We start from the raw sequence: 57,671 nt of genomic DNA on the forward strand, positions 1-57,671 counted from the left end.
CGGCGCGCGAGGTCGAGGGGATGCTCGAGGTGCGCTCGCGCCTCTCGACGCGCCCGCCCGCCGAGGCGCTCCTCGACGCCGCGCGTGGCAGCGCGCTCCTCGTGCTCGGTCCGAGCCGCGAGCGCACGCCCCTCGGCACGACCCTGCACGCCGTGCTCATCAACGCGAACGCGCCCGTGCTCGTGGTGCGGCCGGCGCCCGCCCTCGTGTCGTAGGTGACGGGGCGAGTTCTCCCGTGATCGCGCGGGCCGCGGGTGCCCCGTCCACCGTTGGTTGAGTGCCGCGCGCCGCGCGCGTTGCGCGACGCACGGCGTATCGAAACCCGACGGGCGCCTGACTCGCGCCCGCAGTAGTGCCCGCTGATAGCTCCCGCGGGTCATCAGACGGTGGGTCTCGATACACGTTCGGTCGCGCCGGGGGCGCGGCCGAACGCACTCGACCAGCGGTGAAGCGCGGCCGAACGCACTCGACCAGCGGGACGGGGGCGGGGCGGGAGAAACGACCCAGCGGCGGGAGGCGTTTCTCCCGCCGTCAGGTCACGGCTCCAGCCGCGCCACGAGAGCACTAGCGCGAGGCGGCTTCGCGTGTCTCTCGCGCGATCTCGAGCTCCTCGTTCGTGGGGATCACGAGCACCGCGGCGGGTGAGCCGTCGGGGGAGGTGTAGCGCGGCTCGCGCGACGACGCGTTGTTGCGCTCGGAGTCGATCGAGAGGCCGAGGAACTCGAGCCCCGCGATCGCACGCCGTCGCACGTACGACGAGTTCTCGCCGACGCCCGCCGTGAACACGACGGCGTCGATGCCGCCGAGCTCGGCCGCGTACGCGCCGATGTAGTGCCGCAGCCGGTGCACGTACACGTCGAGGGCGTGCGTCGCGCGCTCATTGCCGGCGTTCGCCGCGTTCACGAGCTCGCGCATGTCGCTGCGCCCGGCGAGCCCGAGCAGGCCCGACTTCTTGTTGAGCAGCTCGTCGAGCTCGGCGAAGGTGTAGCCGTGCTCGCGCGCGAGGTAGAGCGGGATCGCGGGGTCGATGTCGCCCGACCGCGTGCCCATTACGAGCCCCTCGAGCGGCGTCATCCCCATCGACGTGTCGAGCGAGCGTCCGCCGAGCACGGCCGCCGCCGACGCCCCGTTGCCGAGGTGCAGCACGACGAGCCGCAGCTCCGGGTCGCGCTCACGGCCGAGCAGCTGGGCCGCGATGCGCGAGACGTACCCGATCGAGGTGCCGTGGAATCCGAAGCGCCGGATGCGCGTGCGCGCCGCGACCTCCGCGTCGATCGCGTAGTCGCGCGCCGCGGGGCTGATGGTCGCGTGGAACGCGGTGTCGAACACGGCGACGTGGGGCACGTCGGTGAGCACGGCGCGGGCCGCGCGGATGCCGGCGAGGCCGGGCGGGTTGTGGAGCGGCGCGAGGTCGGCGAGGGCTTCGATCTCGCGCTCGACGGCGTCGTCGATGACGGTGGCCTGCACGAAGCGCGTGCCGCCATGGACGATACGGTGCCCGACGGCGTCGATGGGCACATCCGGAAGCTCCTCGAGCACGACCTCGAGCGCGCGGGCGTGGTCGGCGACGCCCGAGCCCTTGAGCCCGATCCGCTCGACGACGCCCTCGCCATGCACCGTGCCGTCTTCGACGTCGAGCAGCTGGTACTTGATCGAGCTCGAGCCCACGTTGAGCACGAAGACGTTCCGGATGGCGTTCACGACTGTCCCTCCGCCTGGATCGCGGTGATCGCGATCGTGTTCACGATGTCGCGCACGAGAGCTCCGCGCGAGAGGTCGTTGATGGGCTTCGCGAGCCCCTGCAGCACGGGCCCCATGGCGACGGCGCCCGCCGACCGCTGCACGGCCTTGTAGGTGTTGTTGCCCGTGTTGAGGTCGGGGAACACGAAAACGGTCGCGCGGCCGGCGACCTCGGAGCCCGGCATCTTCGAGGCCCCGACCGAGGGGTCGGCGGCGGCGTCGTATTGGATGGGACCCGCGACCGGCAGCTCGGGCGCGCGATCCTGCACGATCGCCGTCGCGGCGCGGACGCGCTCGACCTCGGCGCCCGACCCGGACTCGCCCGTCGAGTAGGAGAGCATCGCGACGCGCGGCTCGATGCCGAAGCGCTTCGCGGTCTCGGCGGACGAGACGGCGATGTCGGCGAGCTGCTCGACGGTCGGCTCGGGGATGACGGCGCAGTCGCCGTACACGAGCACGCGGTCGGCGAGCGCCATGAGGAACACACTCGACACGACCGACACCCCGGGAGCGGTCTTCACGATCTCGAATGCGGGACGGATGGTGTGCGCCGTCGTGTGCTTCGCCCCCGACACCATGCCGTCGGCGAGGCCGAGATGCACCATCATCGTGCCGAAGTACGACACGTCGGTGACGGTGTCGGCCGCGAGCTCGGGCGAGACGCCCTTGTGGGCGCGCAGCCGCGCGTACTCCTCTGCGAAGCGGCCGTGCAGCTCGGGGTCGCTCGTCGACAGGATGCGCGTGTCGCCGAGGTCGAGGCCGAGCGCGGCGACGCGGGCGCGCACGGCATCCGGGTCTCCCAGGATCGTGAGCCGGGCGATGCGCCGCTTCACGACGATCGCCGCGGCCTGCAGGATGCGGTCGTCGTCGCCCTCGGGCAGCACGATGTGCTTGCCGGCCTCGCGCGCCCGCTCGACGAGCAGGTGCTCGAAGCGGATGGGCGTCATGACCCCGCCGTTCGTCGGCAAGCTCAGGATGCGCACGAGCTCCGCCGCGTCGACGTGCTCGTCGAAGAGCGAGACGGCGCGCGCGTGCTTCGCGGGGGAGTCGGCCGCGAGGCGGCTGCGGGCGTGCGACACGTTGATCGCCGTATCGAAGGTGCTGTGCGGCGTGACGGCGATCGGTAGGGGCGTGCCGAGGCCCTCGATGAGGCGCGCGATCGACGGCTCGATGTCGAAGCCGCCGTTGAGGATGATGCCCGTGAGGGCGGGGAAGGTCTGCGAGAGCTGCGCCGCCATCGTGCCGACGAGCACCTCGGAGCGGTCGCCCGGCACGATCACGATGCCGCCCGAGTGCAGGCGCGACAACACGTTGGGCAGACTCATCGCGGCGATCGTCGTGCCCATGACCGGGCGGTCGAGCACGCTCTCCTCGCCGCGCACGAGCCGGGCCTCGGTCGCCTCGAGCACGGTGCGCAGCAGGGGCGCCTCGAGCTCGGGGTCCTCCGCGATCGCCCACGCGGGCAGCCCCGTGACCTCGGCGACGCGCTCCGACACGGCCTCGACCTCGTCGGCCGCGGCGCGGTTGACGATGACGGCGAGCACCTCGGCGTGCTCGTCGCGCAGCTCATCGAGTGCGATGCGCGCGATCTCGGCGCACTGCTTGGGGGTGCGGGCGCCCTCGCCGTCGGGGTTGCGGCCTCCCGTCACGAGCACGACGGGCGCGGCGAGGTTGGCGGCGATGCGCCCGTTCGTCGAGAGCTCGGTCGGCGTTCCGACGTCGGTGTAGTCGGAGCCGAGGATGAGCACGGCGTCGCAGCCCTCCTCGACCTCGGCGAAGCGCTCCACGATCGTCGCCAGGGCGGCATCCGGGTCGGCGTGCAGGGTGTCGTAGTCGACGCCGACGCAGTCCTCGTAGCTCTGCCCGGCGCTCGCGTGCTCGACGAGCAGCTCGAGGATGAAGTCGCGCTCGACGTCGGCCCGCACGATGGGGCGGAACACGCCCACGCGCGCCACGGATGCCGTGAGGGTCTCGAGGAGCCCCACGGCGACGGTCGACTTGCCGGTGCGCCCCTCGGCGCTCGTCAGATAGATGCGGGTCGCCACCCGCCCAACGCTACGCGGTCGTGCGGGGTCGCGGGCCGGGTCCTTGGGCCCGTGCCGCTGCGGCCTCGTCGACGAGGAGGTCCATGTTGAGCGCGGCGCCCGCCATCGTGCCCGCCGCCGCGGATGCGCCGACCATGGCGGTCGCGTCGCGCGCGTTGCCGACCGCCCACACGCCCGGCAGCGGCGTCATCCCGACGGCGTCGGCGGGAATGACGACCCCGACGCCCTCGACGACGGACGGGCTGCCGCCCAGCTGCTCGTACAGCTCGGTGCGCGCCTCGAACGACGGCCCGACGGCCACGGCGCGCGCGGGCAGCGCAGTGCCATCGGCGAGCACGACCGAGTCGAGCGCGCCATCCGAGTCGTCATCGACGCGCGCGACGACGCCGTCGACGATGCGCACGCCGAGGGCGACGAGGTCGGCGTCGGATGCGGCGTCGCGCGGGCTGTCGTGGCGCACGAACACGACGTCGTCGCTCAGTCGGCTGAACATGAGCGCCTGGTGCGAGCTGCGCGGAGTCGTGCCGATCACGACGATCGCGCGGTCGCGCACCTCCCAGCCGTGGCAGTACGGGCAGTGCACCACGGAGTCGCCCCAGTGCGCTGCGAGCCCCGGGATGTCGGGCAGCACGTCGCGGAGGCCCGAGGCGAGCAGCAGCCGCCGCGCCTGCACGGTGCGGCCGCCTGCCGTCTCGAGCGCGAACCCGTCGGGCGCACGGCGAACCCGCGTGACGCGGTCGTCGACGAGCGCGACGCCGTACGCGGCGGCCTGCTCGCGAGCCGCCGCGATGAGCGCGAGGGGTTCGGCGCCGTCTCGGCTGAAGACGTTGTGCGCGTGGGCGGCGACGGCGTTGCGGGGCTCACCGGCGTCGATGACGACGACCGCTCGCCGCGAACGCCCGAGCGCCGTGGCAGCCGAGAGGCCCGCGGGGCCCCCGCCCACGACGGCGACGTCGACGATCTCGGGCGCGGAGTGGGGGCGGGTGTCGCGGTTCATACGCCGATGCTGCGCCGACGGTGGCGATTGTGGCAAGGGTTGTTGCCGAGATGGCAAACTGCCTTCATGGCAGAGGAGGTCGAACGCACTCTCGCCGGCGTGGGCGGGCGCCTGCGCGCGCTCCGCACGCGCCGGGAGTTGACACTTGCCCAGGTGTCGCGTGACACCGGCATCTCGGTCAGCACGCTCTCGCGCCTCGAGTCGGGCACGCGGCGTCCCGCCCTCGAGCTGCTGCTGCCGCTCGCACGCGTGTACGACGTGCCGCTCGACGAGCTCGTGGGCGCGCCCGAGGTGGGCGATCCACGCGTGCACATCCGCCGCATCCCGCACCGCGGTGGCCTCCTGCTGCCGCTCAGCCGAGGCGCGAACGGCATCCGGGTCGTCAAGCAGATCCTGCCGCCGCCGCGCGCGCGGGAGCGCGTCGAGCTCAAGACGCATCGCGGCAACGAGTGGCTCTACGTGATCTCCGGGCGGCTCCGGCTCGTGCTGGGGGAGCGCGACTTCGTGCTCGAGGCGGGCGAGGCGGCCGAGTTCGACACGCGCACGCCGCACTGGATGGGCGCCGCTGACGGCACGACCGTCGAGCTGCTGCACCTCTCCGGTCCCGAGGGCCAGCGCATCCACCTGCCCGAGCTCGACGCCTGACGATGCGGGGCCCCGCCGGCGGGGCGCGCAACGGGACTTTCGACCCACGGGTTTCGCGGGCGGGACCTTGGGCCCTGACGGGCCACCTTCAGGAAGCGGAAGGTTGAGGGTGTCAGGTCGCGTACTCGTGCGACCGCGGAAGAGAGGACACCCGTGGACCCCCTCGAGATCGCCCGGTGGCAGTTCGGCATCACGACCGTCTACCACTTCATGATGGTGCCGCTGACGCTCGGCCTGGGGATGGTCGTCGCGATCCTGCACACCATGTGGGTGCGCACCGCCGACGAGAAGTGGCTCCGCATGACGAAGTTCTGGGGGAAGCTCTACCTCGTCAACTTCATCATGGGTGTCGCCACGGGAATCGTGCAGGAGTTCCAGTTCGGCATGGCGTGGAGCGAGTACTCGCGCTTCGTGGGCGACGTCTTCGGCGCCCCGCTCGCCATGGAGGGCCTGCTCGCGTTCTTCGTCGAGTCGACCTTCCTCGGCCTCTGGATCTTCGGATGGGGCCGCCTGCCGAAGAGGCTGCACCTCGCGACCCTGTGGCTCGCCGTGATCGGCTCCTGGATCTCGGCGTACTTCATCCTCGCGGCGAACTCGTGGATGCAGCACCCCGTCGGCATCGAGCTCGTCGACGGCAAGCCCGTGCTCACCGACATCTGGGCCGTGCTGACCAACAACACGGCGCTCGCCGCGTTCCCGCACACGATCGCGGGCGCGATCGCCGTCGCGGGCGGCTTTCTGCTCGGCATCGCCTGGTACCAGCTGTGGCGCCGCCGCAAGGACGGCATCGACACCGTGGATGCGTCGGGTCGCGTGATCGTGGGCGAGGCTCCCGAGATCCCGGGTCGCGACACGGCCGACCACCGCGTCTGGATCACCTCGCTGCGCCTCGGCGCGGTCGTCGCGATCGTCGGCTTCAGCGCCGTCGCGATCACGGGAGACATCCAGGGCAAGCTCATGTACGAGCAGCAGCCGCTCAAGATGGCGGCGGCCGAGGCCGCGTGCCACACGGGAACGAGCTTCTCGGTGCTGTCGGTCGGCAAGCTCGGATCGCAGGACTGCTCCGAGGTCGTGCCCGTCATCGAGATCCCCGGCGTGCTCTCGTTCCTCGCGAAGGGCGACTTCACGACCGAGATGCCGGGCCTCAACGAGCTCATCCCGCAGTACGAGGAGCTCTACGGCACGAACCTCCCCGAGAGCGAGCTCTACGGCGAGCGCTCGGGCGCCGAGATCGACTACATGCCGAACCTCGAGGTCACCTACTGGGGCTTCCGCATCATGATCGGCTTCGGCGCGATCGCCGCCTTCGCGGGCGTCGTCGCCCTGTGGCTCACCCGCAAGGGCACCGTGCCGGTCTCGAAGCCGCTCATGCAGCTCGCGGTCTTCGGCATCCTCGCCCCCTTCGGTGCGAACGCCGCCGGCTGGATCTTCACCGAGATGGGCCGCCAGCCGTTCGTCGTGGCGCCGAACCCGAACCCGAGCGGTGTCGACGGCGTGTTCATGTTCACGGCGGCCGCGGTGTCGCCCGGCGTCGACGGCTGGGAGATCGTGTTCTCGCTCGTGTCGCTCGGCCTCGTGTACCTCGTGCTCATGGTCGTCGAGGTCATGCTCCTGGCCCGCTTCGTGCGCGCGGGCGTCGCCGGCGTCATGCCCGAGCGCTTCCACGACGACGACGCCGACGGGCCGGACGGCGACGCGGGCACCCGCGACGACGTCCTGGCCTTCGCCTACTGACCCCGGCATCCGGAACGGAGATTCAAGGAAATGGACGCACTTCCCGTCGTCTGGTTCGTCGCCATCGCGGTGCTCTGGGGCGGCTACATCCTGCTCGAGGGCTTCGACCTCGGCGTCGGCATGCACATGCTGTTCAGCGCGCGCGACGAGAAGCAGCGCCGCGTGATGCTCAACGCGATCGGTCCCGTGTGGGACGGCAACGAGGTGTGGCTGCTCACGGCCGGCGCCGGCACCTTCGCGGCGTTCCCGTACTGGTACGCCTCGCTGTTCTCGACGCTCTACGTGCCGCTCACGCTCGTGCTGCTCGGCCTCATCTTCCGCGCGGTCGCGATCGAGTACCGCGGCAAGATCGTGTCGCGGGCGTGGACGCGCTTCTGGGACTGGTCGATCGGCCTCGGCTCGCTCGTCGCGGCGTTCGGCCTCGGTGCGGGCCTCGCCCTCACGACGACCGGCCTGCCGATCGACGCGAACGGCGACCGCGTCGGCGGCCCGTTCGTGTGGCTCACCCCGATCGCCGTGCTCGGCGGCCTCGCGCTCGTCGGCTTCTGCCTCGTGCACGGTGCGACCTTCCTCGCGCTCAAGACCGACGGCCCCGTGCGCGAGCGGATGGGGCGCCTCGTGCCGCGGATGGCCCCCGTCGCGCTCCTCCCGATCGCCGGCTGGGCGATCCTCGTCGAGGTGCGCGGCGGCAACCCCGTCAGCTGGACGCTCCTCGCGCTCGCCGTCGTCGCGGGCGTGTACGCGTGGCTCCGCGCCCGGAAGGGCAGCGAGGGCTGGGCGTTCACCGGTTTCGCGGCCTTCGGCGCGTTCGGTGCGGCATCCATCTTCGCGGGGGTGTTTCCCGTCGTGCTGCCGTCGACGATCGACCCCGCGTTCGACCTCACGATCTGGAACGCCGCGAGCGGCGAGTACACCCTCATGGTCATGTCGGTCGTGACGGCCTTCGCCCTGCCGGTGGTGCTCGCCTACCAGGCGTGGAGCTACTGGGTGTTCCGCAAGCGCGTCGCGCCGCAGCACGTGCCCGAGCCGCACGACGCGGTGCCCGCCATCCGCCGCGACGCCGCCGCCGGTGCTGTCCCCGGGACGCGTTGACATGACCGCGGAGCGCGCCGACAGCCGCCCCCTGCGAGGTGGCCGACCCGAGCTGGGGCCAGGGGGCGTCGGCGCGCTCGTGCCCGTCGTGCTCGCGAGCCTCGCGGGCGCGGCCGGCACCCTGCTCATCGCGGAGTCGATCGCGCGCCAGCTCGCATCCTTCGCAGCCGGCGGCGACCCCGCCGAGTGGCTCGCGCTCGGCGCGCTCGGCGTGCTGCTGCGGGCGGGCGCCGCGTGGGCGCAGTCGGTGCTCGCGAGGCGGGCGGCCATCCGTGCGAAGTCGGCGCTGCGCCGCGACCTCGCCGCACGCATCGCGCGGGGGGATGCGGCGGGCGGCGGCACCGCGGTGCTCGCGACCGAGGGGCTCGACGCGCTCGACGACTACTTCGGCGTCGCGATCCCCGCGATGGTGTCGGCGCTCGTCGTGCCGTTCGCTGCAGGCCTTCGCATCCTCGGCGCCGACCTGCTCTCGACGATCGTGCTCGTCTGCACGATCCCGCTCGTGCCCGTGTTCATGGCGCTCATCGGCATGCACACTCGCGACCGCGTCGACCGCTCGACCGACGCCCTCACACGGCTCGCCGACCACCTCGTCGAGCTCGCGCGCGGCCTGCCCGTGCTCGTGGGCCTCGGCCGTCTCGAGGAGCAGCTCGCGGCGCTCGACCGCATCCAGTCGGACTACCGCTCGCGCACGATGCTCACGCTGCGCACGGCGTTCCTCTCGGCGCTCGCCCTCGAGCTCATCGCGACGATCTCGGTCGCGGTGGTCGCCGTGTTCCTCGGGGTGCGACTCATCTCGGGCGACGTGACGCTCGAGGTCGCGGTGCTCGTGCTGCTGCTCGCGCCGGAGTGCTTCACGGCGCTGCGCGAGGTCGGCACGGCCTTCCACTCCTCGCAGGACGGGCTCTCGGCTCTCCGTCGCGTGCGCGAGCTGCTCGCCGACGGCCGCGTGTCGGCGGTGCCCGCGGATGGCGCTCCCGCGCTCGAGCACGTCGGCGTGCGGTTCCCGGGGCGCGACGCCGTCTTCGCGGGGCTGACCGTGCGTCCTGTGGTCGGGCGTATCACGGCGCTCGCGGGCCGGAGCGGATGCGGCAAGTCGACCGCGCTCGCGGCGCTCGTCGGCGCCCTCCCGGCCGACGCCGTGCTGACGGGGACGGTCACGGGCGACCCCGCACACACCGCCTACGCCGCCCAGACGCCGCGCTTCGCCGAGGAGACGCTGCTCGAGGAGCTCGCGCTCGCGGGGGCCGACGCGGATGCCGCCCGCGCCCTCGCCGCCGAGCTCGGCCTCGAGGGGGTGCTCGGTGCACCGCTCGCCGAGCTGAGCCCGGGGGAGCAGCGCCGTGCGGCCCTCGCCCGCGCGCTCGCACGGGTCGACGCCGGTGCGACCCTCCTCGTGCTCGACGAGCCGACCGCGCACCTCGACGACGCGTCCGCCGAGCGCGTGCGCGCGGCCGTGCGAGCGCGTGCCGACCGCGTCGCGACGGTGCTCGTGGCGCACGAGCCCGCGACGCTCGCGATCGCGGACGAGGTGGTGACCCTCGGCGGTCAGGCGTGGGCTGGTTTCGACACGCGGCCGGCTCCGCCGGTCGCTACTCAACCAGCGGTGAACGCCGCCACCGCGCACGACGTCGTGAACGCAGGTGACGGCCGTCTCGCTGCTCGACCAGCGGTGAACGCAGGTGGTCGAGGAGCGCCGCCGGAGGCGACGCGTCTCGAGACCGCCGGGCCGGCGGCCGGCCGCGGCCCGCTCCGCACCGTGCTCGCCGCGTCCCCGTGGCGCTGGGTGGGCGCATCCGTGATGGCCGCGCTCGCGATCGGCCTCGGCCTCGCGCTCACGGGCGTGTCGGGCTGGCTCATCGTGCGCGCATCCGAGGGCCCCGCGATCATGTACCTGCTCGTCGCGATCGTCGGCGTGCGCTTCTTCGGCCTTGGCCGCCCGGTGGCCCGCTACGTCGAGCGGCTGCTCGCGCACGACGCCGTCTTCCGGGCGACGGATGTGCTGCGCCTGCGGCTCTGGCGCCGCCTCGCCGCCCAGGGCCCCGCGATGCGCGGGCTGCTCGGCGGGGGAGCGACGCTCGACGTGCTCGTGACCGAGCCCGCGGAGCTGCGCGATCAGCTGCCCCGCGTGATCCCGCCCATCGCGGCGGGCGTCGTCGCGGTCGCGGGGGTCGGCGTCACGACGAGCATCGTCGCGCCGGAGCTCACCGGTGTCGTGTGGACGGTGCTCGCGGTGACGGTCGCGCTCGCCGCGGGCGCGGGCGTGCTCACGGCTCGTGCCGCCGCATCCGCCCGCGTCGCCGCCCGCGCCGCGCTCGTGCGCCGCATCACGGGCCTCGCGCAGGCGGCCGACGAGCTGCGCGGCGGCGGGCTCGCCCCCGCGGCCCGCGCGTCGATCGACAGGCTCGGCGACGAGCTCGCGGCCGCCGAGCGCCGCACCGCCGCGGCCGCGGGACTCGGAAGCGCCGTCGCCCTCGCGGGATGCGCGGGTCTCGCGGTCGCCGTGCCGGTGCTCGCGCCCGCGGCCCTGCCCGCGTCGACCGTCGCGGTCGTCGCGATGCTCGCGCTCGCGCTCGTCGAGGCCGTCGACGGCGTTGCGGCCGCCGCCCGTCGCATCCCGACCCTGCGCGCCGTGCTCGGGCGCCTCGCGCCCCTGCTCGAGGCGCCCGAGACGATCGGCGGCGACCGCCGCCTCGACGCCCCCGTCTCGCGCGTCGAGCTCGACCAGGTCGCCCGCACGCTCCCGGGCCGCGAGCTCTTCGCGGGCATCACGGCATCCGTCGGCGCGGGGGAGCGCCTGCGCATCGAGGGGCCCTCGGGCTCCGGCAAGTCGACGCTCCTCGCGATGATCATGGGCTCGCTCGCCCCGGATGCGGGTGCCGTGCGCGCGGACGGCGCCCCCGTCGCCGACCTCGACAGCGTCGACTGGGGCCGCCACATCGCGTGGTGCCCGCAGGAGGCGCACGTCTTCGACTCGACGATCCGCGGCAACCTGCTCATCGGCCGAGGCCGCGACGACGCCCCCGACGACGCCGAGCTCGTCGCCGCCATCGAACGGGCGGGGCTCGGCGGGCTCTACGCGAGCCTGCCCGACGGGCTCACGACGCGCGTCGGCCAGGCCGGCCGCGCCCTCTCGGGCGGCGAGCGTCAGCGCCTCGCGATCGCGCGCGCCCTCCTCGCCCGTTCCGAGGTGCTCCTGCTCGACGAGCCGACCGCGCACCTCGACGAGCCCACGGCACGCGCGCTCATGCGCGACATCCGCGACGCGACATCCGACCGCATCGTCGTGCTCGTGTCGCACCGCGCGGACGATGCGGACGACGCCGACCGCGTCGTGCGGTTGGGGGGTTTCCCCCACCCCGCGCTCGTCTGACATCCGGATTCCGGGCCCCCCGCGCATCCGGGATGCTGGTGCACATGGAGACGACCACGCGACGCGGATACGGCCGGTACTGGGCGGGTCTGCTGCCCGAGCTGGGCTTCCTGCTGCCGATGCTGCCGATCGTGATCACGGGCATCACGCTGCTCATGACGCTGTTCTGGACGGGCGTCGGCATGATCCCGATCTTCATCGGCGTCTTCATCGTGCTCGCCGCGCTCTTCGTCGCGCGCGGCTTCGGCATCCTCGAGCTCTGGCGCCTGCGCGGGGCGCTCTTCCCGGCCATCACACCCCCGCGCTGGGACCGCACGGCACGCGGCGGAGGAGCCCTCTCGAAGCTGCTCTCGCCCATGATCGACGGGCACTACTGGCTCTACCTGCTGCACGGCTCGCTCGTGAACCCCATCGTCGGAATCATCACGTGGTCGATCACGATCGCGTGGCTGTCGATCGCCCTCGCGGGCATCGGCTACCCGATCGTCGCGCTCTTCGTGCCCGACGACAACGTCGGTCTCGTCGGCCTCGTGCAGTACCTCGTCGACGAAGGCGCCGTGCTGCCCGAGCTCCTCATCAACCCCGCGTTCCACGCGGTCGTCATCGTCGCCGTCGGCCTCGTGTTCCTGCTGACGCTGCCGTTCGTCACGCACGGCCTCACCTGGATCCACCACGCGATCGCCCGCGGGATGCTGTCGGCCTGGCGCTCGGAGGAGCTGCGCGTGCAGATGGCCGACCTCTCGGCCTCCCGCAGCGCGGCCGTCGCCGCCGAGGGCACGGCCCTCCGCCGACTCGAGCGCGACATCCACGACGGCCCCCAGCAGCGCCTCGTGCGCCTGCAGATGGACCTCGCGTCCGCCGAGCGCCAGCTCGAGAAGGATCCGGATGCCGCGCGCGAGCTCATCGCGCTCGCCCGCAGCCAGTCAAAGGAGGCGCTCGAGGAGCTGCGCGCCCTGTCGCGCGGCTTCGCCCCGCCCATCCTCATGGATCGCGGACTCGTCGCGGCCCTCGAGTCGCTCGCCGTGCGCTCGCCCCTGCCGACGCACGTCGAGTCGCTGCTGCCCGAGGGGCTCGCCCTGCAGCCCGAGCTCGAGCGCAACGCCTACTTCATCGCCGCGGAGGCCCTCACGAACGTCGCGAAGCACGCCAACGCGCAGAACGCGTGGGTGCGCCTCGAGACCCGCGCGGGCGACGACGAGGAGCCGCGTTGGCTCGACGTCGTCGTGACCGACGACGGGGCGGGCGGCGCCTCCACCGTCGCGGGCCACGGCCTCGCGGGCATCGCGGAGCGCGTGCGCGGCCTCGGAGGCACGATGGACCTCGTGAGCCCCGCCGGCGGGCCCACCCACGTCATCGCCCGCCTCCCGCTCGGCAACGGGGTGCCCGCCGCTCGCTAACCTGGGGGCGTGAGCGTGCGCGTGGTTGTTGCCGACGATTCCGTCCTGCTGCGCGAGGGCCTCGTGCGCGTTCTCGAGGAGGCCGGCCACGAGGTCATCGGCTCCTACGGTGACGCCGACGAGCTGCTCGCGGCCGTCTTCGACCTCGCGCCCGACCTCGCCGTGCTCGACGTGCGGATGCCGCCCACCTTCCGCGACGAGGGCGTGCGAGCCGCCATCCGGCTGCGGCGGGAGCTGCCGGCCACGGGCATCCTGCTGCTCTCCCAGTACGTCGAGGTCGCCTACGCGCAGGAGCTGCTCGGCGCGGGCTCCGGGGGAGTGGGGTACCTGCTCAAGGACCGCGTCGCCTCCCTCGAGGAGCTCACGGATGCCGTCGACCGCATCGCCGCGGGCGGCACGGTGCTCGACCCCGAGGTCGTCGCCCAGCTCATCGGACGCCGCCACGACCCGCTCGCCTCGCTCACGCCGCGCGAGCGCGAGGTGCTGCAGCTCATGGCCGAGGGGCGCAGCAACACGGCGATCGCGAAGCAGCTGTTCATCGGCGTCGGGGCGGTCGAGAAGAACGTCACGGCGATCTTCGGCAAGCTCGGCCTCGAGGACTCGGGCACCGACCACCGCCGCGTGCTCGCGGTCGTCGCCTGGCTGCAGCGCTGACGGGGCTGACGGGCTGACGGGCTGCTGAAAGGCCGACGCGCGGGCGGATCCGAGGATCCACGCCCGCGCGCCGGGAGATAGTCGGCGCACCCACCCGTCGAGTGCGCCGCCTATCGGCTGTGGGACATTGCAGGTGTACCCGGGGGTTCGAGTCGCTCCCGTCTGGCGGTGGTCAGGCCACCGACGAGCGGGAGACGGTGCTGAAGTCGGCGGTCCAGGTCTGGAGCTCCGGGCGGTTCTCCTGGATGTGGTTCGTCCAGGCGATGCCGTTCCACCAGCGCAGCTGGGGGATGCCGAGGGGGTCGCGGTACCAGCCGGCGGGGGCGGCTGTCGCGCTGGGGTTCACGACGGTCATGGTGGTTCGCTCCTGAGGGGGGTGGGGTAGTCGCGGGCAGGGGGAGAGCGATGCGACTGAGGCGATGGTACTGCCCCCCGTATGCGGGGGCAATGGTGTATTTCCCCCGGTGACCTGCCGTTCCCGGGAACGAGGAAGGCCCCTCCGAGGAGGGGCCTTCCGTGTGCTGTGCCGAGGCTCAGGCCGGCGAGATGTTCGACGCCTGCGGGCCCTTCGGGCCGGGCACGGTCTCGAACTCGACGCGCTGGCCGTCCTCGAGGTTCTTGTAGCCGGAGCCGGCGATCGCCGAGTGGTGGGCGAAGAGGTCGGCGGTGCCGTCGTCGGGGGCGATGAAGCCGTATCCCTTTTCGGCGTTGAACCACTTCACGGTTCCGGTGGTCATGGTGTTCTCCTTTGTATTCGTTGTCATCCGCCGAAGCCCCACCCTGGGGTGGTGCGACGCTCCGAAGGAGGCGGCGGACGCATCCGGTCGGCTCGCAGCCGTGCCGGACGTCTGTGGGGCCTCAGGCTCGCCGGTACTGGGCGAGCATGTGGCAGGTGAAGGGGTCGAGCGCGGCGCGGCCGACCTCGTGCATGTGTCGGACGACCGCGACGTTGGCGCGGGCGAAGCTCATCTCGGTGTAGGGGAGCTCGTGGGTCGCGCAGAACTCGCGCACGATCTCACGAGCCTTCGCGAGGTAGGGGCGGGGCATGTTCGGGAAGAGGTGGTGCTCGACCTGGTAGTTGAGTCCGCCGAGGGCCGCCGACGCCCAGAACCCCCCCGAGATGTTGCGCGAGGTGCGCACCTGCTTCGTGAAGAAGTCGAGCTTCTGCTCGGCAGGGATGATCGGCATGCCCGTGTGGTTCACCGCGAACGCTGCGCCCATGTAGACGCCGAACACGGCCATCTGCACGCCGATGAAGGCGAAGGCCATGCCGAGCGGCAGCACCCAGAAGATCGCGCCGAAGTAGACGCCGAAGCGGAGGGCGAGCATCCCGAGCTCGATCCAGCGACCCTCGACCTTGCGGCGCTCGAGGAGCGAGCGGATCGAGTGGAAGTGCAGGTTGAGGCCCTCGAGCAGGAGCAGGGGGTAGAACAGCCATCCCTGGCGGCGCGTGATGAAGGCGAGCAGGCCGCGCTGCGCGGCCGCCGTCTCGGGCGTGAACGCGACCACGTCGACCTCGATGTCGGGGTCCTTGCTCACGCGGTTGGGATTGGCGTGGTGGCGCGTGTGCTTCGTCATCCACCACTGGTAGCTCATACCGACGCCGAGCACCGCGACGATGCGGCCGATGCGGTCGTTGGCGGGTCCGCTCTTGAGCACCTGGCGGTGCGCGAACTCGTGGCCGATGAACGCGGCCTGCGTGAAGATGATGCCGAGGGCTCCGGCGATGAGCAGCTGGAACCAGCTGTCGCCCAGCAGGATGAAGCCTGTGATGGCCCCGCCGAGGGCGAGGAGGAGGCCGCCGCCGAGAAGGGCGTAGAACCAGCCCGCCCGGCGCAGGAGGCCCGATTCGCGAACGGTCTGGGAGACCTGGGTGAAGGTGCGGACGGGGTTGATGCTCTCGCCCGTGCGGGGACGCGTCTCACGGATGCGGCCGACACCGGCGATGGAGGTGGAGGAGATAAGCGATTCCGTTTCCTCTTGGCAGCCCGAATGGGCCGTGGGTGAAGCCAAGAAGCAAACCGCCTGTCGACTTACCTGACCCTACCCGACGGCATATTCCATTGCGCTGTGAGTATGCCCGGCATGTGGTGGCAATACGTGCACAGAAGTTGTGCATGGAATCTATGCATGCCAGGATCGCTCCATGACCGACGACGGTACCGCCGCCCCCACCCCCTACATCGGCATGCGCCTCGACGCGCGCGCCGTGCGCGTGCTCGCGCATCCGCTGCGCTCGCGCATCCTGAGCCGCCTGCGCCTGCACGGACCCTCGACGGCGACGGAGCTCGCGGCCGAGCTCGCCACCAACACGGGGGCGACGAGCTACCACCTGCGCGCTCTCGAGTCGGTCGGCCTCGTCGCCGATACGGAGGAGGGGGTCGGCAAGCGTCGCCTCTGGCGGGCCTCGACCGACTACCACGAGTGGACCGACTCCGATTTCGCGGGCGACGAGGACACCCAGACGGCGCTCGGCTGGCTCACGCGCGACTACGTGCGACAGCTCGGCGAGCGGGCCGAACAGTGGCTCGACGTGCGCGAGACGTGGCCGGCCGAGTGGTCCGACCTGCTCGGCCTCGGCGACATGCTCGTGACCGTCACGCCCGAGCAGTTCGCGGCGCTCCTCGGCGAGCTGCGCGAGGTCGTCGAGCGCTACCGCGAGGCGGGTGCGGGCGACCCGCGGGCGCGCCGCATCCACGCCTACGCGGTCGCGCGGCCCGTCGACCTGCGGCCCGACGATCTGCGGCCCGTCGACCCGCGGCCCGAGGCGGAGCCGGATGCCGGGGCGGGCACCGAATGAGCCCCCTGACCGCGCGCCAGGCCGAGCGGCGGCTCGTGCTCCTCACCGTCACGCGCTGGCTTCCCGTCGGGCTCGTCTTCGGGCTCACTGTGCTGCTGCCGCTCGAGCGCGGCGTGGGCCTCGCCGAGGTGGGCGTCATCCTCGCCGTGCAGGGCTTCGTCGTGCTCGCGCTCGAGGTGCCGACGGGCGGCTTCGCCGACACCGTCGGCAGACGCCCGGTGCTGCTCGCGGCGGGCGTGATCGCCGTCGTGTCGTCGATCGTGTTCGTGCTCGCCGAGGGGTTCTGGATGTTCGCCCTCGCGATGCTGCTGCAGGGCTTCTTCCGCGTGCTCGACTCGGGCCCGCTCGAGGCGTGGTTCGTGGACGCGGCGCACGCCGACGACCCCGCCCACCCCGTCGAGCGGGGGCTCAGCCGCGCGGGCACGGCGCTCGGCGTCTCGATCGCGCTGGGGGCCGCGGCGGGCGGCGGGCTCGTGGCGTGGCATCCGCTCGCCGGGTGGTCGCCGCTCGTGCTGCCGTTCCTGGTGTCGACGGGCGCAATGCTCGTGCACCTCGTGCTCACGGCGGTGCTCGTGCGCGAGGACGTGCGCATCCGCACCGCGACGACCGCCGTCGGCATGCGTGACACGGTCGTCGGCGGGTTCGCCGAGCTCGCGCGCTCGCGCGTGCTGCGCGGGCTCGTGCTCGTCGAGGTCTTCTGGGTCGTCGCGATGATCGCCTTCGAGGTCGTGACGCCCGCGCGCCTCACGGAGCTCGTCGGCACGGAGGCCGCGGCGGCCGCGCTGTTCGGCCCGGCGTCGGCGGCGGCGTGGGCGCTCTTCGCTGCGGGGTCCGCGGTGGCGGGGGTCGCATCCGCTCGTATCGGCGTCGCGGTGACGGCGATCCTCGCGCGGCTGCTCAACGGCGCGTTCGTCATCGTCATGGGGCTCGTCGCGGGACCCGTCGGGCTGCTTGCGGCCTACGGGGCGGCGTACGCGTTCCACGGCTCGGCCGGGCCCATGCACAACGCGCTGCTGCACCGTCAGGCGACCTCGAGCAACCGCGCGGTCGTGCTGTCGCTCAACTCGATGGTCGCGGGCGGCATGTCGAGCGTCGCGCTGCTCGTGCTCGGCCCCCTCGCGGAGGCGACCTCGACGTCGCTCGCCTTCGTGCTCGCGGGTGCCTTCAGCCTCCTCGGCGCCCTCTTCTACCTGCCGGCCCTCCGCGCCGAACGAGGCGGTCGTCTCAGGCCGGGCCGTGATATCCGAGACCCGAGCTGATGCGGTCGGCGGTCTCGATCACGATGCGCGCGAGCTCCGCCTCTCGGGTCTCGAGGTCGATCGACGTGCGCGGCCCCGAGATCGAGATCGCCGCGACGACCCGGCCGAGCTGGTCGAGGATCGGTGCGGCCACGGATGCGCGGCCGAGCACGAACTCCTCGACCTCGGTCGCGTAGCCTCGCCGGGCGATGACGCCGACCTCCCGCTCGAGCACGGCGGGATCCGTGATCGTGGCCTCGGTGAACGAGGCGAGCGGGAGCAGTTCGCGGCGCGCCGCCGTGCTCAGGGCGGGGAGGGTCGACTTGCCGATGCTCGTCGCGTGGATCGGCACGCGCTGCCCCATGAGCGTGTGCGACTTGGGAGACAACCTGCCTTCGAAATGGCACAGATAGACGAGCTCGGTGCCTCGCAGCATCGCGATGTTGACGCCGAGGCCCAGCTCGGATGCGAGATTCTGCGCGATCTGCCGGCCGACGCGATGGACGGGGTTCTGGTTGATCGCGACCCCCGCGAGCGTGAGCAGTTCGGAGCCGAGGAAATAGAGCGTCGTGAGGGGGTCGCGTTCGACGAGCCCGGCGGCCTCGAGCGTCGCGAGCAGCCGTGACGCGGTCGACTGGGTGATGCCCGCAGCGCGGGCGATGTCTCCGACGCGACGGGGTTGCCCGTCGGAGAAGCACTCAAGGACGGAGACCGCCTTCTCGACGCTCTGATTCGTGCCCTTCTCGGTTGCCATCGTTGTCCTTCGTCTCGGGGAGGAACAGTCGCGGCGTGCGGGAAACGCCCGTTCATTCACATAGTGCATGAGAGTTGCGCGATATGGCAAGCCCGTGCACCATGGCCGCACAGCAACCGAAGGACGACGATGACCTCACCCACTGCGCACTCGACGCGCGCACCCCGGCGTGGCCCGGGTGCCCCCCTGTCCGAGAGGGCGTTCCTGACGTTCCTGCTCGCTCCGGGCGTCGTGCTGCTGTGCGCGGTCGTGCTCTACCCGCTCATCCGCTCGCTGCTCTCGGCCTTCTTCGACGAGAGCCTGCTCTACCCGGGCATGGACTTCGTCGGGCTCGAGAATGTGCTCCAGGTGCTGCGAGATGACTTCGCGCGGCTCACGACGCAGACGCTCATCTTCACGATCGGCTCGACGGTCTTCCCGTTCGCGATCGGACTCGCGCTTGCGCTCGTGCTGAACCAGCGCTTCCGCGGGCAGGCCTACCTCCGCGGTGCGTTCCTCATCCCGTGGCTCATCCCGGGCGTCGTCGTCTCGTTCCTGTGGATGTGGATCTTCGACGCGAACTACGGGGTGCTCAACGGCATCCTCATGAGCCTCGGGCTCGCCGACTCGCCCGTCGCCTGGCTCTTCCAGACCGACACCGCGCGCGGCGCGCTCATCCTCGCCAAGACCTGGAACTCGTTCCCCTGGATCATGGTCATGCTCCTCGCAGGCCTCCAGACCGTGCCGACCGAGCTGCACGAGGCGGCCGCGATGGACGGCGCGGGCGTCGTGCGGCGCTTCTTCGCCGTCACGTGGCCGCACATCCGCGGCGTCGCGGGGCTCGTCGTGCTGCTCGAGTTCATCTGGAACTTCCAGCACTTCGACATGATCTTCGTGCTCACGGGCGGCGGCCCGGCCGGCACGACCGCGACCTACGCGACCGCGGTGTACGACGCGGCCTTCAAGGGATACGACCTCGGGCACGCGGGTGCGCTCGGCCTCGTGTGGATGGTGCTGCTCACGATCCTCACGGTCGTCTACGTCTGGCTCTCCGAACGCGGAGAGAAGAGCGAGAAGGGAGCGGCGCGATGACCGCCCTCGACGCCCGGGCGCTCGCGAGCGCCTCGACCACGCCTCGCGGCATCCGCAGACGGGGACGCGTGCGCTGGGGCATGTGGATCACGCTCGTGATCATCGCGCTCTTCACGTTCGCGCCCATCTACTGGCTCCTCGTGACGTCGATCACGCCCGATGCGCTCGTCTTCCGGTTCCCGCCGACGCTGTGGCCCAGCGAGATCACCCTCGACCACTACGCCGAGGTGCTCGGCAACCCCGCGATCTTCGGCTACCTCCGCAACAGCGTCATCGTCTCCGTGATCACGGCGATCCTGTCCGTCGTCGTGTCGATGTACATGGGCTACGCCTTCTCGAAGTACCGCTTCGCGGGCCGCAAGTCGCTCATGTACTTCGTACTCTCGAGCCAGATGTTCCCGCAGGCGCTCCTGCTCGTGACGCTCTATCTCGTCTTCGCGCAGTTCGGCCTGCTCAACACCTACCTCGCGCTCATCATCTCGTTCACGACGTTCACGCTGCCGCTGTGCGTATGGATGCTCAAGGGCTTCTTCGACGCGCTGCCCGACGACCTCATCGAGGCCGCACGCATCGACGGCGCGGGACCGTGGCGCATCTTCCACTCCGTGATCCTGCCGCTCGCGGCGCCCGGGCTCGTCGCCGCGGGCCTCTTCGCGTTCGTGCGCGGCTGGAACGACTTCATCTTCGCGCTGACGCTCGCCGGGCCCGACAAGCAGACGCTCCCGCCCGGTCTCGTCAACACGTTCATCAGCGAGGCGAGCACCTCGTGGCCGGCTCTCATGGCCGCGTCGCTGCTCGTGTCGGTGCCCGTGTGCGTCGCGTTCATCATGCTTCAGCGCTTCCTCGTCGGCGGGATCACCGCCGGCGCCGTCAAGGGCTGAGATCCCCGCACCACCCATCCCCATCACATGTTCGAAGGAGAATCATGACGCTCGAACTCTCACGCCGCGACATGCTGCGGTATTCGGCGATCGGCGCCGGCGCGCTGGCGCTGTTCGGTCTCGCCGGGTGCGCCCCTGCCGGGTCGCCCGCCCCGCCGCCGACGGGCTCCACTCCGACCGACTTCGCGTTCGGATCCTGGAGTCTCTCGGAGGACGCCGCGAAGCCGACCGTGCAGGCCGCGATGGACGCGTTCGGCTCATCGAAGAAGGTCTCGGTCTCGGGCGTGACCTACCCGTACAACGACTACCTCAACCAGCTCACCCTGCAGGTGCGCGGCGGGCAGTTCTCGGGCGCGGCTCAGCTCGACGTCGCGTGGCTGTCGGCGCTCGCGGCCCTCGGCAAGCTCAGCGACCTCTCGAGCCTCGCTCAGGGGCGCGGCTACACGAGCGCGGGCCTCGGCGCGGGACAGTACGACGGCACGCAGTATGGCCTCCCGTGGACGATCGGCGCGATCGGCCTCGTCGCCAACCAGGAGCTCTTCGACAAGGCGGGCGCCTCGCTCACGCCCGAGACGATCGAGGAGTTCGAGGACGGCCTGCGCGCCCTCAAGGGCATCGGCGTCATCCCCTACGCCGCCTCGACGAAGGCCGCCCAGCTCAAGGACATCTTCGTGTGGATGCAGACCTTCGGCTCGCCCATCATCGAGGACGGCAAGACGACCGTCGGCGACGAGGCGTCGGTCAAGGCAGCCGAGTGGTACAAGAAGCTCTACGACGACGGCCTCATCGCCCCCGACGTGGACCGCGCCGCGGCTCGCACGCTCTTCGCGCAGGGCGCCACGGCGCTCTACGACGACGCCCCCGTCGGCAAGTCGGCCGTGCTCAACCAGTCGCCCGACTCGGGCCTCGGCGACAAGATGACCTCGATGGCGCGCCCCGTGCTCAAGAAGGGCGACACGCCGCAGCACGTGCTGTGGGGCCACCTCGTGGTCGTCGTCGACGGCGAGGGCGCGGGCACCGCGGCCGAGTTCGCGCAGTGGCTCACGAGCGACGAGAAGCAGACCGTCTCGTACTTCGAGGCGCTCGGGCTGCCGCCGACGACGGATGCGGCGCTCGCCTCCGACGCCGTGGCCGCGAACACCTACGTGAGCGACTTCACGACGCGCGTCACGGCCACCGCGAAGCCGAGCCCGCTGTGGGTCTACCCCGGCTACGCCCAGATGGAGACGGCCGTCGCCGAGCAGGTGCAGGCCGTGCTCATCGGGCAGTCGTCGGCATCCGACGCCATGAAGGCCGCGGGCTCGACCATCTCGGGCCTCATCCGCTGACCCGGCCCCGCACCGACCACCCCACCCGCCGCCGACCCAGGACACCATGCGCACTCAGACCATCGACTCGGACATCACCGTCATCGGGGGAGGGCTTGCCGGAGTCTGCGCCGCCATCAGCGCGGCCAGGCTCGGCAAGACCGTCGCCCTGATCGGCAACCGACCGGTGCTCGGAGGCAACTCGTCCTCGGAGGTCAGGGTGTGGGTGGTCGGCGCGACCGCCCACGGCATCCAGCGGTTCGCGCGCGAGAGCGGCGTCATCGGCGAGCTCTACGTGGAGAACCAGTACCGCAACCCCGAGGGCAATCCCATCATCTGGGACGAGGTCGTCATGGACGCGGTGCGGGCCGAGCCCAACATCCGGCTGTTCCTCAACACGGATGTGCGCGAGGTCGACGCGGGCGACGTCGACGGCGAGCGCGTCGTGCGATCGGTGCGCGGCTGGACGATGGGCTCGGAGCTGTGGACCGAGTTCCGCAGCCCCTACTTCCTCGACTGCACGGGCGATGGCCTCATCGGCCACCTGGCGGGGGCCGAGTACCGGCTCGGCCGCGAGGCTCGCGACGAGTTCGGCGAGTCGTGGGCGCCCGAGGTCGCGGATGAGGAGTTCCTCGGATCGACGATCCTCTTCTACACGAAGGACCTCGGCCGACCGGTCAAGTTCGTCGCGCCCGACTCGGCGAAGGACATCACGCAGACGCCCATCCCGACCTCGCGCATCCTGCGCAGCGGCGACTCGGGCGCCCACTACTGGTGGATCGAGTGGGGCGGGATGCTCGACATCGTCCACGACAACGAGCGCATCCGCGACGAGCTGCGCTCCGTCATCTTCGGCATCTGGGACTACATCAAGAACTCCGGCAGGTTCGAGGCCGAGACGCTCGACCTCGAGTGGGTCGGCGCGCTGCCCGGCAAGCGCGAGTACCGGCGCTTCCTCGGCGACCACGTGCTGACGCAGAACGACATCCTCGACCAGACCGAGTTCGACGACGCCGTCGCGTTCGGTGGCTGGTCGATCGACCTGCACCCCGTCGAGGGCATGTACGCGACGGAGGCGGGCGCGCACCAGCGCTACTCCGACGGCATCTACGGCATCCCGTTCCGCAGCTACTACTCGCGCAACGTCGCGAACCTGCTCATGGCGGGGCGCGACATCTCGGCGAGCCACGTCGCGTTCGGCTCCTCGCGCGTCATGGCGACGTGCGGCGCGGGGGGCGAGGCGGCCGGCACGGGGGCCGCCCTCGCGCTCGACCTCGGCGTGCGCCCGCGCGAGCTCGCGGCGACGCACGCCGCCGAGCTGCGCCAGCTGCTGCTGCGGCAGGACGCGTCGGTGTTCGGCGTGCGCAACGAGGACCCCGACGACCTCGCCTTGCGCGCCCGCGTCGAGGCCTCGAGCGTCGCGCGGTCGATCGACCCCGCCGAGTTCGCACCGGGCGGCGACGACCGCGTGCTCCCGCTCACGCGCGACGTCGGGCTGCTCGTGCCCGTCGACCCGCGTCTCGAGGCGATCCAGCTGCTCATGCGCGTGCCTGCGGATGCCGAGCTCGAGTTCTCGCTGTGGACGACCGGCAGGCCGCAGAACGCCGTGCCGATCGACGAGCGCCTGCGCACGCGTGTCGCCGTCGCCGGATCACCCGATCCCCAGTGGGTGCGCGTGCCGTTCGAGTGGAACCCCCAGCAGCCTGAGAGCGTCGTCGTCGTCGCCGAGGCACACGAGGGCGTCGAGTTGCTCTACCGCGCCGCGCAGGTGCCGGGCGTGCTGACGCTCGTGCACGCGCCGCAGGCCGACGGCGACGCCAACGTCGAGGTCGACGAGTCGGAGGCGCTTATCGCGTGGCCCGCGATCCCCATGCGCGGCCGCACGGTGCGCGCGCGGCTCGAGCCCGCGACCGAGGCCTTCGACGCCGCGAAGGCCGTCGGCGGCTACCAGCGCTACTACGGCGGGCCGCAGCTGTGGGCCTCGGCGCCCATCGCGGCCGATCGCCCCCAGGAGCTGCGGCTCGAATGGGACGAGCCCGTCGAGCTGCGTCAGCTGCGTGTCGTCTTCGACGACGACCAGGACGTCGAACTCAACACGCTGCACCACCACCGCACCCCCGACGAGGTGTTCCCCGAGCTCGTGCGCGACTACGTGCTCGAGGTGCGTCGCGGAGGCGGCTGGATCGAGGTCGCGCGTGTCGTCGACAACCGCCGACGCCAGCGCGTGCACGATCTCGACCCCGTCGAGACGGATGCGGCCCGCATCCGGGTGCTCGCGACGAACGGGGTCGGGCAGGCCCGCGTCGTCGCGCTCAGGGCCTACTGACCGCCGGCGCCGACGCCCGATCCGAAGCATCGATCAAAGGAGATCCCATGCGTGACCACCGCACGACCACCACGACCGCGCACCTCGCGCGTCGGCGCCCCCGGCGCGGGCTCGCGCTCGCGACGGCGGCCGGGCTCGTGGCGGCACTGCTCGGCGCCGTCGTCGTCGCGCCGGCCCACGCCGCCGACGGCGTGACGGTCCGCGTCGGCGACACGGGGTTCGCGACGACGGGCACGTGGCAGGTGAGCGCGGCGACGGATCCGGATGGCGCGCCGACGCGCTACACGACGGCCCTCGACGCGCGCGCGACCTGGACGTTCGTCGCACCCGAGGGGGGCGTGTACCGCCTCGAGGCGGCGATCCCCGACGTCGCCAACTCGGATCCCGCGGCGAGCTACACCGCGGCGGGCGGATCGGGTGCACCCGTGACGAGGATCGTCGATCAGACCGCGACGCGCGGCACGTGGGCGGTCATCGGAGCGGTCGAGCTCGCCGCGGGTCAGCAGGCCACGCTGAGCATCACGCGCGCGGCGAGCGGCACGGGCACCAACACGCGCGCGGGCTCGGCACGCCTCGTGCCCGACACCGAGATCGAGGTGCCGCCGCCGGGCGAGACGGGCCTGCCCTACTCCGAGACATGGTCGGGCGGCACGGCCGGCTGGACCCCGCTCTCGGGCAGCCTCGCATCCTGGAGCGTCGAGGGCGGCGAGGTCGATGCCGTCACGATCGACAACCTCACGGCGAACGCGGGCAGCTACGTGCGCCCGACCGCCGCGATCGCGCTGCCCGAGACCTACCGCATCCGCACCTCGGTGCGCCTCGACGAGATCGGCTCGAACGGCACGCTCTCGCTCCTCACCGACGTGCTCGCCCCCTACAGCCACGTCGCCCAGAACCTCGCCGTGCAGTTCGGCAGCGCGGGCGTCAAGATCGCCAAGCCCAACAGCAAGCTGACGGTGTGCAGCGGAGCGTCGCCCGTCGAGCTCGGCGAGTGGTTCCAGCTCGAGCTCACGCGCGCGAACGGCATCCTCGCGGTGCGCGTCAACAGCGAGCTCGTGGCGTCGGTCGCGACGGATGCCGCGGGCGGCACGATCGCGCTCGGTGCGTATCGTGTCGACGCGCGGTTCGGCGGCATCGGCGTCGAGGAGCTCGACACCGCGCCCGCCGACCACCCCGCGACGGCCGCCGGATGCACGTGGACGCCGTCGACCGGCGCGGGAGCGGCCCAGCCCGTCATCATCAACCAGACGGGCTACGACCTGGGCGGGCCCAAGCGCTTCACCGCCCCCCACGCGCTCGACGGCGAGACCTTCGAGGTCGTCGACGCCGCCGACGCGGTCGTCTACAGCGGCACCGTGACGAGCCAGGTGGGCGACTTCAGCGGCTTCGACCCCGCATCCACGGGTCCCTTCCGCATCCTCGTGCACGGCACCGCCGGCGAGGGCGAGTCGTACGAGTTCGGCATCGGCGCCAACTGGACGGAGCGCGTGAGCTACCACAACGCCGTCGCGTTCATGACCGACGTGCGGTGCTTCTTCGGCGAGCTCACGGGCCGGCGCCTCGACGGCACCGACCCCGAGTGCATGCGCGGTCTCGGCTGGCGCGACTCGCACCAGATGTCGTTCGAGCTGCCCGCTCTCGTCGACCTCTACCTCGCCAACCCGAGCGCGATCGAGGCGATCCGCATGCCCGACGCGGTCTACGAGGGGCTCGAGTACCCGACGGCGGGCGACGCCCCCGAGATCGCGCGCCTCATCGCGTGGGGCGCCGAGATCTACCTGCGCGGCCAGTACGACAACACGCTCGTCAAGGAGCAGCTCGCGTCGTTCCTGTGGGCGTATCCCGAGCTCTCGGAGTGGATCCCCGAGCGGCTGTACACGGACGTGCGCGAGTACCTGTTCCCGATCTGGACGAAGCCGACGTACAGCCGCTACCAGTGGCACGACTACACCGCGCACACCGCCGACCTCACGCAGGTCTACACGCAGCTCGGCACCGGCAAGGGCGACTTCCCCATCGGGCACTCCATCATCCCCAACCTGCGCATGTGGCAGGTCGCCGAGCGCGAGGCGCGCCCGGATGCCGACGTCTACCGCGCGGCCGCGATCGCGCAGGCCGCGTGGATCATCGACAACGTCGACGTGGCCGATCCGCTCGTGACGAAGGGCCAGCGCCAGGCGGAGTACCACCTCATGACCTCGCTCGCGACGCTCGGCGCGATGGTGCCCGCGGGCGACCGTCCCGCCGGTCTGGGCGCCTTCGCGGAGCGTTGGGCAGACGTCGCGATCGAGCGCTCGGCCAACATGTGGGACTTCCACCGCTACAGCGACGACCGCTGGACGATCCCCTCCTTCACGGGCGGCGGCGCAGGCGAGGACCCCAACGAGTCGGGCAACCTGCTCGGCTTCCCGGCGGCGGCGCTCGCAGCCGCGACGCTCATCGGCGACGAGGCGACGAACGCGCGTCTCGGCGAGATCGCGCAGGCGCAGATCGACAACATCTTCGGGCGCAACCCGACGGGTCGCGCAGCGCAGTACCGCATCGCGGATCCCGAGCTCGCGTTCGAGGGGCTCGACCTCGGCTGGTTCTCCGAGTACCAGGGCGGGTACGGCCTGCTGCAGGGCGCGCACGGCGTGTTCGACGGCAGCCCGAAGAACGGCCACTATCCGTTCAACCCGGGGGTCGCGAACATCGGTCACACCGAGGGCTGGGTGACCTTCACGACGGCCTGGCTCGAGTCGCTCGCGTGGCGCGCGTACACCTCGACCGAGGTGTCGATCGACGCGTCGACGGTCGCCGCCGACGGCCGCGTCGGGGTCACCCTGCGTGCGCCGCTCAACATGGATGCCGCGGGCGGCAACACGGGCGAGGTGCTCGTGTCGGTGGACGGTGCCGAGCCCACGGCGCTGACCGTCACGCAGACGGGGGTCAACGCACTCGACTACACCGCCATGCTCGACGTCGCATCGCTCGGGGCGACGGAGGGAGACACCGTCACGGTGTCGTACGGGCTCGGCTCGTTCACGCGCTCGGCGACGTTCACCGTGACGGCCGAGGGCGAGGAGCCCGGCGGTCCCGGCGAGGAGCAGCCGCCGACCACGGTGCCCCCCATCGTCGATCCCGCCGACGCCGACGCGTCGCTCGAGCTCGACGCCGGGCACTTCCGCCTGGCCGACGGCAGGCTCATCGCCGACCTGGGCGCAGCCGCGGCGGGAAAGTGGTTCTTCGCGGTCGTGCACTCCGACCCGGTGGCGCTCGGCTGGTTCCGAGCGGATGCGACGGGTCGCGTGGTCGTGCCGGTGCCGGCGGGTCTGCCGGCCGGTGGGCACACGCTGCAGCTCTACGACGCATCCGGCGCGCTCGTGGCATGGGGCGCTTTCACGATCGCGGCCGCGCCGGGCGACGCGGACCTCGCCGCCACGGGCGTCCCCCTCGGCGCGGCCTCCCTCGCCGTGCTGCTCGCGGGTGGCGCCATCCTCTCGGGCCTCATCCTCCGACGCCGCCGCCACCTGTCGGCCTGACCGCATCACGAAGGAATGCACATGACCACGTCACGCATGACGCTCCGCCGGGGCACCGCCGCCCTCGCGGGGACAGCACTGCTCGCGACCCTCGGGCTCGCGAGCGCCGAGAGCGCGACCGCGGCGGACGCAGCGACCGTCGTCGCGACGACGCAGAGCCCCGGCTACACCGAGGTCGGCGCGTGGACGACCGCGCGCGACGCGAGCTACGGCGGCATCCAGCCGCGGTACTCCCGCACGGCGGGCGACACCGCGAGCTGGCAGCTCGAGGCGCCCGCCGCGAGCCGCTACCAGCTCGGCACGTACTTCACGGCATCCGTCGACAACGGCACGAAGACGTCGTACAGCTGGACGACGACGGGCGGCGACTCGGGCGGACCCGTGCTCGTCGACCAGACGCGCAACGGCGGAACGTGGAACGCGCTCGGTACGGTCGACCTCGACGCGGGTGAGATCGTGACGCTCACGGTCACCGCGAGCACCGGGGTGGCCGTCACGAATCCGAGCCTCAACGCGATCACGCGCGCGGATGCCGTGCGCATCGCGCCCCTCGGCGCGGCGTGCGGCACCGTCACGGCGACCCCCGCGCCCGTCGAGGCGGCGCCCGCTGATCACGGTGCCTACACGCTCGCGCAGACGGGCACGACCGTGCGCATCGACGCGGGCCCCTGGGCCATGACGATCGACCGGGCGGGCTTCCGCTACGGCTTCGAGCGCGGTGGCGCGAGCATCGCGCCCGCACACCCCACGACGGGTCTGCTGCTCGGCTCGGATGCGACCGAGCTGTGCGGCGCGGTATCGGCCGACGTCGCGTCGGCGGACGCCGACGGGGTCGACTTCTCGGTGCTGTTCTCGAACGGCCGCACGGCGACCGTGCACGTCGGCGCGACCGGCACGAGCGCCGACATCGACGTCGTGCCGACGGGCGGGACGGCATCCGTCATCCGCGCGCAGCTCGCGGGCGGAATGAACCCCGCGTACGGTCTCGGCGACCTCGGCGGGTGGCGCAGCGACCTCAACGTCTACGGCGTCAAGGATCTCGACTACTACGCGCAGCAGAGCGACGGCACGACCGAGCAGCGCTTCGTCTCGAACTTCGCGGTGTTCCCCGATCGCGGCTTCGCCGAGGTGGCGTTCGACAACGGGCACCTCGCCGTGCAGATCGACGGCTCGGCGACGCTGCTCGGCGTCACGGGTGCGCGCATGGACGGGCTGCACTACTTCTTCGGCGACATGGAGACGATCTACGCGTCCTACAAGCAGGCGCGTGAGGCCGCCGGCTACCGGGACGCGCGGCCCGACCAGACGTTCTTCGGCGTCGGCTACGAGTCCTACGGGGCGCTCGGCTACAACACGAACCAGGCGACCATCACGCAATCGGTCACCGACTACCTCGCGAAGGGGTTCCCCATCCGCTGGGCGGTCACGGGATCCGGGTTCTGGCCGTACGTGGGCTCGGCGCAGGGCACGACCTCGAGCTTCGGCATGTGGGGCGAGAAGTACCCCGACCCCGACGCCTACAAGCAGTTCTTCGCCGACAACGACATCGCGCTCATCCTCGGTCTGCGGCAGTCGTTCCCGGCGCTCCCGGCCGACGGCGGCACGTACGACCCCGCGAAGGACGGCCCCTTCGTGCAGGAGGCGCTCGACGCGGGCTATTTCCTCGAGGGCGACGACGGGCGTCCGCTCACCTTCTCGACGATCTCGTTCCCGAGCGGCCGGGTCTACCTCATCGACCCCGATAACGCGGATGCCGTCGCCTGGTTCGTCGAGCACGAGCGGTTGTGGGAGGCCGACGGCTTTAAGGAGGACCACATGTTCAACGCGACCGCCAACAACGCGTTCGCGAGGAACGACCTCGTCAACGGGATCGACGCGGCGCTCGCCGACGACGGCGCCCTCATGATGGTGCGCAACAGCGCGTACTCGGTGCCCGGCTCGATCCTGCGCATCAACGACACCGACTACAACCAGGGCGCGGGAGACCGCGACCGCACGGTCATCAACTCCCTCGCGTTCTCGGCGAGCGGTCAGGCGAACTACTACCCCGACATCGTCGGCGGGCGCATCATGGCCGACCTCGCGACGAACACCGACAAGCAGAAGTACCTCGCGCGCAACGCGATGTACGCCGCGATGTCGCCGTCGATGTCGTTCGGCAACGAGCCGTGGGTCATGAGCGACTCCTCGCTCGTCGACGCCACGCTCAAGGCCGCTCAGTGGCACGAGGAGTACCTGCCGTACATCTACTCCGCCGCGATCTCGTCGTACGAGACCGGCTACCCCTCGACCGCGACGCCGCTGCCGATCGCCTACCCGGGCGACGCCGCGACCTACGGCCTCGTCTCGAAGGCGGCGCGGCAGTACGAGTGGCTCATGGGCCCGTCGCTCCTCGTCGCACCGCTCTACGGCTCGGATGCGACCACGGCGACAGCGCGTGACGTGTACCTGCCCGCGGGGCAGTGGATGGACATCGAGACGGGGGAGACCTTCACGGGACCCACGACCCTCACTGCCTACCCGCAGCCCTTCGGCAAGATCCCCGCGTTCGTCGGGCGCGACGGCGTGCTCGTGCACCACGCGGGCTCGGGCGTCGAGGCGCAGGTCTTCCCGATGGCGGCGGAGGGCGTCGAGTACACGACCGTCGGCGACGACGGGGTGACGAAGGGCAGCATCCGCATCGAGACCGCGTCGCTCTCCGATGTCGTCGGGCGCGACATCGTCGTGCGCGACGGCTCGGGCGCCGAGGTCGAGGCGACGGTCGACGCGACCACGGGGGCGCTCGAGTTCCCGATCGCGTACGGCGAGCACTACGTCGTCGAGGACCGGGACGCGGATCCGGGCACGGATCCCGGTACCGACCCCGGCGCCGACCCGGGCTCGCAGGCTCCTGACACGCACATCGAGCCGATCGACCCCGCGGACCTCGACGCCGCGGCCGAGCTCGAGGCGGGACAGCTCCACCTCGTCGGTCGCGAGCTCGTCGCCGAGCTCGGGGCGTCCGCGGCGGGCGAGTGGTTCTACGCCGTCGCCCACTCGGACCCCACGCGCATCGGCTGGTTCCGCGCCGACGCATCCGGGGTCGTACGGGTGCCCGTGCCGTCGAGTCTCGCGGCGGGCGCGCACACGCTCTCGCTCTACGCGGCCGACGGTTCGCTCGCCGCGTGGGGGCGCTTCACGCTCGCGGCCGCCCCGGGCGACGGGCTCGCGAGCACGGGGGCCGCGGGCGTCGGCTGGCTCGCTGCGCTCGCGGCGTTCTCCTTCCTCGCGGGCGCCGGGCTGCTCGTGCGCGCCCGACGGCGCGAGGCGCGCATGCAGCGCTGAGACCAGCGCGCCGGTCCGATGCCGGCGCGCGGGCGGGTCGTGGGGCGTTCTTCGCGGGTCCCCCCACGACCCGCCACCCTTCACGCCCGCGTACCCTTGACCGCGTGAAGGTTCTCGCGGCGATGAGCGGCGGCGTCGACAGCGCCGTCGCGGCCGCGCGCGCGGTCGAGGCGGGCCACGAGGTCGTCGGCGTGCACCTCGCGCTCAGCCGGATGCCGGGCACGCTCCGCACCGGATCGCGCGGATGCTGCACGATCGAGGACTCGATGGACGCCCGCCGCGCCGCCGCGAAGCTCGGCATCCCCTTCTACGTGTGGGACTTCTCGGAGCGGTTCCGCGCCGACGTCGTCGACGACTTCGTCGCCGAGTACGCGGCCGGCCGCACCCCCAACCCGTGCATGCGCTGCAACGAGCGCATCAAGTTCGCGGCGCTGCTCGACAAGGCGCTCGCGCTCGGCTTCGACGCCGTCGTCACGGGCCACTACGCCGAGGTGCGTCAGGGGGCCGACGGCCCCGAGCTGCACCGCGCCGCCGCGTGGGCGAAGGACCAGTCGTACGTGCTCGGCGTGCTCACCGCCGAGCAGCTCGCGCACGCGTGGTTCCCGCTCGGCGCGACGCCGTCGAAGGCGGAGGTGCGCGCCGAGGCCGAGGCCCGCGGGCTCTCGGTCGCCGCGAAGCCTGACAGCCACGACATCTGCTTCATCCCCGACGGCGACACGCGCGGCTGGCTCGCCGACCACCTCCCCAGCGAGGCCCGTGGTGCCGAGGACGGCGCCATCCTCGACCGCGAGGGCAACCGCATCGGCACGCATCCGGGCGCCGCCGCCTTCACCGTCGGGCAGCGCAAGGGCCTCAACATCGGCTACCCGGCACCCGACGGCCGCCCGCGCTTCGTGCTCGAGGTGCGTCCCAAGACCAACGAGGTCGTCGTCGGCCCGCGCGAGGCGCTCGCCGTCTCCGAGCTCGCAGGTTCCCGCCACACCTGGGCCGGTGCCGAGCCGACGGATGCCGCGGCCGGCTTCGCGTGCGAGGTGCAGGTGCGCGCGCACGCCGACCCCGTGCCCGCCGTGGCCCGCGTCGACGGGGGTGAGCTCGTCATCCGCGTCGACGAGCCCATCGAGGGCGTCGCGCCGGGGCAGACCGCGGTGGTGTACGTCGGCACGCGCGTCGTGGGGCAGTGCACGATCGACCGCACGGTGTCGGCCGTGCCGGTGGGTGCCTGAGTTCTCACGGGCTGGTTTCGACACGCGGCTCCGCCGCTACTCAACCAGCGAGTGATGCCGCTGGTTGAGTAGCCCGCGCAGCGGGCGTGTCGAAACCAGCCCGGCGATCAACCCTCCTCCGCGCAGCGGGCGTGTCGAAACCAGCCCGCGTCAACCCCCGCGCCGCCGTCGTACCCCGCCCGTAGGCTGATCGCGTGGCACAGGGTGAGGACATCGACCAGGTTCCCGAGCAGACGCGCGAGACGCTCCAGCGCGCCCACGCCGAAGCCGAGGCGCTGACGGCCCGCATCATCGAGCTGCGCGAGGCGTACTACGAGCGCGACACGACGCTCGTCGACGACGCGGAGTACGACGCGATGATGCGCCGCCTCGAGGAGCTCGAGCGCGTCTTCCCCGAGCTGCAGAGCCAGGACTCGCCCACGCAGACGGTCGGCGGGGGAGTGCAGGCGGGCGGTCTCGACACCATCCAGCACGCCGAGCGGATGCTGTCGCTCGACAACGTGTTCTCGGCCGAGGAGCTGCGCGACTGGTGCGTCAAGACGCAGACCGCCGCGGGTCGGCAGGTGCACTGGCTCACCGAGCTCAAGATCGACGGCCTCGCCATCAACCTGCGCTACGAGAACGGTGTGCTCACGTCGGCGGCCACGCGCGGCGACGGCCGCGTCGGCGAGATCGTGACCGAGAACGCGCTGCGGCTCGCCGACATCCCGGAGCGGCTCTCGGGCTCCGACCACCCGGCGATCGTCGAAGTGCGCGGCGAGGTCTTCATCCCCGTGAAGTCGTTCGAAGAGCTCAACGCGTTGCAGGCCGAGCTGCGCGAGCGCGTCGTGGCCGAGGCCGAGCAGCGCGCCGCCGCCCGGAACGCCGAGTTCGACCGCGAGAAGGCCGAGACGGGAGCCGCGCGCCGCTTCCCCGCCTTCGCGAACCCGCGCAATGCGGCATCCGGCGGTCTGCGCCAGCAGCTCGACAAGAAGGACGGCCTCGAGCTCGAGGCGGCGCTCGCGCGCATCGGCTCGCTGCGCCTCTACGTGCACGGCATCGGCGCGTGGCCCGACCCGCCCGTCTCGGCGCAGAGCGAGATCTACGACATCCTCCAGGGCTGGGGCCTCCCCACGACGCCCTACAGCAAGGTGAGCGCCGACATCGACGAGGTGCTCGCCTACGTCGAGCACTACGGCGAGCACCGTCACGACGTCGAGCACGAGATCGACGGGATCGTCGTCAAGGTCGACGAGCTCGCCCTCCACGACGAGCTCGGCGCCACGAGCCGCGCGCCCCGCTGGGCCATCGCCTACAAGTACCCGCCCGAGCAGGTGCAGACGAAGCTGCTCGACATCGTCGTCTCGGTCGGTCGCACGGGCCGTGCCACCCCGTTCGCCGTCATGCAGCCCGTGCGGGTCGCGGGCTCGACGGTGCGGCAGGCGACCCTCCACAACCAGGACGTCGTGAAGGCGAAGGGCGTGCTCATCGGCGACACGGTCGTGCTGCGCAAAGCCGGCGACGTGATCCCCGAGGTGCTCGGCCCCGTCGACGAGCTGCGCGACGGCACCGAGCGCGAGTTCGTGATGCCCGAGAACTGCCCCGAGTGCGGCACCCCCCTCGCCCCCGCGAAGGAGGGCGACATCGACCTGCGCTGCCCCAACGCGCGCGCCTGCCCCGCCCAGGTACGCGGCCGCGTCGAGCACATCGGCTCGCGCGGCGCGCTCGACATCGAGGGCCTCGGCGAGGTGAGCGCCGCCGCGCTCACGCAGGCGGAGGTCGGCGCACCCCTCGAGACCGAGGCGGGCCTCTTCGACCTCACCCTCGAGCAGCTCATGCCCATCGAGGTCGTCGTGCGCGACGCCGAGACGGGCGAGCGCAAGGTGCTGCCCGACGGCTCGTTCGATGTGCGCGCCCCGTTCCGCAAGATCGTGCAGCACGCGCGCAAGGGTCAGGATGTCGTGGAGGGCCCGTCGGAGGTCGCCAAGACCCTGCTCGCCGAGCTCGAGAAGGCGAAGACGAAGGAGCTGTGGCGCTTCCTCGTCGCGCTCAACATCCGCCACGTCGGGCCGGTCGCCGCCCGCGCTCTGGCCGACTGGTTCGGCTCGCTCGACGCGATCCGCTCCGCGAGCCGCGACGAGCTCGCGGCGGTCGACGGCGTGGGCGGCATCATCGCTGACGCCGTGCTCGACTGGTTCGCGGTCGACTGGCACGTCGAGATCGTCGAGCGCTGGGCGGCCGCGGGCGTCCCGTGGGCCACGCCCGGGCATCCGGGACCGGGCAAGGCGGCGGCCGTCGACGGTCCGCTCTCGGGGCTCACGATCGTCGTCACCGGCGCGATGCCCGAGCACTCGCGCGACGAGGCGCAGGAGGCCGTCATCCGCGCCGGCGGCAAGCCCGCGTCGAGCGTCAGCAAGAAGACCGACTTCGTCGTCATCGGACCCGGCGCGGGCTCGAAGGCCACGAAGGCGGCCGACCTCGGCCTGCCCATCGTCGACGCCGACGACTTCAGCCGCTTCCTCGCGGAGGGGCCCTCGATCCTCGGTTGAGAGCCCGTTTTCAGCCCGCTCTCGGCGTTGTCTAAGTAACGGTCAGGTTTCCGACCTCCGTGAGGGGTGCATGCCGACGGTAGAATGCCCCATCCGCTGCTGTGAGCTACTGGGAAGGGCAAACAGCTGTTCGAGATCGCCTTGCTGCTCGTCGCCCCGGTGACCCACACCGGGGCCGTCGGCGTGCCCTGGAGCGTGGTCGGCGAGGCCCCCGCCTACCTGCAGTCGGACCCCGTGGGCGGCCCCTCGACCCCGATCGACGCCCTGCAGGGCATCGCGCTCCTCGACCGGCTCGACTCGATGCCGCGCGGCGACGTGCGCGCGTTCCTCCAGGCCAACCCGGATGCCGTGCGCACGATGCTCGCGTCGCCCCCGAGCGCATCCGCCGTCGCCGCCTGGTGGGACAGCGCGCCCGCCTCGGGGCGCGGCATTCTGCGCTCGCTCGCGCCGCAGCTCGTCGGCAACCTGGAGGGCGTGCCGTACCGCGCCCGCGACCTCGCCAACCGCGACGTGCTCCAGGCGGCCGATGAGCAGCTCGAGACGCGACTCGGGGGCGTCATCGGACGCGCCGAGCGCGAGGAGCTCGAGGCGCGCCGCCACATGCTGCGCGAGGTCGAGCAGGCGCTCGAGGCGGGCGAGGACCGACGCCTCATCGGGCTCGACGTCACCGGCGAGGGGCGCGCGATCGTCGCGGTCGGCGACGTCTCGCACGCCGATTACGTGACCTACCTCGTGCCCGGCATGTTCTTCGGCGTCGACGCGCAGATCGAGGCGTGGACGGCCACCGCGCAAGACCTCGTCGACGAGCAGGAGCGGCGCCTCGCCGCCGCCGGACGCAGCGGCACCGTCGCCGCCGTCGCGTGGATCGGCTACACCACCCCCAGCCTCGTCAACGTCGCCTCGATGGAGCTCGCACGCGAGGGGCGGGATGCGCTCACCGCCTCCCTGCAGGGGCTGCGGGCCGAGCGCGGCGACGACCAGCCGCACCTCGCCGTGCTCGCCCACTCCTACGGCTCCACCGCCGCGCTCCTGTCGCTCGAGGAGCACGACGTGAACGTCGACGCCCTCGCGGTCGTCGGTTCGCCCGGCAGCCCCGCACGCCACGCGTCCGAACTGCACGTGACGGGCGGCAACGTGTGGGTCGGGGCGGCCGAGTGGGACCCGATCCCCGCATCCGGCGTCTTCGGCAGCCAGCCCGCGTCGCGCGCCTACGGGGCGAAGCTGTTCTCGGTGGCGCCCGGGGTCGACCCCGCCACGGGGGAGACGCTCGGCGGGGCCGTCACCCACAACGACTACTTCGCGCGCGGCAGCATGTCGCTGCGCAACCTCGCGCTCATCGCGATCGGCGAGGGCGCGCAGGTGATCGGGCCCGACCACTCGCGCGGGGACTTCGCGCGGGCGCACACGCGCATCCGCTGATCGCGCATCCGGTGACCGCGCATCCGGTGACCGCGCATCCGGTGACCGCGCATCCGCGGACCGCGCCGGTCGTCGCCCCCGTGACCGGGGCCCCGCGCACGCCCTCGTAGGATGGAGGGCGTGTCTGAGATCACCCCTGACCTCGTGCGCCACCTGGCGCACCTCTCGCGCATCGGGCTGACCGACGAGGAGGTGGAGCGCCTCACGGGCGAGCTCGGCCAGATCGTCGACGCGGTGGCCACCGTGCGCCAGGTGGCGACCCCCGACGTGCCCGCCACGAGCCACCCGATCGCCCTCGGCACCGTCACGCGTCCCGACGTCGTCGGCCGCACGCTCACGCCCGACGAGGCGCTCGCGGGCGCACCGGAGCGCGACGGCGACTTCTTCAAGGTCACCTCGATCCTGGGGGAGGAGCAGTGAGCCTCGTCACCAAGTCCGCCGCGGAGCTCGCGGCCATGCTCGACGCAGGTGAGGTGTCGAGCGTCGAGGTCACGCAGGCGCACCTCGACCGCATCGCCGGGGTCGACGGCGCCGTGCACGCGTACCTGCACATCAACGAGCAGGCGATCGACACCGCCGCCGCGATCGACAAGAAGCGCGCCGAGGGCACCGCATCCGGTCTCGCCGGTGTGCCCGTCGCCATCAAGGACGTGCTCTGCACGCTCGACATGCCTTCCACCTCGGGCTCCAAGATCCTCGAGGGCTGGGTGCCGCCGTACGACGCGACCGTCGTCGCCCGGATGCGCGCGGCCGGCCTCGTGCCGCTCGGCAAGACCAACATGGACGAGTTCGCGATGGGCTCCTCCACCGAGCACTCGGCCTACGGCAACACCCACAACCCGTGGGACCTCACCCGCATCCCCGGCGGATCGGGCGGCGGCTCGGCCGCGGCCGTCTCGGCGTTCGAGGCCCCGCTCGCGCTCGGCTCCGACACGGGCGGTTCGATCCGCCAGCCGGCGGCCGTCACCGGCTCGGTCGGTGTGAAGCCCACCTACGGCGGCGTCTCGCGCTACGGCGCGATCGCGCTCGCGTCGTCGCTCGACCAGGTCGGCCCCGTGACCCGGACGGTGCTCGACGCGGGCCTGCTGCACGACGTCATCGGCGGGCACGACCCGCACGACTCGACGTCGATCCCGGATGCGTGGCCGTCGTTCGCCGAGGCCGCACGCGCCGGTCGGCGCGAGGGTGCGCTCAAGGGCCTCCGTGTCGGCATCGTGACCGAGCTCGCGGGCGGTGAGGGCTTCCAGCCCGGCGTCGTGCAGCGCTTCGAGGAGTCGCTCGCGCTGCTCGAGGCCGAGGGCGCGGAGCTCGTGCCGGTCTCGGCCCCGTCGTTCCAGTACGCGATCGCCGCGTACTACCTGATCCTCCCCGCGGAGGCGTCGAGCAACCTCGCGAAGTTCGATTCGGTGCGCTTCGGTCTGCGGGTGACGCCCGACGGCCAGCCGACCGTCGAGGACGTCATGTCGGCGACGCGCGAGGCGGGCTTCGGCGACGAGGTGAAGCGCCGCATCATCCTCGGCACCTATGCCCTCTCGGCGGGCTACTACGACGCCTACTACGGTTCGGCGCAGAAGGTGCGCACGCTCATCCAGCGCGACTTCTCGGCCGCCTTCGAGAAGGTGGACGTGCTCGCGACGCCGTCGGCGCCGACGACGGCGTTCCCGCTCGGCTCGAAGGTCGACGACCCGCTCGCGATGTACCTCAACGACCTCACGACGATCCCCGCGAACCTCGCGGGTGTTCCCGGCATCTCGCTGCCCTCGGGTCTCGCACCCGAGGACGGGCTGCCGGTCGGCATCCAGTTCATGGCGCCGGCTCGTGAGGACGCGCGGCTCTACACCGTGGGTGCGGCGCTCGAGCAGCTGCTCGAAGCGAAGTGGGGTGGCCCCCTCCTCGCCCAGGCCCCGTCGCTCGCCTGACCCGCTGGTTGAGTAGCGCCAACGGCGCGTATCGAAACCCGCCCCCCGCCTCACTCAGCGGCCGCTCGGTCGTCCGCGAACGCCCGGCGGGCGGTGAACCACCACCCGTACGCGGCGGCCGCGGCCGCGAGCGGGGAGGCGAGGGCGCCCGCCGAGAATCCGAGAGTCGCCCCCTGGAGCGCATCGCCGCGCCACGAGGTGGCCCCGATCAGCAGCCCGACGAGCGCGCCCATGACGACCGCGGCGGCTGCCCCGAGTGCGGCGTGACTGAGCACGTGCGGCCACCGTCGCTTCTCGCGCGTGAGTCGTCGCCCGACGAGTCGCGCGAGCGGGGCGAAGGCGAAGCCGGCGAGCGTCGTGGTGGGCACGATCCCGATGAGCCACCCGGTCGCGACGAGGTAGAGCGAGAAGGTGGCGTAGGTGGAGTCGAACGCGAGCAGCACGATGATCGCGACGACCGGTGTCGCGAGCCCGAAGGCCACGCACGCGGCCATCACTCCGCGCGCGAGCTCCCCGCGGGTGAACGCCATCGGCTCTTCGGCGGTGCGCGGTCCGGGCGAGGCGGAGGGCTGTTCCATGTTCCGACCCTCCTCGCCTGGTGGGCCCGGCGGCAGGGCCTATCGGCCCGTGGGCGACGTCGGGAGGCGCTGTGTGCCGGTCAGCGGCGGCGGGCGTGGGCCGCGTCGCGTGCGCCGAGGCGGCCAGCTTCGCGGATCCAGCCCGCCCGCTGCTCCGGGGTCGAGAACCGCACCTTCATGAACCTCGTGATGCCGCGCACGCGGATGCCGCAGTACTCGAGCGTTGCGCGGGCGAGCGAGGTCTCGGCGGCGTTGCGGTACCGCATCCGGTTCCACCAGGCGGGGCCGTCGGCGGTCATGAGGATGCGGGCGGTGCGTCCGGCGAGCAGGCGGCGGGGGATCTGGCCGGTGCGGTAGCGGAAGGCGACCCCGGAGAGCACGACGCGGTCGAGGTAGGCCTTGAGGGCGGCGGGGTAGGTGCCCCACCACTGCGGGAAGAGGATGACGACGTGTTCGGCCCATACGAGGTCGTCGATCAGTTCGCGTACGACCGGCTCGAGCGGGGTGGTGTCGCCGTCCCATGCGCGCAGCTGCTCCCGCGCGTCGGTGTGGGGGATGCGGATGGCGGCGAGGTCGTGCACACGCACCTCGGCTGCAGGGCGGGCGTGTTCGACGTAGGCGGCGGCGAGGGCGTGGTTGAGGCTGCCGGCGATGGGGTGGCCGATGACGACGAGGATGCGGCGAGGGTCGTGGTTCGTCGTGGCGGTTCCGGTGTCGGTCGGGCTCGTGAGCGTCATGGGGGTGTCCTCTCGTGTGCGGTGGTGCGTGCGGGGTGGTGCCGGTGGACCGTGGGTGTGGGCGGCCGCAGGCGCGCCGGATACCGCCGGAGTGGTCCGGCGGCGTGCGGGCGTTTCGGCTGGGTCGGGCGGTTGGCTGCCCGGTGGTCAGCTGCCGGGTGGCGTTTCGGCTTTGCGGATGAAGATGTCGAGGATGGCGCGGAGTCGTTCGTTGAGTTCGTCGGTCTCGCCGGCGGGGAGTTCGTGGAGGGCGGCCGCGAACTCGCGTTCGAGCATGGCGGTGGCGTCGCCGACGAGCCGTTGTGCGGTCGGGGTGAGGTTGACGATGACGCGTCGGGCGTGGTGGGGGTCGCTGCCGAGCTCGATCCAGCCGTCTTTCACGAGCCCGTCGAGCCGTTTGGAAACGGCGGCTTTCGACACCATGAGGCACTCGGCGAGGGTTGTGACGTCGGGTTCGTCGAGCGTCGAGGTGACGGCGAGGAAGTGGTACTGGCTGTAGCTGATGCCGAAGTGCTCGCGCACGAGCTCTTCGGCGAAGCCGTCGATGCGGTAGACGAGCTCGTGCAAGGTGACGGCGATGCCTTGTCCGATGAGCTGCATGCGATGAGTTAACTGGTTGACACTGCAGTTGTCAACCGGTTGACACTGTCGGGTCGCTCAGCGTGTGAGGAGCGGTGGTCAGCATGCGGCGACTCGGCGGCGCGCGCGGGCGGCGAAGACGGCTGTTATGCCCGCGAGGAGTGCGACGACCGCGGCGATCGTCAGCTGCCAGGAGGTGTCGGCGCCGGTCTCGGCGAGGGTCGGCTCGGGCTCCGCCGCCGGCGGCGGCGCGACGGCGGGCAGGGTGCGCACCGTGAGCGACTCGAACCAGTGGCCGGCGGTCTGATCCGGCACGATCGTGATCACGGTGCGGCCGTTGAGCGAGGCTCCGGGGCTCTCGGGGGTCGCCCACAGCCGACCCGTGGCGTCGAAGTCGGCGCCCCAGATGCGCAGCGTGCTCGTGACGTGGTTCACGGTCGTGCCGTCGTAGATGTAGAGGCCGCCAGCGTGTGCGAACAGCCACCAGTCGCCCGAGAGCGGGTCGAGCGCGATCGCGGCGGTCTCGACGGGCAGCTCGGTCACGAGGGTCAGGGTGGCGTTCGTCGGGTCGACGGTCGCGAGCATGTACGGATCGCCGGTGCCGTTGTTCCGGCACGAGGCGTAGAGCACGCCCCCGCTGTAGTCGAGCCCGCGGCAGTCGGACGGGAGGCCGAGGTGCGTGAGGCCGCCGATCACGACGGGCGCCTCGCCGATGCCGACGCGGAGGAGGCGATGCGGCGTGAAGTCGATCGCGTATCCGCGGCCGTCGGCGTCGAGGTCGATCCCGACGACTTCGGTGGGGGCGACGACGTCGCTTCCGAGTGCGTACGTGCCGGCGGCGGACGCAGTCGCGAGCGTGCCGGTGAACCACTCCGAGCTGTAGCCCGCGTACTCGGGGTCGGCCGCGGCGGGCGCGGCGGTGGCGGGAGCTGCAGCGATGGTTCCGGATACGGCGGGGAGCAGCAAGGCGGCGGTAGCGAGCGCAGCGCGGAGGGAGCGGGAGTGCACGGGTTTCCTCGAGTGTCGTAGTGCTGCGCGTCGGGGGCCGGCTGCGGGTGGGTTGACGGGTCCGCAGCCAGACTGGCATAGGCGCGTCGCGCCCTCCAACTCGGACCGCCCGGGCTGACCGCCGAGCCCCCTAACCGCCGCACCCCGCGCTGTCAACGGGCTGTTCACATCCGCCCCCCTCCCGTCGAATGGATACGGACCGAAGGAGAACAACATGGCTCAGATCACCGAGAGCATCGACGTCGACGTGCCCGTCACGACCGCCTACAACCAGTGGACGCAGTTCGAGTCGTTCCCGCACTTCCTGCAGGAGGTCGAGAGCATTACGCAGCTCGACGACACGCACGTGCGGTGGAAGGTGAACGTGGGCGGTGCCGAGCGCGAGTTCGACACCGAGATCACCGAGCAGCACCCGGATGAGCGGGTCGCCTGGAAGAGCATCGGCGGCGACACCGAGCACGCGGGCGTCGTGACGTTCCACAAGCTGAGCGACACCTCGAGCCGCGTGACGGCGCAGATCGACTGGGAGCCGCAGGGTGCGCTCGAGACGGTCGGCTCGTGGGTCGGCGCGGGCACGCACGCCGTCAAGAAGGACCTCGAGAACTTCAAGGAGTTCATCGAGAAGCGCGGCACCGAGACCGGTGCCTGGCGCGGCGACGTCGAGAACTGACGCACCGGGGCCTGGCGCGACCGCGGTCGCGTCGTGGTAGCGGAGGCGGCATCCGAGCCCGTTGGGGGGCCTCGGATGCCGCCTCTCCGCGTTCGGGAGCCCCCGCCGCCCAGCGCGCCCGGCCTAAGCCCCGCCCCGCGCCTCCGCCGCGTGCCGCGCCTCCAACGCGTCGAGGATCAGCTCGAGCCCGACCTCGAACTCGTCGCCGTAGCTGTAGTCGCGCCCGGCGATCATCGTCTGCACCATCTCGGTCATGTGCGGGTAGCGTTCGGCAGCGATGGCGAGCTCCTCGGTGTAGGCCTCGACGCTCTCCCCGGGTGCGATCGGGAGGCGCTGCTCGGTGAGCACGAACCCGTACACGTAGGCGTCGACGAGCGAGAACGCGTGCGCCGCGAGCGTCACGCCGAGCCCACCCCGCCGCAGGTTGCCGAGCACGGCGTCGTGGAAGGCGAGCGTCGACTCCCCGGCGGCCCGACGCGACTCCACGAGGCCGAGCCCCCACGGGTGGGCGCTCAGCACCTCCCGCATCGACACCGCGCGGGCGCGGGTGCCCTCACGCCATCCGTCGTCGAGACCGGGGGCGCGGAAGCGCGCGAACACCCAGTCGGCGAGCTCGTCGAGCAGCTGCTCCTTGCCCGAGATGTGGTGGTAGAGCGACATCGCTTCGACGCCGAGCTGCCGTCCGACGCTGCGCATGCTGACGCCGGCGAGACCCGCTTCGTCGGCGACCGCGACGGCCGCGTCGATGATGCGTTCGCGCGTGAGGGGCTCGCGCGGAGCCCGTGTCGTGCCCGCCATCCGCACCTCCCGCTTGTGTTCTTACGCATGTAAGGCTAGCGTATCGGCCGTCAGGCTTACAGGTGTAAGGAGAGCGGATGCGCGCGGTCGTCGTCGAGAGGTACGGGCCCCCCGAGGTGGCCCGGGTGGTCGAGGTTGCGACCCCCGAGCCCCGGCCGGGCGAGGTGCTCGTGCGGGTGCACGCGGCGGCCGTCACGAGCGGCGACGCGCGGATGCGGGCGGGCGAGTTCCCTCCCGGCTTCGCGCTGCCCGCTCGGCTCGCGATCGGCATCCGCGGCCCCCGGGTGCGGGTGCTCGGCGTCGCGTTCTCGGGGGAGGTCGCGGTGCTCGGCCCCGGGGTCGCCGAGCTCGCGGTCGGCGATCGCGTCGCGGGCATGACGGGGGCCGGCTGCGGCGCGCACGCCGAGTACGTGCGCGTGAAGGCGGCGCGTGCGCGGCGGACGCCGGACGGGCTGGGCTTCGACGCCGCAGCCGCGGTGCTGTTCGGGGGCAGCACCGCCCTCGACTACCTCGATGCGAAGGCGGCCCTCACGGAGCGGGGTGAAGGGGCGCGTGTGCTCGTCAACGGTGCCTCAGGCGCCGTCGGCTCCGCCGCCGTGCAGCTCGCGCACCACCTCGGCGCCCACGTCACCGCGGTCACGAGCGCCGCCAACGCGGATTTCGTACGCGGCCTCGGCGCCGACCGCGCCGTCGACTACCGCAGCACGCCTCTCGAGGCGCTCGCGGCATCCGGTGAGCGGTTCGACGTCGTGCTCGACGCGGTCGGCAACCTGAGCCCGGCGACGGGTCGCCCGCTGCTCGCCGACGGGGGAGCGCTGCTGCTCGCGGTCGCGAGCCTCGGCCAGACGATCGGCGCGCGCGGGAACGTGAAGGCGGGCCCCGCATCCGAGAAGCCCGAGCACCTGAGCCGCGTGCTGCAGCTCGCGGCCGACGGCGTCTTCGCACCGCTCATCGAGGCGAGCCACCCGCTCGACGAGATCGCGCAGGTGTACGCGCGGATCGACTCTGGCCGCAAGGTCGGCAACATCGTCGTGCTCCCGCAGGACGCGCGATGAGCGCGCCGCTCTTCGCCGATCGGCGTGAGCCTGCTCGTGAGCGCGTTCACCGTCTGGGTGGTGCTCACGGGGTTCAGAACGCCAGAGTGACGTCCGCGCGCCCGGCGCTCGCCTCGATGAGGCGGGCGTTCGGCTCGTCGACGTCGTTCGCCCACGCCTCGGCGGCCTCGCGCGTGCGCCCGAAGCGCATGTGCCGCTCGACGAGGCGCCGCATCCGCTCCTCGGGTGCGACGCGGATGAACCACGCGTCGTCGAGCAGCTCGCGCAGGCCCGCCCACGGCCCGTCGTCGAGCAGCAGGTAGTTGCCCTCGACGACGACGATGTCGGAGCTCGGGGGCACGACGGTGCCGGCGGCGATGGGCTGCTCGATCGAGCGGTCGAAGGTGGGCGCGTAGACGGGGCCGGAGGCGGTGCGGATGCGCGCGAGCAGCGCCGCGAGCCCCTCGGCATCGAAGGTGTCGGGCGCGCCCTTCCGCTCGGCGCGGCCAAGCAGCCCGAGCACGTGCTGCGAGTAGTGGAAGCCGTCCATCGGCACGAGGGCTGCGCGGGCGCCGAGCTCCGCGACGAGCGCCTCCGCGAGGGTCGACTTGCCGGCGCCGGGTGCCCCCGCGATGCCGATCAGCACGCGTGCGCCGCGGTCGTCGGCGAGCCGCCGGGCGCGGTCGGCGAGCTCTCTCGGGGACGGATGCGCGGCATCCGTCGGTCGGCTCTCGGTCACGCGTCCACGATGCCAGGTGCTCGGGGCGAGCGCCCCATCCGCACGCGCCTAGAATCGAACACATGGCCAAGCCCGACCTCATGGACTTCGACAAGGCGCTCGAGCTGTTCGAGCCGGTGCTCGGATTCGAGGTGCACGTCGAGCTGTCGACCGCCACGAAGATGTTCAGCGACGCGCCCAACCCGGCCGCGCCCGGCGGCTTCGGCGCCCCGCCGAACACGCAGATCACGCCGCTGTGCCTGGGCCTGCCCGGCAGCCTGCCCGTGGTGAACGAGAAGGCCATCGAGTACTCGATCTCGCTCGGCCTCGCGCTCGGATGCCAGATCGCCCCGTCGAGCCGCTTCGCCCGGAAGAACTACTTCTACCCCGACCTCGCGAAGAACTACCAGATCAGCCAGTACGACGAGCCGATCGCCTTCGAGGGCTCGCTCGTCGTGGAGCTCGAGGACGGCACCTCGGTGACGATCCCGATCGAGCGCGCCCACATGGAGGAGGACGCCGGCAAGCTCACCCACATGGGGGGCGCGACCGGCCGCATCCACGGCGCCGAGTACTCGCTCGTCGACTACAACCGCGCGGGCGTGCCGCTCGTGGAGATCGTGACGAAGCCGATCTTCGGCACCGAGCACCGCGCGCCCGAGGTGGCGAAGGCGTACGTGTCGACGATCCGTGAGATCGCCCGCTCGCTCGGCATCTCGGAGGCGCGCATGGAGCGCGGCAACCTCCGCTGCGACGCGAACGTGTCGCTGCGCCCGCGCACTCCTCAGGTGGTCGAGGAGCGAGCCGCGGACGGCGGCACGCGTCTCGAGACCACCGCCCCCGCACACCTCGACGCCTCGATCAACCCGCACCCCGAGGTGAAGCTCGGCATCCGCACCGAGACGAAGAACGTGAACTCGTTCCGCTCGGTGGAGCGTGCGGTGCGCTACGAGATCCAGCGCCAGGCGGCGATCCTCGCCGCGGGCGGCACGATCACGCAGGAGACCCGCCACTGGCACGAGGACCGCGGGGTCACCTCCGCCGGTCGCCCCAAGTCGGACGCCGACGACTACCGCTACTTCCCCGAGCCCGACCTGCTGCCGATCGAGCCCTCGCCGGAGCTCATCGAGAAGCTGCGTGCCGCCCTGCCCGAGTCGCCGGCCGTGCGCCGTCGCCGCCTCCAGGAGGCCTGGGGCTTCACCGACAACGAGTTCCGCGACGTCAAGAACGCGGGCCTGCTCGTCGAGGTGGAGGAGACGGTGGCCGCGGGTGCGGCGCCGGCCCAGGCCCGCAAGTGGTGGACGGGCGAGATCGCCCGCATCGCCAACCAGCGCGAGGTGGAGCCGGGCGAGCTCGTGTCGCCGCTGCACGTGTCGGAGCTCATCGCGCTCGTCGAGTCGGGGGACCTCACCGACCGCCTCGCCCGCCAGGTGCTGGAAGGCGTGATCGAGGGGGAGGGCCGCCCGTCCGAGGTGGTCGAGGCTCGCGGCCTGAAGGTCGTGTCGGACGACGGCGCCCTGATCGCCGCGATCGACGAGGCCCTCGCCGCCCAGCCCGACGTGTTCGAGAAGATCCGCGACGGCAAGGTGCAGGCCGCGGGCGCCGTGATCGGTGCGGTCATGAAGGCCATGCGCGGCCAGGCGGATGCGGCGCGCGTGCGCGAGCTGGTGCTGGAGCGGGCGACGGCGGAGTAGCCGGAAAGGTTGCTTGAGCGTCGAGGTGATTCGCCTGAGGCTGATAGGCGCCACTATGGTCTACCCAGAGCCTTTGGAGACTACTTGGCAAAGCATGTTTCGTCATCGGTGACGGGCTGGATTGTGGCCGCCATCGTAGTGTTTGCTGCGCTCGCCGTCGGTGGCTTTGTATGGTCGGCCAATGAACAAGGCGCGGCCCAGGGGGCCCTGTCTGGGATCGCTTCAGCATTCGTGTCGGTCGCACTAGCGCTTCTTATCTCCGAAATTCTGCTTAAGCCAATCCTCGCGGAGGACATCCGGAATGCGGCGGGTCTCAGTCGACGTGTCACCGATCTTGGCCTGAGAGACATGTTGCCGGAGGGCAAAGTAGACTTCGCCGACTTCTACAGGGATGGCGGCGCTATCTGGATGGTTGTAGTGCAACCCAGTTCCTGGCTTGCTCGGGATATCGACGAAGTAGTGCAGTCGGCCAAGTCCAAGCCGAGTGAATTCGAGATTGCCTTCCCGGAACCCGGCGCCGTATCCGACGCGATGGCACTTGTCCTGGGAAAGGATTCCGAGGCGTACCGCGCTGAGGTGTTGGCAGCCGCGGCCGAGCTAGAACGTCGGTGGAGGTCTGAATCGATCTCGAACGGATCCAAGCTAACTATTCACTGGATGGGGGCCCCGCCGAGCAATTTCTTCGGCGTAAGTAGCCAGCGATGCCTGATCGGGATCGAGCCGGCGGCGCACCGAACAGGGCTCGGCGGTGTTGTCGTCTCGATTGACAGGTCGACGGGAACGGACATTGACTCTTGGGTAGAACGAGTGCTTTCGAGTTCAAAGGCCGCGGTCGCCGACCCGCCAGTGTGGGTTAGTTGACATGGCGATGAAGAAGCCAACCAGGGCCGAGAACTTTGATCTCACTGTCTTGCTTGACGGCATCGAGCACGGTTCCGTCGTGCTCCCGAACTTTCAGCGGGACTTCGACTGGACTGTCGCGGACGTGCGATCTCTGATCGGAACCGTCCTGCGCGGATGGCCGCTGGGCAGCCTGTTGCTAATCGAGGGTGACACCGACCGGGACTTTTACGATCCTCGGCCTTTCACCGGTGCACCGGAAGTATCCGATGCGATCGATCTTGTGGTTCTCGATGGCCAGCAACGACTCACGGCTCTATATCACGCGCTCCGAAGTAAGGGCGGGTTTGAGTATGCCGTCAGATACGAGTTGCCTCTTAACTCAATTGACGATCTGGACAAGGCGATCGTTGCAATACGCGAGACGGACTGGCCGGAAGACCCTGCGCACCAGGCGCAGGCGGGCTATCTGCCCGTCCACGCTCTCGAGTCGGCCGAGGCCTTCTACTCGTGGCGAGACGCTGCGCTTGAAGCGGAGGACTCGACTCGAGTTCAGGAGATCACGTCGAAGTACAGAACACATCTCTCAGGGATTAACCAGTATCGGGTTCCGGCTGTGCTGATTGGCACCGACGCTGGGCCCGAGGCGGTCGCTCGAATATTTGAGCGGGTGAATCGAACTGGAATTAAGCTTGGGGCTTTTGATCTGATGGTTGCAAAGTCGTTTGCGCCCGGATTCAATCTTCGAGCGCTTTGGGATGACGCGTTGCTTCGCAACGATTCCCTGCGGCGCTTCCTCCAGGATGATGGCCTTCCAGTTCTAACGACTCTGGCGCTGCGCAATAGGGGTGACGTTAGGCAGAGCGCTGTTCTTGAGTTGACGGGACCAGCGATTCAGGACGGATGGCATGCAGCAATTGCACACATTGAGGCAGCGATCGACTTCTTGATGTCGCGGCTGGGCGTACTTGACCCCGCGTGGTTGCCATACAAGGCCATGCTTCCGGTCCTCGCGGCGGTTGATTATGACGTGCAATTGCTCGATGAGTACGAATTCATCGAGCGTTGGTACTGGTCTACGGCGATTGGCCGGCGCTACGACGAGGGATCAAATACCTCGGCAGTTGCCGACTTCCGAATGCTTCGAGCGCGCATCGATCCCATTGTTTCGCCGCCGCGTGTGGTTCGCGAGCTCGCGATCGAAAGCACGAGAGGTCAGCAAGGTGCATTCCATCGGACTTTCCTTAACGCGCTCGGTAAAGAAGCCCTGCCCGCGCTTCAGGGTGAACTGGACTATGGGTCAGTGAGAGCGGTCTCCCTCTTTAGTCGGGACGACCCGCGCCATATGGAGCCTCCGCTTCATCTACGAACGATGGGTTTCTATCTCGCGCGCGTCGAGGGCAAGACGTCCATTCGGCTGCCAGAGAGCCTGCAGTTCGGCGCGTTGCTCGACCTCTATGACATGGAACTGGCGCTGAACAGGCGACTTGAGCGATTTATCTCGGCCGCGAGCGGCTGGATTGGTGAGCGAATTCCGATCGTCTCCACCGAAGACGTGAGCGAGGAAGAGCTGTTCTTCGGTACCGATGACGAGTCATAGAGCCTTGCGGTAGGAGTTTGTCGCGAGTTTCACTGACGTTTCCCTGTCGAGTGCACTCTGCGCTTCGGCGCTGAATCAGCGCCGCTCGTGAAGGGACCCCGATGCACCGCAGCACCACCATGCTCACCCCCGCACTCCTGCGCATGCTGCTCGCGACATCCGCAATCACCGCGCTCGCCGCATCCGGCGTCGTCGCCGCAGCACGGGCGGCCAGCGCCGCCCCCCTCCCCACCGTCGTCATCAACGAGGTGGAGTCGAACGGCGGCACGCCCGCCGACTGGGTGGAGCTCTACAACACCGGCACCGAGACGGTCGATGTGGGCGGCTACATCTTCATGGACAGCGAGCCGCGCACGAAGGCGATCCCGGCGGGCACCACCATCGCGCCGGGGGCGTACCTCAAGTTCGTCGTCGACGAGAACCCCAACAAGGTGGGGCTCGGCGCCGCCGACAGCGCGCGGCTGTTCCTGCCCGACGGCACCACGCTCGTCGACGGCACCAGTTGGGGCCCGAGCCACGCGCCCTACACCTGGGGCCGCTGCGCCGACGGCACCGGCGCGTTCGTGCAGACCACCGCATCCACCCCCGGCGCCGCCAATGCGTGCCCGGAGGCCGCCGCCACCCTCAAGATCAACGAGGCCGTGAGCGACGGCGGCACCCCCGGCGACTGGATCGAGTTCGTGAACACCGGCGACGTGCCGGTGGATGCCGGCGGGCTCGTCGTGCGCGACAACGACGTGGCGAACCCCTACACGATCCCTACCGGCACCTGGGTGGCGGCCGGCGGTTACCTCGTGCTCGACAACGGCACCCACTTCGCGTTCGGCCTCGGCAAGGGCGACTCGGTGCGCCTCTACGACACCGACGGCACCACCCTGCTCGACTCCACCAGTTGGCCCACCGGCACCCACGCGGCGCCGTCGTGGGGCCGCTGCCCGGATGCGTCGGGCGAGTTCGCGCTCACCACCGCGGCCACCAAGGGGGCCGCCAACCAGTGCACGGACCCCGGCACCGACCCCGGCGCCACCGCGAACGTGAAGATCAACGAGGTCGAGTCCTCGGGCGGCACCCCCGGCGACTGGGTGGAGCTCATCAACCTCGACACCGACCACGCCGCCGACCTCACCGGCTACCGCATCCGGGACAACGACACCGGTCACACCGCGGTGCCGTTCCCCGCGGGCACCACGATCGAGTCGGGCGGCTACCTCGTGATCGAGGAGGACGCGCTCGGGTTCGGGCTCGGCTCCGGCGACTCGGTCACCCTCTTCGCGCCCGACGGCACGACCGTGGTCGACACGACCACCTGGCCCGGCCACGCATCCGTCACCTGGGCGCGCTGCCCGAACGGCACCGGCGACTTCCGCGACTCCGGCGCCTCCACCAAGGGCCTCGCCAACGACTGCAGCACCACCGACCCCGGAACCGACCCGGAGCCGGGAGTGGAGGTGTGGCCCGGCGGCACCACCCTGACCGCCGTGCCCACCGACATCCCCCTCTCGGGCGACCTCTCCGGCCTCGACTACGAGACCCCCGTGCTCGGCGACCCCATCCTGTGGGCGGTCACCAACGGCACCGGTGTGCTCTCTAAGCTCGCCCCCGGCGCGGGCGGCGCCTGGAACGGTGCGAGCGGATGGGGTGAGGGCAAGCAGCTCGCCTACCCCGACGGCTCCACCGCCCCGGATGCCGAAGGCGTCACGGTGGCCGACGGCGGCTCCGCGGGCGGCGTCTATGTGGCCACCGAGCGCTCGAGCGCGGCGAGCTCCACGAGCCGCCCCTCCATCCTGCGCTTCGACGTGAGCGGCACGGGCACTACCCTCACCGCCACGAACGAGTGGAACCTCGGCGCCGATCTCACCGCCACCGTCGGCACGATCGGCGCGAACTCGGGTCTCGAGGGCATCACCTGGATCCCGGATGCGGTGCTCACCTCCCGCGGCTTCCTCGACGAGGCCACGGGGCAGCGCTATGACCCCGCGCTCTACCCGAACCACGGAGCGGGCGTGTTCTTCGTAGCGCTCGAGGAGACGGGCGACGTGTACGCCTACGTGCTCGACCTCACCGGCAGCGGCTTCACGCGCATCGCCACGATCGACACCCCCGGCGCCATGGAGGTCGACTACGAGCCCGAGACGCAGCTGCTGTGGGCGGTGTGCGACGAGGCGTGCGACGGCCGCACGGCCACCCTGCAGATCGGGGCGTCGGGCGCCTACGAGGTGACCCACCGCTACGCGCGGCCCGCGGCATCCGCCAACTACGCCAACGAGGGCTTTGCGCTCGCGCCGCAGTCGGCGTGCGTGTCGGGCCAGAAGCCGGTGTACTACGCCGACGACGCGAACACCGACGGCGTGTCGCTGCGCGTCGGCTCGGTGCGGTGCACCCCGCTGCCGGGCACGGGTGACGGCGACGGCGATCCGGGCGAGGGGGGGAACTCCGGCGGCGGGGCGCCAACGGCCCCCGCCGACAGCGAGCTCACGCCTGCCACGCAGGGCGGCGTCACCGGACCATCGACGGCCCGCGCCGGTTCGACCATCACGGTCACGGTCGGCGCCGACCGCGCGGGCACCCGCGTCGACGGGTGGGTGTTCTCCACCCCCGTGCACCTCGGCACCCACACCGTGAGCGCGGCGGGCACCATCCGACTGACGCTGCCGGCCACGCTCGCCGCGGGGGCCCACCGCATCGCGGTGCTCGACGCGGACGGCACCGTGATCGGCTGGTTCGCGATCACGGTGCAGCCCGCGGCCCTCGGCGCCACAGGCGCGGATGGGGCCGCCACGGATGCGGGGCTCGCGCTCGCGGCGCTGCTGCTCATCGCGGGCGCGGGGTTCGTGCTGCTGCGCCAGCGCGCTCCACAGGTGGAGTAGCGCCCCGCTTGCTGGCCTGCGTCGCGCGAGACCTACTCGAGCTCCTCGTACTCGTACCCGTCACGCACGATCTCGTTGAAGTACCGGCCCTTGCTGTCCGCCCGCAGCAAAGCGCGGTAGACGAACTCCGGCACGCCGAAGTATCGGTAGGTGCGGTCGTTCGTGAAGCGGATGTCGAGCAGCTCGCGGCTCGGGTCGTAGCGGATGGCGGCGATCGTCGAGGAATCGGGCGTCTCGATCCAGCGCATGAGGCGATGGTGCTCGGGCGGGAGCGTGGGGGATAGAGGGTTGCGCAGGTCACTCGACGGCGACCCAAGACACCGGCATCATGGCCCCATGAGTGACGGAGCCGCCGCGGTCGAGGCGTACCTCGCGGGATTCGAGCCCTCGGTGCAGGAGCGGATGCGGCGGGTGCGGGCCGCGATCCTCGCGGAGGTGCCGGGCGGCGAGGAGCGGATGCGGTACGGCATCGCCGCCGTCATGCTCGGCGGGCGGTACGCGCTGCACTACGCGGGGTGGAGGAAGCACATCGGGCTCTACCCGGTGCCGACGCTGCCCGAGCCGCTCGAGACGGAGGTCGCGCCGCTGCGCTCGGGTAAGGATTCGCTCGTGCTGAAGCACGCCGACCCGCTCCCGGACGAACTCATCCGGCGCGTCGCACGCGCGATCGTCGAGGTGCGGCGGCCAGCTGGGTAGGGCGGCGAGAGTCATTCACGAACGTCGGCACCGTCCGATACCGTGCCGCCATGTCCGAGAAGATCGACCTCAAGAAGACGGACGCGTACCGTGCGAAAGGGGGCGAGTTCCGCATCCTCGACGTGCCGCCCCAGCGCTACCTCATGATCGACGGCGAGGGCGACCCCAACACGGCGGTCTTCGCCGAGGCTGTCGAGGCCCTCTTCCCCCTCGCCTACGCCATCAAGTTCGCGAGCAAGCGCGAGCTGGGCGCGACTACGTCGTCATGCCCCTCGAGGGGCTGTGGTGGGCGGATGACATGGCCGCGTTCACGACGGCGCGCGACAAGTCGGCATGGAGCTGGACGCTCCTCATCCTCCAGCCCGACTGGATCGACGACGCCCTCGTCGACGCCGCCCGCGCGACGGTCGAGAAGAAGGGCGCCCCGCCGCGTCTGGGCGACATCCGCTTCGAGACCCTCGAGGAGGGGCGCTGCGTGCAGACGCTCCATGTAGGGCCTTTCGACGCGGAGGGACCCGTGCTCGCGCGCCTGCACGACGAGTTCATCCCCGCGAACGGCCTCACGATGACGGGCGCGCACCACGAGATCTACCTGAGCGACCTGCGGCGCACCGCTCCCGAGAAGCTGCGCACCATCCTGCGGCAGCCCGTGGCCTGAAGCCCGTTTTCCCCGGTGAGGGGCGGATGCGATACCTTGTGTCGTCGCGACCAGGCCGCGACATCGAGAGGAAGACGTGAAGGTTCTCGCCGACTACGGCGCACTCATCGCGGGCGCTCTGCTCGCCATCGCCGGCGTCGTGATCCTGCTCACCCAGCGCGCCGCATCCGACTTCAGTGCCTACGGCACGGTCGAGGCGACGGGCCTCGCGCAGGAGGACCCGACCGGCCCCGACCCGACGCTCGGCGTTCTGCTCGCCTCGCTCGGCGCGCTCGTCGTGTTCGCCTGGGTCGTGTATCGCCTCATCCGCCGCCGCGCCGCGTCCCGCGCGTAGGTGCCCCGCGGCGCCCGCGGCGGGGGGTGCAGTGCGCCCGGCACGCATTCGGTGAGGGCGTCAGCTGACGATCGAGCGGCCCGTCGATCGACAGCTAACCGCGCAGCGCGTAGCGAAGATAGACGCCACCGCCCGCGAAGCGGCGCTCGTCGAGCAGCTCGAGCTCGCGACGGATGCCGTGGTCGAGGTACGGTGTGCCGCCGCCGAGCAGCACGGGCATCACGATGAGGTGCACCTCGTCGAGCACCCCCGCGCGCGCCGCCTCGGATGCGAGGATGCCGCCCCCGATGAGCACGGGCGCCTCCGCCTCCGCCTTCCACCGCTGCACCTCGGCGACGTCGAACGTGCTGCGCAGCTCGGCACGCCGCATCGGCGTCTCGGTCATCGTCGTCGAGTAGACGACCTTGTCGACGCGGTTCCAGTAGCGACCCCACTCGAGCATCGGCCCCTCGAGCTCGGACTCGTCGACGTCGTCCCAGTAGAGCATGACGTCGTGGTTGCGGCGCCCGTAGAGGTGCAGCGTGCTGTCGGCGAAGAGCCGGTCGACGAACCAGTGGATGTCGTCGTCGGGCGTGCTCCAGTCGAAGCGGCCGTCGGCATCCTCGCGGTAGTTGTCGAGCGACACGGTCGAGAAGTAGATGAGCGGCGCTGCCATGTGGACAGCGTATACATCATGTCAGGCGGCGAGAACCCCGACCCAGAGGCCGTCGCGGGCCCGCGTCATCGCGACGTAGAGCTCGCGCAGCTCGAGCTCGAGGCGTTCGCGCTCGGAGTCGGCGAGCCGACCGGGTGGCATCCCGTCGATGAGCGCGAGGGGAGTGCGGGCGACGATCACGAACTTGAACTCGAGCCCCTTCGCGCGCTTGATCGTGCCGACCTTCACTGCCTGTGTCGGACGGCCGTCGTAATTCTCGAGGTCGACGGCCGGGATGCCGGCGGCCCTGAACGCCGTCAGCAGATCGGTGACGTGGTAGCGGTACATCGCGAGCACTCCGATGTCGCCGAGGGCGACACTCGGATCCTCGAGCAGCGAGCGCACATGGTCGACCACGGAGACATCGTGGCGCTGCTTCGACGAGAAGCGCACGACCTTCGGTTTCGCGCCGCGCCGCAGGAACTCGGCCGCATCCGCCGTGCCGCGTGCGCCGCTCTCGATGTCGACGAACGAGTTCTCGCGCACGATGCTCGACGCGAACTGCGCGATCTCGAGCGTGTTGCGGTAGTTGCGGTCCATGACGACGCCGCGTCCCGCGATCGAGATGCCGAGCTCGGAGAGGGTGTAGCCGCCGGGGTAGATCGACTGCTGCCCGTCGCCGATGAGGTTGAACGCGTCGGGGCCGTCTCCGACGAGCAGGTGCAGCATCCGGATCATGGCGCACGACAGGTCCTGAGCCTCGTCGATGACGACCGCGCTGTACTCCTCGAGCGGCGTGTGCCGAAGCGAGGCCTCGGCGGCGAGGATGAGATCCTCGAAGTCCCAGACGTCGATACGCCGCAGCTCGGCGGCGTAGTGCTCGTAGAGCGTCCACACGGCGGCGCGTTGGGCGACGCCGAGAGCGCGCTGGCGCCCGACACGCGCGCAGTTCTCGTACTCGGCGAGGCTTGAGAGGCCACGACCCTTGATGACGCTCGCGATCTCCTCGCGCCAGTACCGCTCGTCGGGATCGATCGCGGCGACGGCGCTGCCGTGTGCCCGCCAGATGCGCTCCCACGCCGCCTTCGCCTTCCTCCCGTCGAGGGTGTACCGCACGTCGCGCGACTTGAGGATCCGCCCGGCGAGCGCGTGGATCCCCTCGAAGTCGACGCGATCGGCCACCTCGGGGGCGAGCCGCTCGAACAGGGCACCCAGCACATCCGGGAGCGTGCGCACGTACGTCGTCACGAGCACCTTGCCGGGCCGCGTGCGCGCGATGTGCGCGGCGCGGTGCAGGCCCACGACGGTCTTGCCCGTGCCCGCGGCACCCCGGATGCGGCAGGGGCCGTTGAAGGTGCGTCGCACGACCTTCGCCTGCTCGGGGTGCAGGAACGCCATCCACGACTCGATCGGCTCGCGCGACAGGCCCTCGAAGGCGGCCGCGTTGATCTCGGCGACCGTGAGGAGCTCGACCGGCTCGTCACGTGCGGGCGCGGGTGGAGCCGTGACGATAACGGAGGGAGCCCCCGCGCCGGCCGTGTAGGGCGGGAAATGGGTCATGACGGTCACGAGCACGCGTTCGACGTCTACCTGCGACAGCCGTCGACCGCGCGACAGGATGCGCTCCACGACGGCGCCCTCCGACATGAGCTCGACCCCCATGACGCCGGCGCGGATGTCGCGGCGGTTGGTGAAGACGGCGAGCGTGTGCACCTCGGTCGGCGCGAGTCCGATCTCGGCGAGCAGCTGCTCGGTCGTGACGCCGAGGTCGGCGAGACCCGCGAAACGGTCGGTCACGTCGTCGTCACCCTGGTAGACCCGGTGCTCGGGTCCGTGCTTCTCGATGCGGACGTCCTTCCACGTCTTCGCGTCGACGATGAACACGCCCGAGGGGCCGACGACGACGAAGTCGACCTGTGCACGGGTGCTGCCCGGCCAACGACGGTCGGGAAGCACGTGGAAGCCCTGCGACTGCAACGGAGCGAGAGTCTGCTCGAGGCGGTGCTCGCTCGCCGCGGCGGCCTCGAACTTGAACGCCATCTGCTCGTAGACGTGAGCCTGACGGCGCATCTCATCCGCGATCGCGCGGGCGTTCCTCGCCTCGCGCGCGGCGGAGTCCCCTCCCGACACGCGTTCCCCCTGCTGTTGTGCTCCCATCCTGCGCTCATCGGCCAGTCGGGGGCAGCGCCCGTTCTGGGGTCATCCGGGGCGCCGACGTCGGAACTACAGGCCGGATCCGCCGATTCCACGGCTGCCGGGCAGCCGGCAGGCCCGCCGAGCCTGTCAGCGCCGCGCCGAAGTCCTACGCCGCGTCGCCCCGGCGCACGCGGAACCCGGCCGCGAGGTTCGCGCGCAGCTCGTCGGCGTTCTGCCGGATCACGTAGGCGGGGCGGTCGCGCTCGAGCCGCCACGACTCGTCGAGCCCGCCCGCCGAGACGGTGTCGAAGCCGAGTTCGTCGTACAGGTGCGTGACGAACTCGATCGCCTCGGGGAAGTCGGATGCCGTGCCGAGCGCGCGACGATCGGGGGTCCCGGCGGGGGAGCCGGTCGTCGTGATGTCGTTCGCGCCGATGTGATTGAAGGCCTTGACGACCTTCGATCGCGGCAGGTGCCCCTGCAGGAGCCCCGACACGGTCGCCTCTCCGCGGTCGAGCTCGGGGATGTGGCCGTCGCGCTCCCAGTAGTAGTTGTTCGTGTCGAGCACGATCTTGCCCGCGAGCGGCTCGACCGGCACGTCATGGTAGGCGCGCAACGGGACGGTCACGATCGCGACCTCCGCCGCGTCCGCGGCCTCCACGGCGGTCGCCGCCCGGGCGCGCGGGCCGAGCTCCGCCACGAGGTCGGCGAGCGTCTCCGGCCCGCGGGAGTTGGCGATCACCACGTCGTGGCCTCGGGAGGTGAGAGCCCGAGCGAGCTGCGATCCGATGTTGCCCGCTCCGATGATGCCGAACGTCGTCATGCGGGCTGCAACGAGGCCGCGCGGCCCCGCATTCCCCGCACGGCTCAGGCGGGCCAGACCCCGATGATGACCGCCATGATGAGCACCGTCACGAGCTCGTGCGCGCAGTTGAGGAGCGTGAGCCCCGCGGGCCGCCGGTCGAACTGGTCGTGCGTGATGAAGCGCGCCGCGGTGAACCCGGCCCACAGGATCACGGCCGTGAGCACCGCGTTCCAGAGGAAGCTGCCGCCGTAGAACTCGTACGAGATGTAGGCCGCCCCCGCGAGCACCCAGGCGGTCACGAAGCTCACGAGCACCGTCACGATCATGGGCCGCAGGAAGGGTGCGCCGCTGTCGGGGTCGATGCCCGACTGCTTCATCCAGTAGTTGCCGAACACCTTCGGCGTGTACCAGACGGCCCCGACCACCATGCTCGACAGGGTGGCCAGCAGCACCGCGATGTAGTTGATCTCCGGAACGGTCATCGCTCGTCTCCTTCGACGGACCCCGGGCGGGATCGGATGCCGCCGATGCTAGACCCGTCGGCCCACGACGCGACGCACCACGCTGCCGACCTGCCACCTCGCTCGGATCGGCCCTCGCGGATGTCGTGAGCCGGTGCGAGAGTGTGCGGGTGTCCTCCCCGCTGCTCGACGAGCACGACCGCGTGCGCGCGGCGCTGCTGCAGGGGACCCGCGACGCGGGCCTCCTCATCGCGGCGTACATCCCGTTCGGGGTGGCGATGGGTGCGGCGCTCGCGACGACGGGCGTCGAGCCCTGGCTCATCATCACGTCGTCGGTCGTGATCTTCGCGGGCGCCGCGCAGCTCGCGGGCATCGAGCTCCTCGGCGCGGGGGCGAGCATCGCTCTCGTCGTGCTGACGATCACGGTCATCAACGCGCGCCACCTGCTCTACAGCGCGTCGCTCGAGCCGCACCTCGCGCCGTGGCCACGCGGGCTCCGCATGCTCGGCGCGTTCCTGCTCGCCGACCCCATCTACGCGCTCGTCATCGCGCGCTTCGAGCGCCCGGGCGGCGCCGGCGCGAGGCGCGAGCAGTACGGGTACGTGTTCTCCGCGGGGCTCACGTGCCTCGTCGGCTGGACGACGCTCACGGCGGTCGGTGTGCTCGTGGGCGGCCTCATCCCCGACGACATCCCGCTCGAGCTCGCCGTGCCGCTCACCTTCCTGCTGCTGCTCCTGCCGCTCGTGAAGGACTCCGCGGGCGCGGTCGCGGCGATCGTGGGTGGGGCCGCGGCGCTCCTCGCGAGCGCCCTGCCGCTCGGCCTCTCGACCCTCGTC

Annotated in this window: 47 protein-coding genes and 1 pseudogene (2 of these 48 cut by a window edge); 30 read left to right on the forward strand and 18 right to left on the reverse strand. The window is 71.4% G+C overall.

Features of this window, described 5'->3' with window-relative positions:
* Positions 1-215, forward strand: partial view of a universal stress protein gene (locus H4J02_RS04835; RefSeq protein ID WP_187675971.1) — the final stretch only. Its footprint begins 607 nt before the window's first position; 215 of the gene's 822 nt are visible here — the last part of the coding sequence; its start codon lies beyond the left edge, outside the window; its stop codon occupies positions 213-215.
* Between the two features lie 349 nt (positions 216-564).
* On the opposite strand, the gene H4J02_RS04840 is transcribed toward H4J02_RS04835, so the two are convergent.
* The 3 genes from H4J02_RS04840 to H4J02_RS04850 are packed head-to-tail and all read right to left on the reverse strand — an operon-like array spanning position 565 to position 4,782.
* Positions 565-1,692, reverse strand: coding sequence for an acetate/propionate family kinase (locus H4J02_RS04840; protein ID WP_187676429.1), 1,128 nt, complete (start codon positions 1,690-1,692; stop codon positions 565-567).
* Between the two features lie 5 nt (positions 1,693-1,697).
* Positions 1,698-3,785: a phosphate acetyltransferase gene (pta, locus tag H4J02_RS04845; RefSeq protein ID WP_187675972.1), complete on the reverse strand. Its 2,088-nt coding sequence runs from the start codon at positions 3,783-3,785 to the stop codon at positions 1,698-1,700.
* 10 nt (positions 3,786-3,795) lie between these two features.
* A complete protein-coding gene (locus H4J02_RS04850; protein WP_187675973.1) occupies positions 3,796-4,782 on the reverse strand; it encodes an NAD(P)/FAD-dependent oxidoreductase in 987 nt (328 codons plus the stop codon).
* A 66-nt stretch (positions 4,783-4,848) separates the two neighbouring features.
* On the opposite strand from H4J02_RS04850, the gene H4J02_RS04855 reads away from it, so the two are divergent.
* From H4J02_RS04855 to H4J02_RS04880, 6 genes are all read left to right on the forward strand, one after another.
* On the forward strand, positions 4,849-5,427 hold the full coding sequence (locus H4J02_RS04855) for a helix-turn-helix domain-containing protein (RefSeq protein ID WP_187675974.1): 579 nt from the start codon (positions 4,849-4,851) through the stop codon (positions 5,425-5,427).
* 153 nt (positions 5,428-5,580) lie between these two features.
* On the forward strand, positions 5,581-7,161 hold the full coding sequence (locus H4J02_RS04860; protein WP_187675975.1) for a cytochrome ubiquinol oxidase subunit I: 1,581 nt from the start codon (positions 5,581-5,583) through the stop codon (positions 7,159-7,161).
* A 30-nt stretch (positions 7,162-7,191) separates the two neighbouring features.
* On the forward strand, positions 7,192-8,253 hold the full coding sequence (gene cydB / locus H4J02_RS04865; protein ID WP_187675976.1) for a cytochrome d ubiquinol oxidase subunit II: 1,062 nt from the start codon (positions 7,192-7,194) through the stop codon (positions 8,251-8,253).
* Between the two features lies 1 nt (position 8,254).
* The gene (gene cydC / locus H4J02_RS04870; protein ID WP_187675977.1) at positions 8,255-11,626 is read left to right on the forward strand and encodes a thiol reductant ABC exporter subunit CydC; all 3,372 of its coding nucleotides are present in this window, start codon (positions 8,255-8,257) and stop codon (positions 11,624-11,626) included.
* 44 nt (positions 11,627-11,670) lie between these two features.
* The gene (locus H4J02_RS04875; RefSeq protein WP_262406222.1) at positions 11,671-13,023 is read left to right on the forward strand and encodes a sensor histidine kinase; all 1,353 of its coding nucleotides are present in this window, start codon (positions 11,671-11,673) and stop codon (positions 13,021-13,023) included.
* A 15-nt stretch (positions 13,024-13,038) separates the two neighbouring features.
* Complete coding sequence (locus tag H4J02_RS04880) at positions 13,039-13,677, forward strand: response regulator transcription factor (protein ID WP_187676430.1); 639 nt, start codon at positions 13,039-13,041, stop codon at positions 13,675-13,677.
* Positions 13,678-13,849: 172 nt separating this feature from the next.
* Here H4J02_RS04880 and H4J02_RS04885 read toward each other — a convergent pair whose 3' ends face one another.
* The 3 genes from H4J02_RS04885 to H4J02_RS04895 form a co-directional block, all read right to left on the reverse strand.
* The gene (locus tag H4J02_RS04885) at positions 13,850-14,032 is read right to left on the reverse strand and encodes a DUF2510 domain-containing protein (protein ID WP_187675979.1); all 183 of its coding nucleotides are present in this window, start codon (positions 14,030-14,032) and stop codon (positions 13,850-13,852) included.
* A 178-nt stretch (positions 14,033-14,210) separates the two neighbouring features.
* Complete coding sequence (locus H4J02_RS04890) at positions 14,211-14,414, reverse strand: cold-shock protein (RefSeq protein WP_187675980.1); 204 nt, start codon at positions 14,412-14,414, stop codon at positions 14,211-14,213.
* Between the two features lie 121 nt (positions 14,415-14,535).
* Complete coding sequence (locus H4J02_RS04895; protein WP_187675981.1) at positions 14,536-15,690, reverse strand: acyl-CoA desaturase; 1,155 nt, start codon at positions 15,688-15,690, stop codon at positions 14,536-14,538.
* A 133-nt stretch (positions 15,691-15,823) separates the two neighbouring features.
* Here H4J02_RS04895 and H4J02_RS04900 point away from each other — a divergent pair, with 133 nt between their 5' ends.
* Together H4J02_RS04900 and H4J02_RS04905 are read left to right on the forward strand one after the other, a co-directional pair.
* Complete coding sequence (locus H4J02_RS04900) at positions 15,824-16,477, forward strand: helix-turn-helix transcriptional regulator (protein ID WP_262406223.1); 654 nt, start codon at positions 15,824-15,826, stop codon at positions 16,475-16,477.
* Positions 16,474-17,736, forward strand: coding sequence for an MFS transporter (locus H4J02_RS04905; protein ID WP_187675982.1), 1,263 nt, complete (start codon positions 16,474-16,476; stop codon positions 17,734-17,736). Before H4J02_RS04900 ends, H4J02_RS04905 begins: the two co-directional genes overlap by 4 nt.
* On the opposite strand, the gene H4J02_RS04910 is transcribed toward H4J02_RS04905, so the two are convergent.
* Positions 17,702-18,469 (reverse strand): IclR family transcriptional regulator, encoded by a 768-nt coding sequence (locus tag H4J02_RS04910; protein WP_187675983.1) that lies wholly within the window; start codon positions 18,467-18,469, stop codon positions 17,702-17,704. The two genes, H4J02_RS04905 and H4J02_RS04910, sit on opposite strands and share 35 nt — an antisense overlap.
* Positions 18,470-18,598: 129 nt before the next feature.
* On the opposite strand from H4J02_RS04910, the gene H4J02_RS04915 reads away from it, so the two are divergent.
* From H4J02_RS04915 to gatA, 11 genes are all read left to right on the forward strand, one after another.
* On the forward strand, positions 18,599-19,540 hold the full coding sequence (locus H4J02_RS04915) for a carbohydrate ABC transporter permease (protein ID WP_187675984.1): 942 nt from the start codon (positions 18,599-18,601) through the stop codon (positions 19,538-19,540).
* Positions 19,537-20,421, forward strand: coding sequence for a carbohydrate ABC transporter permease (locus tag H4J02_RS04920; RefSeq protein ID WP_187675985.1), 885 nt, complete (start codon positions 19,537-19,539; stop codon positions 20,419-20,421). The genes H4J02_RS04915 and H4J02_RS04920 overlap by 4 nt, the downstream gene beginning before the upstream one ends.
* A 44-nt stretch (positions 20,422-20,465) precedes the next feature.
* Entirely contained in the window at positions 20,466-21,749 is a 1,284-nt protein-coding gene (locus H4J02_RS04925; RefSeq protein WP_187675986.1) for an ABC transporter substrate-binding protein, read from the forward strand.
* Positions 21,750-21,795: 46 nt separating this feature from the next.
* Positions 21,796-24,054 carry an FAD-dependent oxidoreductase gene (locus H4J02_RS04930; protein WP_187675987.1) on the forward strand — a complete coding sequence of 753 codons (2,259 nt, stop codon included), beginning with the start codon at positions 21,796-21,798 and terminating at the stop codon, positions 24,052-24,054.
* A gap of 47 nt (positions 24,055-24,101) precedes the next feature.
* Positions 24,102-27,575: a cellulase N-terminal Ig-like domain-containing protein gene (locus tag H4J02_RS04935; protein WP_187675988.1), complete on the forward strand. Its 3,474-nt coding sequence runs from the start codon at positions 24,102-24,104 to the stop codon at positions 27,573-27,575.
* Positions 27,576-27,596: 21 nt separating this feature from the next.
* Positions 27,597-30,899 (forward strand): TIM-barrel domain-containing protein, encoded by a 3,303-nt coding sequence (locus H4J02_RS04940; RefSeq protein WP_187675989.1) that lies wholly within the window; start codon positions 27,597-27,599, stop codon positions 30,897-30,899.
* Between the two features lie 104 nt (positions 30,900-31,003).
* Positions 31,004-32,122: a tRNA 2-thiouridine(34) synthase MnmA gene (gene mnmA, locus H4J02_RS04945; protein WP_187675990.1), complete on the forward strand. Its 1,119-nt coding sequence runs from the start codon at positions 31,004-31,006 to the stop codon at positions 32,120-32,122.
* A 356-nt stretch (positions 32,123-32,478) separates the two neighbouring features.
* Positions 32,479-34,650: an NAD-dependent DNA ligase LigA gene (gene ligA, locus H4J02_RS04950; RefSeq protein ID WP_397420159.1), complete on the forward strand. Its 2,172-nt coding sequence runs from the start codon at positions 32,479-32,481 to the stop codon at positions 34,648-34,650.
* A gap of 159 nt (positions 34,651-34,809) precedes the next feature.
* Entirely contained in the window at positions 34,810-36,069 is a 1,260-nt protein-coding gene (locus H4J02_RS04955) for an alpha/beta hydrolase (RefSeq protein ID WP_187675991.1), read from the forward strand.
* Between the two features lie 111 nt (positions 36,070-36,180).
* The gene (gene gatC / locus H4J02_RS04960) at positions 36,181-36,489 is read left to right on the forward strand and encodes an Asp-tRNA(Asn)/Glu-tRNA(Gln) amidotransferase subunit GatC (RefSeq protein ID WP_187675992.1); all 309 of its coding nucleotides are present in this window, start codon (positions 36,181-36,183) and stop codon (positions 36,487-36,489) included.
* Between the two features lie 35 nt (positions 36,490-36,524).
* A complete protein-coding gene (gatA, locus tag H4J02_RS04965; RefSeq protein ID WP_187676433.1) occupies positions 36,525-37,988 on the forward strand; it encodes an Asp-tRNA(Asn)/Glu-tRNA(Gln) amidotransferase subunit GatA in 1,464 nt (487 codons plus the stop codon).
* Positions 37,989-38,038: 50 nt separating this feature from the next.
* Here gatA and H4J02_RS04970 read toward each other — a convergent pair whose 3' ends face one another.
* From H4J02_RS04970 to H4J02_RS04985, 4 genes are all read right to left on the reverse strand, one after another.
* The gene (locus H4J02_RS04970; protein ID WP_187675993.1) at positions 38,039-38,566 is read right to left on the reverse strand and encodes a hypothetical protein; all 528 of its coding nucleotides are present in this window, start codon (positions 38,564-38,566) and stop codon (positions 38,039-38,041) included.
* Between the two features lie 80 nt (positions 38,567-38,646).
* A complete protein-coding gene (locus H4J02_RS04975) occupies positions 38,647-39,303 on the reverse strand; it encodes an NAD(P)H-dependent oxidoreductase (protein WP_187675994.1) in 657 nt (218 codons plus the stop codon).
* A gap of 147 nt (positions 39,304-39,450) precedes the next feature.
* On the reverse strand, positions 39,451-39,903 hold the full coding sequence (locus H4J02_RS04980) for a MarR family winged helix-turn-helix transcriptional regulator (protein WP_187675995.1): 453 nt from the start codon (positions 39,901-39,903) through the stop codon (positions 39,451-39,453).
* Between the two features lie 78 nt (positions 39,904-39,981).
* Positions 39,982-40,890: a hypothetical protein gene (locus H4J02_RS04985; protein WP_187675996.1), complete on the reverse strand. Its 909-nt coding sequence runs from the start codon at positions 40,888-40,890 to the stop codon at positions 39,982-39,984.
* A 214-nt stretch (positions 40,891-41,104) separates the two neighbouring features.
* Between H4J02_RS04985 and H4J02_RS04990 the strand changes: the two genes are divergently transcribed.
* Positions 41,105-41,560, forward strand: coding sequence for an SRPBCC family protein (locus H4J02_RS04990; RefSeq protein ID WP_187675997.1), 456 nt, complete (start codon positions 41,105-41,107; stop codon positions 41,558-41,560).
* Between the two features lie 123 nt (positions 41,561-41,683).
* Here H4J02_RS04990 and H4J02_RS04995 read toward each other — a convergent pair whose 3' ends face one another.
* Entirely contained in the window at positions 41,684-42,358 is a 675-nt protein-coding gene (locus tag H4J02_RS04995) for a TetR/AcrR family transcriptional regulator C-terminal domain-containing protein (protein WP_187675998.1), read from the reverse strand.
* 77 nt (positions 42,359-42,435) lie between these two features.
* On the opposite strand from H4J02_RS04995, the gene H4J02_RS05000 reads away from it, so the two are divergent.
* On the forward strand, positions 42,436-43,413 hold the full coding sequence (locus H4J02_RS05000; RefSeq protein ID WP_187675999.1) for an NAD(P)-dependent alcohol dehydrogenase: 978 nt from the start codon (positions 42,436-42,438) through the stop codon (positions 43,411-43,413).
* A gap of 73 nt (positions 43,414-43,486) precedes the next feature.
* On the opposite strand, the gene H4J02_RS05005 is transcribed toward H4J02_RS05000, so the two are convergent.
* Positions 43,487-44,131 (reverse strand): nucleoside/nucleotide kinase family protein, encoded by a 645-nt coding sequence (locus tag H4J02_RS05005; protein WP_187676000.1) that lies wholly within the window; start codon positions 44,129-44,131, stop codon positions 43,487-43,489.
* Between the two features lie 62 nt (positions 44,132-44,193).
* Between H4J02_RS05005 and gatB the strand changes: the two genes are divergently transcribed.
* The 4 genes from gatB to H4J02_RS05025 all read left to right on the forward strand — a co-directional run bounded on the left by gatB (position 44,194) and on the right by H4J02_RS05025 (position 51,111).
* Positions 44,194-45,804 (forward strand): Asp-tRNA(Asn)/Glu-tRNA(Gln) amidotransferase subunit GatB, encoded by a 1,611-nt coding sequence (gene gatB, locus H4J02_RS05010; protein WP_187676001.1) that lies wholly within the window; start codon positions 44,194-44,196, stop codon positions 45,802-45,804.
* Between the two features lie 108 nt (positions 45,805-45,912).
* Positions 45,913-46,665, forward strand: coding sequence for a hypothetical protein (locus tag H4J02_RS05015; RefSeq protein ID WP_187676002.1), 753 nt, complete (start codon positions 45,913-45,915; stop codon positions 46,663-46,665).
* Position 46,666: 1 nt separating this feature from the next.
* Entirely contained in the window at positions 46,667-48,244 is a 1,578-nt protein-coding gene (locus tag H4J02_RS05020; protein ID WP_187676003.1) for a DUF262 domain-containing protein, read from the forward strand.
* Between the two features lie 101 nt (positions 48,245-48,345).
* Complete coding sequence (locus H4J02_RS05025) at positions 48,346-51,111, forward strand: lamin tail domain-containing protein (RefSeq protein WP_262406225.1); 2,766 nt, start codon at positions 48,346-48,348, stop codon at positions 51,109-51,111.
* A gap of 32 nt (positions 51,112-51,143) precedes the next feature.
* Here the strand turns inward: H4J02_RS05025 and H4J02_RS05030 are convergent, their stop codons facing one another.
* On the reverse strand, positions 51,144-51,359 hold the full coding sequence (locus tag H4J02_RS05030; RefSeq protein ID WP_187676004.1) for a KTSC domain-containing protein: 216 nt from the start codon (positions 51,357-51,359) through the stop codon (positions 51,144-51,146).
* An 88-nt stretch (positions 51,360-51,447) separates the two neighbouring features.
* On the opposite strand from H4J02_RS05030, the gene H4J02_RS05035 reads away from it, so the two are divergent.
* From H4J02_RS05035 to H4J02_RS05045, 3 genes and pseudogenes are all read left to right on the forward strand, one after another.
* Complete coding sequence (locus tag H4J02_RS05035) at positions 51,448-51,807, forward strand: iron chaperone (protein ID WP_187676005.1); 360 nt, start codon at positions 51,448-51,450, stop codon at positions 51,805-51,807.
* A gap of 50 nt (positions 51,808-51,857) precedes the next feature.
* Positions 51,858-52,465: pseudogene (locus H4J02_RS05040) on the forward strand (GyrI-like domain-containing protein).
* Between the two features lie 76 nt (positions 52,466-52,541).
* Positions 52,542-52,799, forward strand: coding sequence for a hypothetical protein (locus H4J02_RS05045; RefSeq protein WP_187676006.1), 258 nt, complete (start codon positions 52,542-52,544; stop codon positions 52,797-52,799).
* Between the two features lie 94 nt (positions 52,800-52,893).
* On the opposite strand, the gene H4J02_RS05050 is transcribed toward H4J02_RS05045, so the two are convergent.
* The 4 genes from H4J02_RS05050 to H4J02_RS05065 form a co-directional block, all read right to left on the reverse strand.
* Positions 52,894-53,454 carry a dihydrofolate reductase family protein gene (locus H4J02_RS05050; RefSeq protein WP_187676007.1) on the reverse strand — a complete coding sequence of 187 codons (561 nt, stop codon included), beginning with the start codon at positions 53,452-53,454 and terminating at the stop codon, positions 52,894-52,896.
* Positions 53,455-53,475: 21 nt separating this feature from the next.
* On the reverse strand, positions 53,476-55,563 hold the full coding sequence (locus H4J02_RS05055) for a nuclease-related domain-containing DEAD/DEAH box helicase (protein ID WP_187676008.1): 2,088 nt from the start codon (positions 55,561-55,563) through the stop codon (positions 53,476-53,478).
* A 172-nt stretch (positions 55,564-55,735) separates the two neighbouring features.
* Complete coding sequence (locus H4J02_RS05060) at positions 55,736-56,392, reverse strand: NADPH-dependent F420 reductase (RefSeq protein ID WP_187676009.1); 657 nt, start codon at positions 56,390-56,392, stop codon at positions 55,736-55,738.
* Between the two features lie 44 nt (positions 56,393-56,436).
* Positions 56,437-56,856 (reverse strand): DUF1761 domain-containing protein, encoded by a 420-nt coding sequence (locus H4J02_RS05065; RefSeq protein WP_187676010.1) that lies wholly within the window; start codon positions 56,854-56,856, stop codon positions 56,437-56,439.
* Positions 56,857-57,005: 149 nt separating this feature from the next.
* Between H4J02_RS05065 and H4J02_RS05070 the strand changes: the two genes are divergently transcribed.
* Positions 57,006-57,671: the 5' portion of an AzlC family ABC transporter permease gene (locus H4J02_RS05070; protein WP_187676011.1), read on the forward strand. 117 nt of this gene lie beyond the right edge of the window; only the first 666 of its 783 coding nucleotides appear in the window; it begins with the start codon at positions 57,006-57,008; its stop codon lies off the right edge, out of view.

The organism is Protaetiibacter sp. SSC-01 (genome assembly GCF_014483895.1).
Taxonomy (GTDB): Bacteria; Actinomycetota; Actinomycetes; order Actinomycetales; family Microbacteriaceae; genus Homoserinibacter.

Coding starts and splice junctions, on each gene's coding strand:
- H4J02_RS04990 (WP_187675997.1), top strand. CDS start 41,105: ATGGCTCAGATCACCGAGAGCATCGACGTCGACGTGCCCGTCACGACC.
- H4J02_RS05000 (WP_187675999.1), top strand. CDS start 42,436: ATGCGCGCGGTCGTCGTCGAGAGGTACGGGCCCCCCGAGGTGGCCCGG.
- H4J02_RS04910 (WP_187675983.1), bottom strand. CDS start 18,469: ATGGCAACCGAGAAGGGCACGAATCAGAGCGTCGAGAAGGCGGTCTCC.
- H4J02_RS04920 (WP_187675985.1), top strand. CDS start 19,537: ATGACCGCCCTCGACGCCCGGGCGCTCGCGAGCGCCTCGACCACGCCT.
- H4J02_RS05020 (WP_187676003.1), top strand. CDS start 46,667: ATGGCGATGAAGAAGCCAACCAGGGCCGAGAACTTTGATCTCACTGTC.
- H4J02_RS04925 (WP_187675986.1), top strand. CDS start 20,466: ATGACGCTCGAACTCTCACGCCGCGACATGCTGCGGTATTCGGCGATC.
- H4J02_RS04855 (WP_187675974.1), top strand. CDS start 4,849: ATGGCAGAGGAGGTCGAACGCACTCTCGCCGGCGTGGGCGGGCGCCTG.
- H4J02_RS05050 (WP_187676007.1), bottom strand. CDS start 53,454: ATGGCAGCGCCGCTCATCTACTTCTCGACCGTGTCGCTCGACAACTAC.
- H4J02_RS04915 (WP_187675984.1), top strand. CDS start 18,599: ATGACCTCACCCACTGCGCACTCGACGCGCGCACCCCGGCGTGGCCCG.
- H4J02_RS04995 (WP_187675998.1), bottom strand. CDS start 42,358: ATGGCGGGCACGACACGGGCTCCGCGCGAGCCCCTCACGCGCGAACGC.
- cydC (WP_187675977.1), top strand. CDS start 8,255: ATGACCGCGGAGCGCGCCGACAGCCGCCCCCTGCGAGGTGGCCGACCC.
- H4J02_RS04980 (WP_187675995.1), bottom strand. CDS start 39,903: ATGCAGCTCATCGGACAAGGCATCGCCGTCACCTTGCACGAGCTCGTC.
- H4J02_RS05065 (WP_187676010.1), bottom strand. CDS start 56,856: ATGACCGTTCCGGAGATCAACTACATCGCGGTGCTGCTGGCCACCCTG.
- H4J02_RS05035 (WP_187676005.1), top strand. CDS start 51,448: ATGAGTGACGGAGCCGCCGCGGTCGAGGCGTACCTCGCGGGATTCGAG.
- H4J02_RS04875 (WP_262406222.1), top strand. CDS start 11,671: ATGGAGACGACCACGCGACGCGGATACGGCCGGTACTGGGCGGGTCTG.
- H4J02_RS04940 (WP_187675989.1), top strand. CDS start 27,597: ATGACCACGTCACGCATGACGCTCCGCCGGGGCACCGCCGCCCTCGCG.
- H4J02_RS05030 (WP_187676004.1), bottom strand. CDS start 51,359: ATGCGCTGGATCGAGACGCCCGATTCCTCGACGATCGCCGCCATCCGC.
- ligA (WP_397420159.1), top strand. CDS start 32,479: ATGATGCGCCGCCTCGAGGAGCTCGAGCGCGTCTTCCCCGAGCTGCAG.
- H4J02_RS04970 (WP_187675993.1), bottom strand. CDS start 38,566: ATGGAACAGCCCTCCGCCTCGCCCGGACCGCGCACCGCCGAAGAGCCG.
- H4J02_RS05025 (WP_262406225.1), top strand. CDS start 48,346: ATGCACCGCAGCACCACCATGCTCACCCCCGCACTCCTGCGCATGCTG.
- gatA (WP_187676433.1), top strand. CDS start 36,525: ATGCTCGACGCAGGTGAGGTGTCGAGCGTCGAGGTCACGCAGGCGCAC.
- gatC (WP_187675992.1), top strand. CDS start 36,181: ATGGAGGGCGTGTCTGAGATCACCCCTGACCTCGTGCGCCACCTGGCG.
- H4J02_RS05060 (WP_187676009.1), bottom strand. CDS start 56,392: ATGACGACGTTCGGCATCATCGGAGCGGGCAACATCGGATCGCAGCTC.
- cydB (WP_187675976.1), top strand. CDS start 7,192: ATGGACGCACTTCCCGTCGTCTGGTTCGTCGCCATCGCGGTGCTCTGG.
- H4J02_RS04885 (WP_187675979.1), bottom strand. CDS start 14,032: ATGACCGTCGTGAACCCCAGCGCGACAGCCGCCCCCGCCGGCTGGTAC.
- H4J02_RS04930 (WP_187675987.1), top strand. CDS start 21,796: ATGCGCACTCAGACCATCGACTCGGACATCACCGTCATCGGGGGAGGG.
- H4J02_RS04935 (WP_187675988.1), top strand. CDS start 24,102: ATGCGTGACCACCGCACGACCACCACGACCGCGCACCTCGCGCGTCGG.
- gatB (WP_187676001.1), top strand. CDS start 44,194: ATGGCCAAGCCCGACCTCATGGACTTCGACAAGGCGCTCGAGCTGTTC.
- H4J02_RS04905 (WP_187675982.1), top strand. CDS start 16,474: ATGAGCCCCCTGACCGCGCGCCAGGCCGAGCGGCGGCTCGTGCTCCTC.
- H4J02_RS04900 (WP_262406223.1), top strand. CDS start 15,824: ATGACCGACGACGGTACCGCCGCCCCCACCCCCTACATCGGCATGCGC.
- H4J02_RS04890 (WP_187675980.1), bottom strand. CDS start 14,414: ATGACCACCGGAACCGTGAAGTGGTTCAACGCCGAAAAGGGATACGGC.
- H4J02_RS04975 (WP_187675994.1), bottom strand. CDS start 39,303: ATGACGCTCACGAGCCCGACCGACACCGGAACCGCCACGACGAACCAC.
- H4J02_RS04850 (WP_187675973.1), bottom strand. CDS start 4,782: ATGAACCGCGACACCCGCCCCCACTCCGCGCCCGAGATCGTCGACGTC.